General features: G+C 72.7%; 57 protein-coding genes and 1 pseudogene (1 of these 58 running past the window's edge). 11 read left to right on the top strand and 47 right to left on the bottom strand.

Annotated elements, in window-relative coordinates:
• Together NIE111_RS21070 and lgt are read right to left on the bottom strand one after the other, a co-directional pair.
• Nucleotides 1–147 carry the 5' end (the start) of an FAD-dependent oxidoreductase gene (locus NIE111_RS21070; RefSeq protein WP_238686029.1) on the bottom strand. 1041 nt of this gene lie to the left of the window's left edge, so the window shows 147 of its 1188 coding nt (coding positions 1–147); its start codon is at nt 145–147; the stop codon falls past the left edge of the window.
• A 9-nt stretch (nt 148–156) separates the two neighbouring features.
• Nucleotides 157–1335, bottom strand: a complete 1179-nt coding sequence (lgt, locus tag NIE111_RS21065; RefSeq protein WP_238686028.1) for a prolipoprotein diacylglyceryl transferase — start codon at nt 1333–1335, stop codon at nt 157–159.
• 102 nt (nt 1336–1437) lie between these two features.
• Between lgt and NIE111_RS21060 the strand changes: the two genes are divergently transcribed.
• On the top strand, nt 1438–1968 hold the full coding sequence (locus tag NIE111_RS21060; RefSeq protein WP_238686027.1) for an NUDIX hydrolase: 531 nt from the start codon (nt 1438–1440) through the stop codon (nt 1966–1968).
• 82 nt (nt 1969–2050) lie between these two features.
• On the opposite strand, the gene trpA is transcribed toward NIE111_RS21060, so the two are convergent.
• The 3 genes from trpA to trpC are packed head-to-tail and all read right to left on the bottom strand — an operon-like array spanning nt 2051 to nt 4935.
• Complete coding sequence (trpA, locus tag NIE111_RS21055) at nt 2051–2854, bottom strand: tryptophan synthase subunit alpha (RefSeq protein ID WP_091407799.1); 804 nt, start codon at nt 2852–2854, stop codon at nt 2051–2053.
• Between the two features lies 1 nt (nt 2855).
• Entirely contained in the window at nt 2856–4094 is a 1239-nt protein-coding gene (gene trpB, locus NIE111_RS21050) for a tryptophan synthase subunit beta (protein WP_238686026.1), read from the bottom strand.
• A gap of 37 nt (nt 4095–4131) precedes the next feature.
• On the bottom strand, nt 4132–4935 hold the full coding sequence (gene trpC / locus NIE111_RS21045) for an indole-3-glycerol phosphate synthase TrpC (protein WP_030334428.1): 804 nt from the start codon (nt 4933–4935) through the stop codon (nt 4132–4134).
• Nucleotides 4936–5422: 487 nt separating this feature from the next.
• On the opposite strand from trpC, the gene NIE111_RS21040 reads away from it, so the two are divergent.
• Complete coding sequence (locus tag NIE111_RS21040) at nt 5423–5692, top strand: hypothetical protein (protein ID WP_238686025.1); 270 nt, start codon at nt 5423–5425, stop codon at nt 5690–5692.
• A 65-nt stretch (nt 5693–5757) separates the two neighbouring features.
• Here NIE111_RS21040 and NIE111_RS21035 read toward each other — a convergent pair whose 3' ends face one another.
• The 4 genes and pseudogenes from NIE111_RS21035 to NIE111_RS21020 form a co-directional block, all read right to left on the bottom strand.
• Nucleotides 5758–6348 (bottom strand): Trp biosynthesis-associated membrane protein, encoded by a 591-nt coding sequence (locus NIE111_RS21035; protein ID WP_238686024.1) that lies wholly within the window; start codon nt 6346–6348, stop codon nt 5758–5760.
• Nucleotides 6349–6521: 173 nt separating this feature from the next.
• Nucleotides 6522–8075 (bottom strand): anthranilate synthase component I, encoded by a 1554-nt coding sequence (locus NIE111_RS21030; RefSeq protein WP_238686023.1) that lies wholly within the window; start codon nt 8073–8075, stop codon nt 6522–6524.
• Between the two features lie 58 nt (nt 8076–8133).
• Complete coding sequence (gene hisI, locus NIE111_RS21025) at nt 8134–8565, bottom strand: phosphoribosyl-AMP cyclohydrolase (RefSeq protein ID WP_238686066.1); 432 nt, start codon at nt 8563–8565, stop codon at nt 8134–8136.
• A 279-nt stretch (nt 8566–8844) separates the two neighbouring features.
• Nucleotides 8845–9075 (bottom strand): annotated as a pseudogene (locus tag NIE111_RS21020) (phosphoribosyl-AMP cyclohydrolase); the annotation flags it as partial.
• Nucleotides 9076–9672: 597 nt separating this feature from the next.
• Here NIE111_RS21020 and NIE111_RS21015 point away from each other — a divergent pair.
• From NIE111_RS21015 to NIE111_RS21005, 3 genes are all read left to right on the top strand, one after another.
• A complete protein-coding gene (locus NIE111_RS21015; protein WP_238686022.1) occupies nt 9673–10428 on the top strand; it encodes an ABC transporter ATP-binding protein in 756 nt (251 codons plus the stop codon).
• Complete coding sequence (locus NIE111_RS21010) at nt 10425–11180, top strand: ABC transporter permease (RefSeq protein WP_238686021.1); 756 nt, start codon at nt 10425–10427, stop codon at nt 11178–11180. The genes NIE111_RS21015 and NIE111_RS21010 overlap by 4 nt, the downstream gene beginning before the upstream one ends.
• A 95-nt stretch (nt 11181–11275) precedes the next feature.
• Nucleotides 11276–11872 carry a TetR/AcrR family transcriptional regulator gene (locus NIE111_RS21005; RefSeq protein ID WP_238686020.1) on the top strand — a complete coding sequence of 199 codons (597 nt, stop codon included), beginning with the start codon at nt 11276–11278 and terminating at the stop codon, nt 11870–11872.
• Nucleotides 11873–12046: 174 nt separating this feature from the next.
• On the opposite strand, the gene NIE111_RS21000 is transcribed toward NIE111_RS21005, so the two are convergent.
• From NIE111_RS21000 to NIE111_RS20990, 3 genes are all read right to left on the bottom strand, one after another.
• Nucleotides 12047–12796 (bottom strand): DUF2470 domain-containing protein, encoded by a 750-nt coding sequence (locus tag NIE111_RS21000; protein WP_238686019.1) that lies wholly within the window; start codon nt 12794–12796, stop codon nt 12047–12049.
• A gap of 83 nt (nt 12797–12879) precedes the next feature.
• Nucleotides 12880–14670 (bottom strand): ABC transporter ATP-binding protein, encoded by a 1791-nt coding sequence (locus tag NIE111_RS20995; RefSeq protein ID WP_238686018.1) that lies wholly within the window; start codon nt 14668–14670, stop codon nt 12880–12882.
• A gap of 114 nt (nt 14671–14784) precedes the next feature.
• Nucleotides 14785–16668, bottom strand: coding sequence for an ABC transporter ATP-binding protein (locus NIE111_RS20990; protein ID WP_238686017.1), 1884 nt, complete (start codon nt 16666–16668; stop codon nt 14785–14787).
• A 172-nt stretch (nt 16669–16840) separates the two neighbouring features.
• Here NIE111_RS20990 and NIE111_RS20985 point away from each other — a divergent pair, with 172 nt between their 5' ends.
• The 3 genes from NIE111_RS20985 to NIE111_RS20975 all read left to right on the top strand — a co-directional run bounded on the left by NIE111_RS20985 (nt 16841) and on the right by NIE111_RS20975 (nt 20509).
• On the top strand, nt 16841–17470 hold the full coding sequence (locus tag NIE111_RS20985) for a TIGR03085 family metal-binding protein (protein WP_238686016.1): 630 nt from the start codon (nt 16841–16843) through the stop codon (nt 17468–17470).
• A 199-nt stretch (nt 17471–17669) separates the two neighbouring features.
• Nucleotides 17670–18545 carry a terpene synthase family protein gene (locus tag NIE111_RS20980; RefSeq protein WP_238686015.1) on the top strand — a complete coding sequence of 292 codons (876 nt, stop codon included), beginning with the start codon at nt 17670–17672 and terminating at the stop codon, nt 18543–18545.
• 137 nt (nt 18546–18682) lie between these two features.
• Nucleotides 18683–20509: an AMP-dependent synthetase/ligase gene (locus NIE111_RS20975; RefSeq protein WP_238686014.1), complete on the top strand. Its 1827-nt coding sequence runs from the start codon at nt 18683–18685 to the stop codon at nt 20507–20509.
• Nucleotides 20510–20575: 66 nt separating this feature from the next.
• Here NIE111_RS20975 and yczR read toward each other — a convergent pair whose 3' ends face one another.
• The gene (yczR, locus tag NIE111_RS20970; RefSeq protein WP_238686013.1) at nt 20576–22030 is read right to left on the bottom strand and encodes a MocR-like transcription factor YczR; all 1455 of its coding nucleotides are present in this window, start codon (nt 22028–22030) and stop codon (nt 20576–20578) included.
• A gap of 59 nt (nt 22031–22089) precedes the next feature.
• On the opposite strand from yczR, the gene yczE reads away from it, so the two are divergent.
• Nucleotides 22090–22761 (top strand): membrane protein YczE, encoded by a 672-nt coding sequence (yczE, locus tag NIE111_RS20965; RefSeq protein ID WP_238686012.1) that lies wholly within the window; start codon nt 22090–22092, stop codon nt 22759–22761.
• 101 nt (nt 22762–22862) lie between these two features.
• The gene (locus tag NIE111_RS20960) at nt 22863–23324 is read left to right on the top strand and encodes a hypothetical protein (RefSeq protein ID WP_196924558.1); all 462 of its coding nucleotides are present in this window, start codon (nt 22863–22865) and stop codon (nt 23322–23324) included.
• Between the two features lie 5 nt (nt 23325–23329).
• Here the strand turns inward: NIE111_RS20960 and hisF are convergent, their stop codons facing one another.
• The 12 genes from hisF to hisD form a co-directional block, all read right to left on the bottom strand.
• Nucleotides 23330–24097 (bottom strand): imidazole glycerol phosphate synthase subunit HisF, encoded by a 768-nt coding sequence (gene hisF, locus NIE111_RS20955; protein ID WP_112582731.1) that lies wholly within the window; start codon nt 24095–24097, stop codon nt 23330–23332.
• A 73-nt stretch (nt 24098–24170) separates the two neighbouring features.
• Nucleotides 24171–25166 (bottom strand): NADP-dependent oxidoreductase, encoded by a 996-nt coding sequence (locus tag NIE111_RS20950; protein WP_238686011.1) that lies wholly within the window; start codon nt 25164–25166, stop codon nt 24171–24173.
• A 47-nt stretch (nt 25167–25213) separates the two neighbouring features.
• Entirely contained in the window at nt 25214–25645 is a 432-nt protein-coding gene (locus tag NIE111_RS20945) for an organic hydroperoxide resistance protein (RefSeq protein WP_274531454.1), read from the bottom strand.
• 5 nt (nt 25646–25650) lie between these two features.
• Entirely contained in the window at nt 25651–26097 is a 447-nt protein-coding gene (locus tag NIE111_RS20940; protein WP_091407758.1) for a MarR family winged helix-turn-helix transcriptional regulator, read from the bottom strand.
• Nucleotides 26098–26178: 81 nt separating this feature from the next.
• Nucleotides 26179–26568, bottom strand: a complete 390-nt coding sequence (locus tag NIE111_RS20935; protein WP_238686009.1) for a RidA family protein — start codon at nt 26566–26568, stop codon at nt 26179–26181.
• Entirely contained in the window at nt 26565–27290 is a 726-nt protein-coding gene (gene priA / locus NIE111_RS20930) for a bifunctional 1-(5-phosphoribosyl)-5-((5-phosphoribosylamino)methylideneamino)imidazole-4-carboxamide isomerase/phosphoribosylanthranilate isomerase PriA (RefSeq protein ID WP_091407754.1), read from the bottom strand. The genes NIE111_RS20935 and priA overlap by 4 nt, the downstream gene beginning before the upstream one ends.
• Before the next feature lie 14 nt (nt 27291–27304).
• The gene (locus NIE111_RS20925; RefSeq protein WP_238686008.1) at nt 27305–27628 is read right to left on the bottom strand and encodes a hypothetical protein; all 324 of its coding nucleotides are present in this window, start codon (nt 27626–27628) and stop codon (nt 27305–27307) included.
• A 36-nt stretch (nt 27629–27664) separates the two neighbouring features.
• Nucleotides 27665–28297, bottom strand: a complete 633-nt coding sequence (gene hisH / locus NIE111_RS20920) for an imidazole glycerol phosphate synthase subunit HisH (RefSeq protein WP_238680159.1) — start codon at nt 28295–28297, stop codon at nt 27665–27667.
• 13 nt (nt 28298–28310) lie between these two features.
• Entirely contained in the window at nt 28311–28481 is a 171-nt protein-coding gene (locus NIE111_RS20915) for a CG2302 family histidine operon protein (protein ID WP_167362522.1), read from the bottom strand.
• 58 nt (nt 28482–28539) lie between these two features.
• Nucleotides 28540–29151 (bottom strand): imidazoleglycerol-phosphate dehydratase HisB, encoded by a 612-nt coding sequence (hisB, locus tag NIE111_RS20910; protein ID WP_030334475.1) that lies wholly within the window; start codon nt 29149–29151, stop codon nt 28540–28542.
• Nucleotides 29148–30221 carry a histidinol-phosphate transaminase gene (locus tag NIE111_RS20905; RefSeq protein ID WP_238686007.1) on the bottom strand — a complete coding sequence of 358 codons (1074 nt, stop codon included), beginning with the start codon at nt 30219–30221 and terminating at the stop codon, nt 29148–29150. Before NIE111_RS20905 ends, hisB begins: the two co-directional genes overlap by 4 nt.
• A complete protein-coding gene (gene hisD / locus NIE111_RS20900; protein WP_238686006.1) occupies nt 30218–31540 on the bottom strand; it encodes a histidinol dehydrogenase in 1323 nt (440 codons plus the stop codon). Before hisD ends, NIE111_RS20905 begins: the two co-directional genes overlap by 4 nt.
• A 106-nt stretch (nt 31541–31646) precedes the next feature.
• Here hisD and NIE111_RS20895 point away from each other — a divergent pair, with 106 nt between their 5' ends.
• Entirely contained in the window at nt 31647–32354 is a 708-nt protein-coding gene (locus NIE111_RS20895) for an LON peptidase substrate-binding domain-containing protein (protein ID WP_238686005.1), read from the top strand.
• Here the strand turns inward: NIE111_RS20895 and NIE111_RS20890 are convergent.
• The 22 genes from NIE111_RS20890 to NIE111_RS20785 form a co-directional block, all read right to left on the bottom strand.
• A complete protein-coding gene (locus tag NIE111_RS20890; RefSeq protein ID WP_238686004.1) occupies nt 32269–33093 on the bottom strand; it encodes a DUF2567 domain-containing protein in 825 nt (274 codons plus the stop codon). The genes NIE111_RS20895 and NIE111_RS20890 overlap by 86 nt on opposite strands.
• A gap of 55 nt (nt 33094–33148) precedes the next feature.
• A complete protein-coding gene (locus tag NIE111_RS20885; RefSeq protein WP_443677124.1) occupies nt 33149–34846 on the bottom strand; it encodes a MinD/ParA family ATP-binding protein in 1698 nt (565 codons plus the stop codon).
• A gap of 95 nt (nt 34847–34941) precedes the next feature.
• Nucleotides 34942–35973 (bottom strand): hypothetical protein, encoded by a 1032-nt coding sequence (locus tag NIE111_RS20880; RefSeq protein ID WP_238686002.1) that lies wholly within the window; start codon nt 35971–35973, stop codon nt 34942–34944.
• 42 nt (nt 35974–36015) lie between these two features.
• Nucleotides 36016–36960 carry an RluA family pseudouridine synthase gene (locus NIE111_RS20875; protein ID WP_091407730.1) on the bottom strand — a complete coding sequence of 315 codons (945 nt, stop codon included), beginning with the start codon at nt 36958–36960 and terminating at the stop codon, nt 36016–36018.
• The gene (lspA, locus tag NIE111_RS20870) at nt 36957–37571 is read right to left on the bottom strand and encodes a signal peptidase II (RefSeq protein ID WP_238686001.1); all 615 of its coding nucleotides are present in this window, start codon (nt 37569–37571) and stop codon (nt 36957–36959) included. Before lspA ends, NIE111_RS20875 begins: the two co-directional genes overlap by 4 nt.
• A 64-nt stretch (nt 37572–37635) precedes the next feature.
• Complete coding sequence (locus NIE111_RS20865) at nt 37636–38055, bottom strand: TraR/DksA family transcriptional regulator (RefSeq protein WP_124854350.1); 420 nt, start codon at nt 38053–38055, stop codon at nt 37636–37638.
• Between the two features lie 225 nt (nt 38056–38280).
• Nucleotides 38281–39780: a potassium/proton antiporter gene (locus tag NIE111_RS20860; RefSeq protein ID WP_238686000.1), complete on the bottom strand. Its 1500-nt coding sequence runs from the start codon at nt 39778–39780 to the stop codon at nt 38281–38283.
• Nucleotides 39781–39802: 22 nt separating this feature from the next.
• On the bottom strand, nt 39803–40114 hold the full coding sequence (locus NIE111_RS20855; RefSeq protein WP_274531436.1) for a DUF167 domain-containing protein: 312 nt from the start codon (nt 40112–40114) through the stop codon (nt 39803–39805).
• Nucleotides 40115–40118: 4 nt separating this feature from the next.
• Nucleotides 40119–40853 carry a hypothetical protein gene (locus NIE111_RS20850; RefSeq protein WP_238685998.1) on the bottom strand — a complete coding sequence of 245 codons (735 nt, stop codon included), beginning with the start codon at nt 40851–40853 and terminating at the stop codon, nt 40119–40121.
• Between the two features lie 80 nt (nt 40854–40933).
• The gene (locus NIE111_RS20845; protein ID WP_145795168.1) at nt 40934–41743 is read right to left on the bottom strand and encodes a DivIVA domain-containing protein; all 810 of its coding nucleotides are present in this window, start codon (nt 41741–41743) and stop codon (nt 40934–40936) included.
• Between the two features lie 44 nt (nt 41744–41787).
• Entirely contained in the window at nt 41788–42093 is a 306-nt protein-coding gene (locus NIE111_RS20840; RefSeq protein ID WP_030334503.1) for a YggT family protein, read from the bottom strand.
• Nucleotides 42094–42123: 30 nt separating this feature from the next.
• Nucleotides 42124–42816: a cell division protein SepF gene (locus tag NIE111_RS20835; protein ID WP_238667380.1), complete on the bottom strand. Its 693-nt coding sequence runs from the start codon at nt 42814–42816 to the stop codon at nt 42124–42126.
• A 192-nt stretch (nt 42817–43008) separates the two neighbouring features.
• Nucleotides 43009–43752 (bottom strand): YggS family pyridoxal phosphate-dependent enzyme, encoded by a 744-nt coding sequence (locus NIE111_RS20830; protein WP_238685997.1) that lies wholly within the window; start codon nt 43750–43752, stop codon nt 43009–43011.
• A 9-nt stretch (nt 43753–43761) separates the two neighbouring features.
• The gene (ftsZ, locus tag NIE111_RS20825; protein ID WP_238685996.1) at nt 43762–44877 is read right to left on the bottom strand and encodes a cell division protein FtsZ; all 1116 of its coding nucleotides are present in this window, start codon (nt 44875–44877) and stop codon (nt 43762–43764) included.
• A 245-nt stretch (nt 44878–45122) separates the two neighbouring features.
• Complete coding sequence (locus tag NIE111_RS20820; RefSeq protein WP_238685995.1) at nt 45123–45941, bottom strand: cell division protein FtsQ/DivIB; 819 nt, start codon at nt 45939–45941, stop codon at nt 45123–45125.
• The gene (gene murC / locus NIE111_RS20815; protein ID WP_238685994.1) at nt 45938–47503 is read right to left on the bottom strand and encodes a UDP-N-acetylmuramate--L-alanine ligase; all 1566 of its coding nucleotides are present in this window, start codon (nt 47501–47503) and stop codon (nt 45938–45940) included. The genes NIE111_RS20820 and murC overlap by 4 nt, the downstream gene beginning before the upstream one ends.
• Nucleotides 47500–48606 carry an undecaprenyldiphospho-muramoylpentapeptide beta-N-acetylglucosaminyltransferase gene (gene murG / locus NIE111_RS20810; RefSeq protein WP_238685993.1) on the bottom strand — a complete coding sequence of 369 codons (1107 nt, stop codon included), beginning with the start codon at nt 48604–48606 and terminating at the stop codon, nt 47500–47502. Before murG ends, murC begins: the two co-directional genes overlap by 4 nt.
• Complete coding sequence (locus NIE111_RS20805; protein WP_372488385.1) at nt 48606–50036, bottom strand: FtsW/RodA/SpoVE family cell cycle protein; 1431 nt, start codon at nt 50034–50036, stop codon at nt 48606–48608. Before NIE111_RS20805 ends, murG begins: the two co-directional genes overlap by 1 nt.
• 432 nt (nt 50037–50468) lie before the next feature.
• A complete protein-coding gene (mraY, locus tag NIE111_RS20800) occupies nt 50469–51593 on the bottom strand; it encodes a phospho-N-acetylmuramoyl-pentapeptide-transferase (protein ID WP_030334519.1) in 1125 nt (374 codons plus the stop codon).
• Nucleotides 51590–52987, bottom strand: a complete 1398-nt coding sequence (locus tag NIE111_RS20795) for a UDP-N-acetylmuramoyl-tripeptide--D-alanyl-D-alanine ligase (protein ID WP_238685992.1) — start codon at nt 52985–52987, stop codon at nt 51590–51592. Before NIE111_RS20795 ends, mraY begins: the two co-directional genes overlap by 4 nt.
• Nucleotides 52984–54546, bottom strand: coding sequence for a UDP-N-acetylmuramoyl-L-alanyl-D-glutamate--2,6-diaminopimelate ligase (locus tag NIE111_RS20790; RefSeq protein WP_238685991.1), 1563 nt, complete (start codon nt 54544–54546; stop codon nt 52984–52986). Before NIE111_RS20790 ends, NIE111_RS20795 begins: the two co-directional genes overlap by 4 nt.
• A gap of 52 nt (nt 54547–54598) precedes the next feature.
• On the bottom strand, nt 54599–56723 hold a 2125-nt coding region (locus tag NIE111_RS20785), incomplete at its 5' end, for a peptidoglycan D,D-transpeptidase FtsI family protein (RefSeq protein ID WP_238685990.1).

Raw genomic sequence — 56723 nt, 5'->3', positions numbered from 1 at the left:
GCCGTTGGGCCAGAGCACCACTGCGGTCGGCTCGGGGCGGACCCGTTCGGCGCGTTCCAATACTGTGACCTGCCAGCCGGAACGGGCCAGCGCGCCGGCCACCGCGAGGCCACCGACCCCTGCGCCGACCACCACCGCGCTTCGCATCGGTGCCGCTCAGCTGTCCCGGTCGGCGGGACGCGCGCCCGTGGCGTCGGCCCGGTCGGTGCGAGCGGCGGACGGATCGTCAACCGGCTCGTCGTCGCTGGAGGTGAGGTCGGCGGCTGCCGTGTCGTCGGACGGCTGGCCATCATCCGGCCGGGAGTCGTCGTCGTTCGCTGGCGGCACGACGCCGGTGTCCTGCCAGGCCGCGTACTGCTCCTCACTCACCACCCGGTAGCCCTCCGGCGCGGCGGCCCGCGCGGGGGTCTCCCGCTCGGAGAGGTCGACCTGGGACAGGTCGGACGTGGGGGGCGGGGTCGTCGTCGCCGGGCCGAGCGGGATCAGGTAGTCCCGAGGGCCACGCACCCGTACGAAGTAGATCAGGGCGCCGAGGAAGACCAGGGCGGCGGTCCAGACGTTGAGCCGGACGCCGAGGATCTGGTTGGCCTCGTCGGTGCGCATCAGCTCGATCCAGAACCGGCCGACTGTGTAACCCATCACGTAGAGCGCGAACGCCCGGCCCCGGCCCAGCTTTAGCCGACGATCGAGGATCAGCACCAGAGCTACGACGCCCAGGTTCCACAGCGCCTCGTAGAGGAAGGTCGGCTGGTAGAGACCCGGCTCGAGGATCGGCTGCCCGGCGTCGTCGCGCAGCGCGTGCCCAGGATTGTCCGGGTCCATCCGGTGGATCTCCAGACCCCACGGCAGTGTCGTCCGGCCACCGAAGAGCTCGTTGTTGAACCAGTTGCCGATCCGGCCGACGGCCTGGGCCAGCGGCAGCCCGGGGGCCAGCGCGTCGGCCACCACGCCGAACGGAATGCCGAGCTGTCGGGCCGCGATCCAGGCACCGAGCGCGCCACCGGCGACCGCGCCCCAGATGCCGAGACCGCCCTCCCAGATGGCGAATGCCTTCATCGGGTCCCCACCAGCGCCGAAGTACTTCTCGGGTGAGGTGACCACGTGGTAGATCCGGGCGCCGATGATGCCGGCGGGCACCGCCCAGACGGCGATGTCGAGCACCGCGCCGGGCGCGACGCCGCGCTGCCGCAGCCGGCGCTCCGTCACCCAGCAGGCCAGCACGATGCCGGCGATGATGCAGAGCGCGTAGGCCCGGATCGGCACCGGCCCGAGCTGCCAGACCGCGGTGCTGGGGCTGGGCAGGGCCGCCTGGGGGGAGAGCGAGGCGAGGGTCACGGGTGCACACGCTACCGCTGCACACCCCTGCAGCGGCACCCCGGGCCGCTGGAGGGCGCATCCCGGTGACTTCTGGTTTGCGCCGCCGTAGGCTCTTTGTCCATGAGCGCGCTCACCTGGGCGGTCGCCGCTGTCGTCACCGACGACGCCGGTCGGGTGCTGCTCTGCCAGCAGGGCCGGGGGGCCCGCCGCTACGCGTTGCCCGGCGGACGGCTGCGCCCGGCCGAGGACCCGGTGCGGGCGGCGCTACGGGACATTCGCGCGGAGACCGGCTGGGACATCGAGCTGATCGACCTGGTCGGGATCTACCACCTGAGCGTCCCCCCGGGAGAGGCCGCCGCCGGCCGCGCCGGGCCACTGCCGGACGTCCTCGTGCACGTGTTCCGGGCCCGCACGGCCGGGGTCGGACCCGCCAGCGACCCACCGCCGGGCTGCCGGTTGTCCTGGCACTCTGCCGACGCGCTGCCCGAGGTGGTCACCCCGCTCACCCGGATCGCCGTCACCGATGCGACCGCCGGCCGCTCCGGTGTGCTCCGCGACGTCCCCTGCGGGCCCGGCACGGTCGCCTCCGCGCCGCTACCGGCGGCTCGTCCAGCCGAGGACGGCCGCCCGGCACGGTCCCTGCACCCCTGACGGGCCGCAACCCGTCCCGAGGTCCGCCGCGTGGTCACGGACAGCCCCACCTGCCGGCCACACCCGATCAGGCGGGCCGGGCTCAACGGGTGGGGTTACGGACGCCCTCGGCGAGTTCGGCGCTGAGCGTGCGCAGGGCGGCCAGCCCGTCGGCCTCGGTGGGCGCGTCGAGCACACACCGGACCAGCGCGCTGCCCACGATCACCCCGTCGGCGTAACCGGCGACGGTGCCGGCCTGCGCGCCGGTACCCACACCCAGGCCGACACCGATCGGCAGGTCGGTGACCGCGCGGGCCCGGGAGACCAGCGTCGGGGCGGCGTCGGAGGTACGCGCCCGAGCGCCGGTCACCCCCATCACGGCTGTCGCGTAGACGAAGCCTCGGCAGTGCTGCACCGTCATGGCCAGCCGAGCGTCGGTGGACGACGGCGAAACCAGGAACGTGCGGTCCAGCCCATGCGCGTCCGAGGCGGCCAGCCACTCGTCGGCCTCGTCAGGGATGAGGTCCGGGGTGATCAGACCGGTGCCGCCGGCCGAGGCGAGGTCACGGGCGAAGACGTCCACGCCGTACCGCTCGACCGGGTTCCAGTAGGTCATGGTGACCACCGGAGCGCCGGTGGCCGCCACCGCCTCGATGATGCGCATCGTGTCCGCTGTGCGTACGCCCCCGGCCAGCGCGATGTCACTGGCCCGCTGGATCACCGGCCCGTCCATCACCGGGTCGGAGTAGGGGATCTCCACCTCGATCACGTCGACGCCGGCCTCGACCATGGCGGTCATCGCGGCGATGCTGCCCTCGACGGTGGGGAAACCGGCCGGCATGCAACCGACCAGCAGTGCCCGTCCGTCGGCGCGGGCCTTGTCGAAGGCCACCCCGATCCGGCTCATCTCACCGCTCCTTGTCGAGGATGCCGAAGTAGTCGCCGGCGGTGTGCACGTCCTTGTCGCCCCGCCCGGAGAGGTTGACCACGATGGTGGGCTCCCGGCCCAGCTCCGCGGCGAGCTTCGGGGCCAGCGCGACGGTGCCGGCGAGCGCGTGTGCGCTCTCGATCGCCGGGATGATGCCCTCGGTACGGCAGAGCAGCTCGAACGCGGCCATCGCCTCGTCGTCGGTGACCGGCAGGTAGTTCGCCCGGCCGGTGTCGTGCAGCCACGCGTGCTCGGGCCCGACGCCCGGGTAGTCCAGGCCGGCGGAGATCGAGTGCGACTCCAGGGTCTGCCCGTCGGCGTCCTGGAGCACGAAGGTGCGGGTGCCGTGCAGGACCCCGGCGGACCCGCCGGTGATGCTCGCCGCGTGCCGGCCGGTGGCCACCCCGTCGCCACCGGCTTCGAAGCCGTACAGCCGCACGGCCTCGTCACCAACGAACGCGTGGAAGATGCCCAGCGCGTTGGAGCCGCCGCCGACGCAGGCGGTGACGGCGTCCGGCAGCCCGCCGGTGAGGTCCAGGCACTGCTGACGGGCCTCGTCACCGATGCCCCTGACGAAGTCGCGCACCATCGCCGGGAACGGGTGCGGGCCCGCTGCGGTGCCGATCAGGTAGTGCGTCTCGTCGACGTTGGCCACCCAGTCGCGCATCGCCTCGTTCATCGCGTCCTTGAGGGTGCGCGAGCCGTTGGTGACCGGGATGACCGTCGCGCCGAGCATCCGCATCCGGGCCACGTTGAGCGCCTGCCGCTCGGTGTCGACCTGGCCCATGTAGACCACGCACTCCAGGTCGAACAGGGCGGCGGCGGTCGCGGTGGCGACACCGTGCTGGCCGGCGCCGGTCTCCGCGATCACCCGGGTCTTGCCCATCCGCTTGGTGAGCAGCGCCTGGCCGAGCACGTTGCGCACCTTGTGCGCACCCGTGTGGTTGAGGTCCTCGCGCTTGAGCAGCACCCGCGCGCCGACCTTCGCGGAGAACCGTCGGGCCTCGTACAGCAGCGAAGGCGTGCCGGCGTAGTCGCGCAACAACGCGCCGAACTCCGCCCGGAAGGACTCGTCCTCCATCGCCGTACGCCACGCCCCGTCGAGCTCGTCCAGCGCGGCCACCAGGGCCTCGGGAACGAACCGACCGCCGAAGCGGCCGAAGTGGCCGGCGGAGTCGGGCTGCGGGCCGGCCACCGGGGCCAGCGCGTCGGCGCTCATCGGGAATCCTCTCGCTGGGACGTCAGACCGGCGCGGGTCAGCGCACCGGCCGGGGCGTTGCCGGATGGTTGCCCGCGTTGACCAACTCGGCGACCGCCTCGCGGGGGCTCTTCTGGGTGACCAGGCCCTCGCCCACGAGGACCGCGTCGGCGCCCGCGGAGGCGTACCGGATCAGGTCGTGCGGGCCGCGAACGCCGGATTCGGCGATCTTGACGACGCTGCTGGGCAGGCCGGGCGCGATCCGCTCGAACACCGACCGGTCGACCTCCAGGGTACGCAGGTCACGGGCGTTGACCCCGATCACCTGCGCGCCGGCCTCCAGCGCGCGGTCGGCCTCTTCCTCGTCGTGCACCTCGACCAGGGCGGTCATGCCCAGCGACTCGATCCGCTCCAGCAGGCCCATCAGGACGTTCTGCTCGAGGGCGGCGACGATCAGCAGCACCAGGTCGGCGCCGTGCGCGCGGGCCTCGTGGATCTGATAGCTGGAGACCACGAAGTCCTTACGCAGGACCGGCACGGTGACCGCGGCACGGACGGCCGCCAGGTCGTCCAGCGAACCGCCGAACCAGCGGCCCTCGGTCAGCACGCTGATCGCCCGCGCCCCACCGGCCGCGTAGTCGACAGCGAGGTCGGCCGGATCGGCGATCTCGGCCAGCCGGCCCTTGGACGGCGACGAACGCTTCACCTCGGCGATCACGGCCACGCCGGGCTTGCGCAGCGCCGCGTACGCGTCCATGGGCGGCGGCGCCGCCGCTGCCAGTTCACGGATCCGCTCCAGCGGAACCTGCTCCTGGCGTCGGGCGACGTCTTCACGCACGCCGGCCAGAATCTCGTCGAGCACGCTTACGGACGCTGCCTGGCCGGCCTCGTCCCCCTCCGCGTGCGCATGCTCAGCAGTCACGAACGGACTCCCCTCTCCGGGCGTCATGGGCCGATGCTAGGGGCAGCCGACCGACGCCGAATGCCGGGGGTATGGCGCTGCTCACGAAAAGGGCTGCGGCATAATGGCCGACTTGCCGTGAAGGGGTTGTCACGCAGCGCCACCTCCGGTATCGACCACCGTCACGCGGTATGGAGCCTGGCGGCCGCGGTCAGACCGGGCCGGTCCATCGATCATGCCACCAGTTTCCGCTCGCCGCCCGACCGCAGCGATGTCGATCGATGCTGTGAGCAAGCTCAAGGCCGAACGGACGGTGCCTGGTCACGGCCGAGGCGAGACAGTTGACCGGGCGGTCACCGTGGCGAAACGTCGACGGGCGAGCATCGTCCTCGGGCAGACTCGATGGCGCGCCTGCCCCGACCGCAGCAACTCCTCGTGCGAGGTGACCATGAGCATTTCCGAGTCGAACCCGAGCATCGGACTGACCACCATCTCGCGGACTGTGGCATCGCTCGCCGTCGGAGTGGTGCACACCGTGGAACGGGCCGTGGTGGGCGAGGGGCGGATGCGGACGGCACGGGGCAACGCCTGGGAGGCGGTCTGCGCCGATCGGGCTCGCGCCGACCAACGCGCCGAGCTGAACCGCCTGGTCGCCGAGCTGACCGCCGCCCGCGCCGCAAGTAGCCGCGCCGAGTGGGAGCGCCAGCCGGTCGGCTGACCGCCCGCCCGCCGGCCGTCGCGTCAGCCGGCCCTCGCGGCCGTCGGATCAGCTCGTCCGTCGGGTCAGTCGTCCGTCGGGTCCTCGCCCCGGTCCAGCGCGTCCCACGCCTCGGTGGTCCGCCGCCCCGCCAACGGCGTCGGCGGCACGGCCGGGTCGCTCTGCGGCGGCGCGGCCTGCGGCGCGGTCCGCGCCGGACGTTCGTACCGGGCGCCCATCGCCGGCCAGTCACCGCCACGCACCGCCGTCCACCAGCCTCCCCCGGCGGCCAGCAGGCCGCCGAGCAGGCAGAGCGCCGGCCACTGCCGGCTCGCGTCGCCGCCCACGTCGGCTACCAGCCCATACCCGCCGCCGGCCGCCACGGCCAGACCGAGTACGCCGAGTAGCGCCCCGAGCACCCGACGCAGGCGGCCCCGGGTGGCCAGCACCGCGCCGCCCCCGGCCAAGGTCACCAGGGCCAACGCCGGCAGCCAGGGCAGCAGGCTCGCACCGCTGCGGGTGTCACGCACCGGCGGCAGCGGCGCCGGACGTACCGTCAGCTCGACCGACCAACTGCGCGTCGCGGCCCACAGCGCCAGGCCCGCGCCGGCCAGGCAGAGCAGCACGGCGTACGTCAGCGCGCGCCGGCCGACGACGGACCGCTCCCCGCCGCTCACGAGCTCATCCCTTCGTTCGCGACTGCGGGGTTCCGCCTCGCCGCACTCCTCACGCTCACCGGACTGGCCCTTCGTTCGCGACTGCGGGGCTCCGCTTCGCTGCACTCCTCGCGCTCACCGGACTGGCCCTTCGTTCGCGACTGCGGGGTTCCGCCTCGCCGCACTCCTCACGCTCACCGTGCCGGCCGGAGGGTTTCGGCGGCCGCGATCGCGGCCAGCACTGCCGCGGCCTTGTTCCGCGTCTCCTGGTCCTCGGCGGCCGGGTCCGAGTCGGCGACCACCCCCGCCCCGGCCTGGACGTAGGCGCGGCCGTCGCGGATGAGCGCGGTCCGGATGGCGATCGCCATGTCCAGGTCGCCGCCGAAGCCGAAGTAGCCGACGGTGCCGCCGTAGAGGCCACGACGGACCGGCTCCAACTCCTCGATGATCTCCATGGCGCGCACCTTGGGCGCCCCGGAGAGCGTGCCGGCCGGGAAGGTCGCGGCCAGCGCGTCGAAGGCGCTCTGGTCGTCACGCAGCGTGCCGGTGACTGTGGAGACGATGTGCATGACGTGGCTGTACCGCTCGATCGTGGCGAACTCGGGCACCTCCACGCTGCCGGGCTGACAGACCCGTCCCAGGTCGTTGCGGCCGAGGTCGACCAGCATCACGTGCTCGGCTCGTTCCTTCGGGTCGGCGAGCAGCTCGGCGGCGAGCGCGGCGTCGGCGGCGGGGGTGCCACCCCGCGGCCGGGTGCCGGCGATCGGGTGCAGCAACGCCCGGCGCCGCCCGTCCGCGGCCCCGGTGACCTTCAGGTGCGCCTCCGGGGACGAGCCGACGATGTCGAACCCGTCGAAGCGCAGCAGGTACATGTACGGGCTCGGGTTGCTGGTGCGCAGCACCCGGTAGACGTCCAGCGGGTCGGCGTGGGTCGTCCGCTCGAACCGCTGGGAGAGCACGATCTGGAAGCACTCACCGGCCCTGATCGCCTCCTTGGCCGCCTCCACCGCCTTCGGGTAACCACCGTCGGGCGTACGGCATTGCACCTCGCCGGCCGCTGGGCGCTCGACCGTGGAGATCATCGGCGGGATGGGCCGGGACAGCGCTGTGGTCATCGCGTCCAACCGGCCCACCGCGTGGTGGTAGGCGGCGGCGACCTGCGGGGCGCGGTCCGGGGCGTCCAACGGCGGCAGCACCGCGTTGGCGACCAGGATCGCCGAGCCGTCGTAGTGGTCGAGCACCACCAGGTCGGTGGCGAGCATCATGCCCAGCTCCGGGACGCCCAGGTCGTCCTCGGTCAACTCGGGCAACCGCTCGAAGCGCCGGATCAGGTCGTAGCCGAGGTAGCCGACCATGCCCCCGGTCAGCGGCGGCAGACCGTCGGACGGGTCCCCTACCGGGCCGGCCAGCGCCGCCACCGTCTCCCGCAGCATCCGCACCGGGTCACCCTCGGTGCTCAGCCCGGCCGGCGGCTGGCCGAGCCAGGTCGCCACACCGTCGCGCTCGATCAGGGTCGCGCTGCTGCGCACGCCGATGAACGAGTAGCGCGACCAGGCCATGCCGGCCGAGCCGACGCCCTGCTCGGCCGATTCCAGCAGGAACGTGCCCGGCCCACCGGCCAGCTTCCGGTAGACCCCGACCGGGGTCTCCGCGTCGGCCAGCAGCCGCCGGGTGACCGGCACCACCCGCCAGTCGGCGGCCAGCGCGGTGAAGGTGGCCAGGTCGGGGCTGAGGGTGCCGTCGGTCATCAGCCGACCCGCCTTTCGGTAGTGACTGCGGTGCTTCGCCGGGTTGCGCTCCGCGTGCTCACGGCGCCTCCGTCCCGGTCACGGGCAGCTCGGTGAAGAAGCAGGTCCGGTGCCCGGTGTGGCAGGCCGCGCCGACCTGCTCCACGGTCACCAGCAGCGCGTCCCCGTCGCAGTCCAGGGCGACCGACCGCACGTACTGGTGGTGCCCGGAGGTGGCGCCTTTGACCCAGTATTCGCGGCGGCTACGCGACCAGTAGGTGGCCCGGCCGGTGGTGAGGGTGCGGTGCAATGCCTCGTCGTCCATCCAGGCGACCATCAGCACCTCACCGGAGTCGTGCGCGCGCACCACCGCGGCGACCAGACCGTCGGCGGTGCGGCGCAGCTGGGCCGCGATGGCCGGGTCGAGCCGGGACGGGCGTGCCGGCGCGGGCGCGGCCAGCTCGTTCGGATCGCTGGGGACGCCGGTCACCGGCGAGTCAGGTACGGGCACAGTCACCAATTCTCCCGCACGCGGCACGGGCACCGCCGACCGCTCCCGCCAGGGCTGCGGCGAAGGCTCCGCGAGCCAGGGCTGTGACAAGGGCCGAGGCTGCGACGGGAGCCCGGCCGGCCGGGCCAGCTGGGCGACGTAGCGGTCCAGCCGGCCGTCGACGAGGGCGGCGGCCAGGTCCGCGCCGGCCGTGTCGGCGATCTCCTCGGCGTACGGCCGGATCAACGGCAGCGTGCCGGCGACCAGCCGTACGGCGGCGGCCCAGAGCTGCCCGGTGGCGCCCGGGCGCAGCCCGAGGCAGAGCAGCATGTCCGTCCGGTAGCCGGGTGGAGCCACAGGCAGTTCCAGGGCCGCCGCGAAGGCCGCCCGGCGGGAGTGGACCCGCACGGAAGGGTTGGCCGGGCGCAGTACCGAGGGGCACAGCCGCGCCAGGTCGGCGACGGCGAGCCGGACCCCGAGGCGGTCGCTGGCCGCGCGGGCGGCGGCGGCCTTACCCAGCGTGGCGATCATCTCTTCCAGCCGGGGTGGCTCGGCGGGCTGGCAGAGCACCGGCAGGTCGATCCGGGGCCGCCAGTGCGGGTCGGCCCAGAGCAGCCGCGCCGGCGCGGTGACCGGCAGCCCGAACGCCCAGTCGGCCGGTTCGCCCAAGCGGTCCACCCAGGACCGGATGTCCCGGGCGGCCACCGAGACGTGAGTGACCTGGCCTGCGGACTCGTCGAGGTAGGCCCGGCGGGCCGCGTACGGGGCGCCGCCGACCAACACGTCGAGGTCCACGTCGCTGTGCGCGGTGGCGGCACGGCGGGCGTGGCTGCCGCGCAACAGGATGCCGACGACCGGCCGCTCGGCGGCCTGCCGCAACCGCGCGGCCCAATCCTCAAGAAAACCGCTATCCGGTAACGGAGCGTGACCCACCGCGCCATCGTGCCGTACGTCCGATCGGCGCGCAATGCCCGTTGGCGGACTTCGTGTCCGGTCCGGAGCCTACTGCCCGTTCTCGCGCTCCGCGCCACGGCGGGCCAGCCTGACATCGGTGCGGGCGTTGCGCCCGACGCGGTATTTCATCTAGCGTTGAGTTCAACAGGTGATGAGTTTAGGTGGAGGTGTGTGATGGACGATGCGATAGCCGTCCGAGACCTGGTCGTGGACCGGGGTGGGCGGCGGGTGCTGGACGGCATCAGCTGCCGGGTTCCGCGCGGTGCGGTCACCGGGCTGCTCGGCCCCAGTGGCAGCGGCAAGACCACGTTCATGCGCGCGGTGGTCGGGGTGCAGGTCGTCAGCGGCGGAACGGTCACCGTGCTCGGCCAACCGGCGGGCACTCCCGCGCTGCGGCACCGGGTGGGTTACCTGACCCAGGCGCCGAGCGTCTACGCCGACCTGACCGTCCGGGAAAACGCCCGCTACTTCGCGGCCCTCTACGGGCGTGGGCGCGCCGAGGCCGACCGGGCGATCAGCGACGTCGGGCTGGCCGAGGCCGCCGGTCAACTGGTCGGCACCCTCTCCGGCGGTCAACGCAGCCGAGCCTCGCTGGCATGTGCCCTGGTCGGGGAGCCTGAGCTGGTCATCCTCGACGAGCCGACAGTCGGCCAGGACCCGGTGCTGCGGGCCGACCTGTGGGCCCGGTTCCACGCGATGGCCGCCGCCGGCACCACCCTGCTGGTGTCCAGCCACGTCATGGACGAGGCGGCGCGCTGCGACCAACTGCTGCTGATCCGCCAGGGGCGGTTGATCGCCGACGACAGCCCGGCCGCGATCCGCGCCGCCGCCGGAGTGGACGACCTCGACGAGGCGTTCCTGCGGCTCATCCGGGCCGGCGAGGCCGCCTCCACCAGCACCGACGTGACAGCCGCACGGGAGACAGCATGAACGCGCGAATTCTCGCCGCCACCACCGGGCGCATCCTGCGTCAGCTCCGGCACGACCGGCGGACCATCGCGCTGCTCGTGGTGGTGCCGGCCGTCCTGCTCACCCTTGTCTACTTCATGTACGCCGACCAACCGACACCGCCCGGCCAGCCGACCACCTTCGACCGGATCGCGCTGGTGATGCTCGGCATCTTCCCCTTCGTGATCATGTTTCTGGTGACCAGCATCGCCATGCTGCGGGAACGCACCTCGGGCACGCTGGAGCGGCTGCTCACCACCCCGCTGGGCAAGCTCGATCTGCTCTTCGGGTACGGCATCGCGTTCGGGCTGGCCGCCGCCGTGCAGGCAGCCGTCGCCGCCGCGGTGGCGTACTGGATCTTCGATCTGGAGACCGCCGGCAGCATCGGGCTGGTGCTCGGGATCGCCGTGCTCGACGCCGTGCTCGGCGTCGCCCTCGGGCTGCTGTGCAGCGCCTTCGCGCGCACCGAGTTCCAGGCAGTACAGTTCCTGCCAGTCGTGGTGGTCCCCCAACTGCTGCTCTGCGGGCTGTTCGTGGCCCGCGACCAGATGGCCGGCTGGCTCCAGGCGCTCAGTGACGCCTTCCCCCTGTCGTACGCCATCGAGGCGTTGCAGGAGGTCGGCGCCCACGCCGAGCCGACCGGCCGGATGTGGCGCGACGTCGCTGTGGTGTTCGGCGCGGTCGTGCTGGCGCTGGTGCTCGCGGCGGCCACCCTGCGGCGACGCAGCGGCTGACCGCCAGCGTCGGGGGCGGCGGCCAGCGCGGCAGCCGACCCCGGCGTGGGCGGGCCGGTCCACGACGGGCCGAGGCGGACGAACGAAGGGCGGCGATGACGCGGCGGACCGGCCGGCGACCCGGCAACCCGGGCACCCGGGAGGCGATTCTCGACGCGGCGCGGACGGCGTTCGCCGAACGTGGCTACGACGCCGCCTCGATCCGGGGCATCGCCGGTACGGCGCAGGTCGACCCGGCGCTCGTGCACCACTACTTCGGCAGCAAGGATCAGCTCTTCCTGGCGGCGATGAACTTTCCGGTCGACCCCGGTCAACTGGTGCCGAAGGTGCTCGCCGGCGACCGGGACGGCGTCGGTGAGCGGATGGTGCGCATCTTCCTCGGCGTCTGGGACTCTCCGACCGGCAGCGCGGCACAGGCACTGCTGCGCTCCGCGGTGAGCAACGAGTGGACCGCTCGGCTGCTGCGTGAGTTCGTCACCACCCAGGTGCTGCGCCGGGTGCTGGAGAACCTCGACGTCGACCCGGTCGAGCTACCGCTGCGTGGCTCGCTGGTGGCCACCCAGATGATCGGGCTGGCCATGATGCGGCACGTGGTGCGCCTTGAGCCGGTCGCCTCGGCGGATCCGGAAACCCTGGTGGCCGCGATCGGCCCCACGATCCAGCGTTACCTCACCGGCCCGCTACCGAGCTGACCCGACGGCGCCACCGAACCCCGACCCCGACGCGATCTTGCACTTTCTGTCCCGACCAAAGGGATATACCACGCGTACCGACGACCGAAAGTGCAAGATCGGCGGGGTGGGACGGGCGGGGCGGCGCGGTGCGGGGCGGCGCGGTGCGGGGCGGCGCGGGGCGGGGCGGGGCGGTTAGCGCGGGGGGCGGGCGTCGGCTGTTAGTCGCAGCGGCGGCAGCACTTGGGGCAGCTCGGCCGGGTCGTCCACCGGGCCGGGGAAGGCCAGCCGGACGCGACGGCGGGCGCCGGGTTGGCCGAGGGCCACCACCAGCCCGTAGCGGTCGATGCGCACCACCCGGGGCGGCCCGTCCGGGGTCTGCCCGGTCAACCCGAGCTGCCGGCGCAGGTACTCCGTCACCTGGGCGCCGTGGCACTCGGCGAGGTCGGCGAGCAGGCGGGCCTCGACCGGGTGCACCGGGTCGGGCTCGGCCTCGGCGTACTCCACCGGGTCGATCCGGTGCACGACGCCGGCCCGCTCCCAGCGGACCTCGACCACCTCGAAGCGGAACAGCCGGAACCGGGTGCCCAGGTCGAGCAGGTCGCCGGTCGGCTCCACAGCGGCGAACTCGACAGCCGCGTGGCGGGCCTCGTCGCCGCGCAGTTCGGCCGCCCAGCCGGACACCCAGGCGCGACCCAGGCCGGGCGCGCCGGCGGCGGGCGGCAGGTCGAGCACGTCGAGCACCACGGCGACGTCGCTGCCCCCGGCGGCCGGTTGCAGGGCGGCGGCCAGGTGGCTGGCCGCCGGCACCAGCAGCAACACCCGCCCGTCCGAGTCGGTGACGTGCCGGGCGTGGTGCGGGCCCGGCCGGTGGGCCAGGTGCACGAGGCCGGGCAGGCGCCCGGCGACGAGGGTACGGACGATCTCGGCGGAGTTGGGCCGCATGGGCGCGACCTCCTTCAAAGGTTAGGCTTACCTAACCGGAGCCTAGAGCACCCGCCCGTCGGCGTCCACCACACCGCCGCACCTCACCGGGTCTGCTCCAGCCAGGAGGCGTAGAGCAGGCCGTACACCGAGTCGGCGTCGCGAACCAGCTCGTCGTGCGAGCCGCGCTGCACCACCCGACCACGGTCCACCACGATCACCTCGTCGGCGGCCTGCGCCGTGGAGAGCCGGTGCGCGATGGCGAGGGTGGTCCGACCCCGGGTGACAGCGTCCAACGTGCGTTGCAACCGCACCTCCGTCGCCGGGTCCACAGCGCTGGTCGCCTCGTCGAGCACCAGCAGGTCCGGGTCGGCCACGTACGCGCGGGCCAGCGCGACAAGCTGCCGCTCCCCGACGCTGAGCGCCTCGCCGCGCTCCCCGACCGGAGTGTCCAGGCCCGCCGGCAGACCCTCCAGCCAGTCCGACAGGCCCAGCTCGGTGAAGGCGGCGCTCAACTGCTCGTCGGTCAACTCCGGGCGGGCGAACCGGACGTTGTCCCCCACCGTCGCGTCGAAGAGGAACCCGTCCTGCGGCACCATCACCACGCGGGAGCGCAGCGAGCCGAACCGGACGTCGGTCAGCGGCACCCCGGACAGCAGCACCGCCCCGGCCGACGGGTCCATCAGCCGGGTCAGCAACTTGGCGAACGTGGTCTTGCCGCTGCCGGTCTCACCGACCACCGCCACCCGGCTCTTCGCCGGGATCTCCAGGTCGATGTCGTGCAGCACCGGCGGACCACCCGGATAGGCGAACCGCACACCGGAGAACCGGATGTCCAGCGGCCCGCCCGGCAGCTCCCGCCCCTGCTCCCCCGGGTCGGCCACGTCCGGGGCGACGTCCAACACGTCCAGCACCCGACGCCAACCGGCGATCGCGTTCTGCGCCTCGTTGAGCACCTCGGTCGCGATCTGCACCGGCTGGATGAACAGCGTCACCAGGAAGAGGAACGCGGTCAGCTGACCGATCGACAGCGTGCCGTCGACGCCCAACAGCACGCCGAGCACCACCACACCGGCCAGCGCCAGCCCCGCCGCCAACTCGCCGACCGAGCTGCCCACGATGCTGATCCGGATCGCCCGCTGCTGCGCCAGCCGCTGCCGGTCGATCGCCTCGTCCAGCCGCCGCTCGGTGCGCCCGGCGATTCCGTACGCCCGGATCACGGGCGCGCCCACCACGCTCTCGCCGATCGCGCCGAGCAACGTCCCGGTGCGTTGGCGCACAGTCGCGTACGCGCTGCCGAGGCGACGTTGCAACTGCCGGATCACGAACACCGCCGGCAGGAACGCGGCCAACACCACAAGTGTCAACTGCCAGGAGTACGCCAGCATGACGGCGGTGGTGACCACCAGCTGACCGAGGTTGACCAGCAGGATCACCCCGCCCCACTGGAGGAACTGGGTGATCTGGTCCACGTCGCTGGTGACCCGCGACACCAGCGAACCGCGCCGCTCCGACTGCTGGTGCAACATCGACAGGTCGTGCACGTGGCGGAACGCGCGCGTCCGCACGTTGGCCAGCGCCGTCTCGCTGACCGTGAAGAGCCGGCGCATCATCAGGTAGCCGCAGATCGTGGTGATCGTCAGGATCGCCGTGGTGATCGCCACCACCGTCCAGACCACGTTCAGATTCAGACCACCGACGAGGCCCCGGTCGATGCCCTGCTGCACGGCGACCGGCACGGCGACCCGACCGACCATGTAGACCAACGCCAGGGCCAACGTACCGGCCAGACCGATCCGTAGTTCCGGCGAGAGCGCCAGGCCCCGACGCAGGGTCTGCCAGGTCGTCTCCTGCCGGGTCTCCGGCGTGTCACTCGTTTCCGTCGTCGCGCTCACCGGGCCCGCCTTTCGTTCGCGACTGCGGGGCTCCGCTGCGCTGCACTCCTCGCGCTCACCGGTCTGGCCTTTCGTTCGCGACTGCGGGGCTCCGCTGCGCTGCACTCCTCGCGCTCACCGGTCCACCTCGATCTCCAGGCCCGACGGCAGCGGTGCCACGTCGTCGCCGTAGGAACGTTCCTGTGCCCGCTCCACCTCGGCCTGCTCGTAGGCGGTGACCAGGTCGACGTAGCCGGGCACGGTGGCCAACAACTCGCTGTGGGTGCCTCGGGCGACCACCCGTCCCTGCTCCACGTAGATGACCTCGTCGGCGAGGGCGATGGTGGCCCGGCGGTACGCCACCACCAGGATCGACGCGGCCGGAACTCCCGCCTCCGTGGTCGACGACCGCAGCCCCGCCAGGATGGCCGCTTCCACTCGAGGATCGACAGCGCTCGTCGCGTCGTCGAGCACCAGCAGGCGCGGGCGACCGGCCAGCGCGCGGGCCAGGGTGAGACGCTGCCGCTGCCCGCCGGAGAGCGAGGTGCCCCGCTCGCCGACCAGGGTGTCCAGACCATCGGGCAGCGCGGCGACGAAACCGTCCGCCTCGGCCAGCCGCAGCGCCGCCCAGACCACCTCGTCGTCGACACCGGGCCGGTCGAGGGCGATGTTGGCGCGGACCGTGTCGTCGAAGATGAAGGGCACCTGGGCGACCAGTGCCACGGTGCCGGCCAGCGACGCGGAGGTCAGCTCGCGCACGTCCACGCCGTCCAGGTTCACAGTGCCGGAGTCCGGGTCGACGAGACGCACCGCCAGCGAGGCGATGGTGGACTTGCCGGCGCCGGTCGGCCCCACCAGGGCCACCGTCCGACCGGCGGGCACCGTGAAGCCGACCTCGCCGAGGACCTGCGCGCCGGGCGGGTGCGCTTCGGCCGGCGGGTAGGAGTAGTGCACGTCGTCGAAGGTGAGGGTGGCCGGGCCGGCGCCGGCCGGGTCGAGCACCCGCTGCCCGTACGGCATCTCGCCGGTGGCGTCGAGGACCCGGCGCACCCGGTCCCAGCCGGCGACGCTGCGCGGCAGCTCGGCCAGCACCCAACCGATGGCCCGCACCGGGAAGGCCAGCACAGTGAAGAGGAAGGCCACGCTGACCAGCTCGGTGACGCTGATCGCGCCCTGGCGCAGCCGGAACGCCCCGACCACCAGCACGGCCAGGGTGCCGAGGCTGGGCAGCGTCTCCAGCAGCGGGTCGAAGATGCCGCGCAGCCGGCCGACAGCGATCAGCGAGTCGCGCAGCTCACCGGCGCGGCCCGCGAACCGGGCGGTCTCCTGGGCCTCGCGGCCCATCGTCTTGACCACCAGTGCGCCGTCGAAGCTCTCGTGGGCGATGCCGCTGACCTCGGCGCGCAGGCGCTGTGCCCGGGCCTGCCGGGGGGCCATCCGGCGGGAGTAGACGACGTTGAGCGCGAACAGCGCGGGGAAGACCGCGAGCCCGACCAGGGCGAGCGCCCAGTCGGTGGCGAAGAGCGACACGATCGCGCCGACAAGCATCACCAACGTGCCGACGGCGAACGGCAGCGGCGCGATCGGGTACCAGGCCGCTTCCACGTCGGAGTTGGCGTTGGACAGCAGGGTGCCGGTGGAGTTGCGGTGGTGCCAGGACAGCGGCAGCTCCAGGTACCGACGGGTCACCCGGCGGCGGTAGGAGGCCTGGAGGCGGTACTGCATGTAGCCGGCGCCGAGCCGGCGGCCGAAGATGCCCGCCACCCGCAGCACGCTGATCCCGAACAACGCGGCCGCGGCCAACGCCAGGGTGCCGGCGCCCACCTCGCCGCGTTCGATGGCCGGAAGCGCCACCTCACCGATGACCGACCCGACCACCCGGGCGCTGACAATGATCATCCCGCCGAAGAGCACGCTGCCGACGACCGCCACCGAGAAGATCCGCGGTTGCTCACGGATCGCCTGCCGCAGGACCCCCAGCCCTCGACTGAGAACGTCCCGACTTGTCTTGCTCGCCACGCTCTCCCCCGCCGTAAGCCGCAATTATCTCCCTCATCCTTACCGGTCGGGGCCAGTGCCGCCGACCCTGACTGGATATGTCGACCATCACGTACCGGACGGCGGCGTGCCGTCGGCGTCGACCGGCGTCCGCTGTCGCGCGCCGACGGGCCGCCGGGCCTACGATCGGGCCATGCCGCGGTACGCCCGAGCCGAGCGCGAGGCGCTGGCCGATCTTCTCCTGGCCCTCGGGCCGGACGCCCCGACCATCAACGAGGGCTGGGCGACCCGTGACCTCGCCGCGCATCTGGTGCTGCGGGAGCGCCGTCCGGACGCGGCGGGTGGGATAGTGCTGCCGCCGCTGCGCGGCTACGCCGAGCGGGTCCGTCGGCGACTCGCCGCACGGCCCTACCCCGAGTTGGTGGCACAGGTGCGCCGACCGCCGGTGTGGAGCCCGGTCAGCAACCCGCTGACCGACGAGTTGGCCAACACGATGGAGTTCTTCATCCATCATGAGGACGTCCGGCGGGCCGGCTCCGGGTGGCAGCCGCGCGATCTGCCGGTCGGCCTGCAGAGCGCGCTCTGGAAGCGCGCGGCCCCGATGGCCCGGCTGGCGCTGCGGCGTTTTCCGGCGGACCTCTACGTGCAGGCGCCGGGCCACGGTGAGGTCTCCCTCGGCCGCGGTGGTGAGCCGCTGCGCCTGGTCGGCGCCCCGGCTGAGCTGGTGCTGTTCTTCTCCGGCCGGCAACGGGTGGCCCGGGTCCAACTGAACGGCTCGGCGGAGGCGGCTCAGCGGCTACGCACCGCCCACCTGGGCATGTAACCACCTGTACGTAAACGGTCACCGAACGACTGTGGAATTTCCCACACCCAGCGAAACATGCTGATACCTCCTCCCGTACGCTTCACCGCGCCGCTCCGCGCCGGGCGGCACGGAGTGGGGGCACACTGTGCGGGACTTCGCGATTTCGGCGCTGCGGGAACCCCCGTTTCCCACGGGCCGCCACGGGGCCACGGACCAGGTGGCGAGTGAGAGCATCGACTGGGCGCGCACGTTCGGGCTGGTCGATTCCAGCCAACGCGTGCACCGCCTGGAGCGGGCCGACGCCGCCGGACTGGCCGGACGCGCCTGCCCGGACGGCTCAATCGAGGGCCTGCGGCTGCTCACCGACCTGATCAGCTGGCTTTTCGTGATGGACGACGCCTGCGACGAGGACGGCCTCGGCGCCGACCCGGTCCGACTGGGCCCGGCGATCAGCACCCTGCTCGACGTGCTGGACCGGTGCGGTGACCCGTACGTCGCGCCGCCCGCCGTCGGGCCACTGGGTGACGCGCTGCACGACCTCTGCCGCCGGACCCGACTGCACGATCACGCCGGACTGCTGCTGCGGTTCGTCAGCCAGATGCGCGAGTACCTGTTGGCGCTGCTCTGGGAGGCGGGCAACCGGGAACGTCGACGCGTGCCCGAGGTGGCGGAGTACGTGCAGCTACGCCGGCACATCGGCGGCGTGCATCCCTGCCTCACCCTGACCGACCTGGCGTCGACGCGGCCCTCCGGGCCGACCCAGCGCGCCAACCCGGGGCTGGTCGCCCTGGACCTGCTGGCGGTGGACCTGGTCTGCTGGTGCAACGACCTCTTCTCCTACGGCAAGGAGAGCCAGGCCGACCCGGACGCGCACAACCTCGTCACTGTGCTCGCCCAGGACAGCGACGCGGACGAGGTGACAGCGCTCCGTAGTGCGGCACACCGGTTCAACCAGGGTTTGGCGACGTACCTGGACGCGGAGGAGGCGCTGCGCGCCGCCGGCGACGACGGGATCCGCGACGCCCTGGCCGCCCGGCGCAACTGGGTCCGGGCCACCTACGACTGGTCAGTGGTGGCCGCCCGGTACGCCTGATCGGCCGTACCGGTTGATGGGACGGGCCGGCCGGACGATCACCAGGGCTAGCCGATGCACGGCAACAGGCAATACTCTTCGGTAACCATCATGACGTGACGACCGTCACGCCACCACCCCCGAAGGCGGCTACAGCGATGGCTCTCGATGTACCGTACCGCTCCATCCCGGACATGTTCCTCAAGCGCGTGGCGGCCACCCCCGACCGGTTCGCGTTCGCGTCCCCGAACTCCGACGACTCGGGACCGGTCTGGCTGACCTGGGCACAGGTCGGCCAGCGCGCCAAGGCGGTCGCCGCCGGCCTGCACGGCCTGGGCGTCGGCCAGGAGGACCCGGTCGCGATCCTCGCCAACACCCGGCTGGAATGGGTGATCGCCGACCTCGGCATCATGTGCGCCGGCGGCGCGACCACCACCGTCTACCCGACCACCGAACCGGCCGACGCGACGTACATCATCGCCGACTCCGGGTCGAAGGTGCTGTTCGCGGAGAACCCGGCCCAGGCGGCGAAGATCGGCGGGGCGTCCCTGCCCGCGCTCACCCACGTGGTGCTCCTCGACGGCGCCGTCGACCCGAACGCCGCGATCGCGCAGTTGACACTCGCCGACCTGGAGGAACGCGGCACCCAGGCGCTGGCCGCCGAGCCGGAGCTGATCGACATGCTGGTGGCCGGCATCGGCCCGGACCACCTGGCCACCCTGATCTACACCTCCGGCACCACCGGCCAACCCAAGGGCGTCGAGCTGCTGCACGGCGGCTGGTGCTGGGAGGCCGTGGCCCAGGCCGACGTCGGGCTGCTGCGCGACGACGACCTGCAGTACCTGTGGCTGCCGCTGGCCCACTCGTTCGGCAAGACCCTGCTCTGCGGTGCCATCCACGTCGGCCTGCCCACCTACGTCGACGGGCGGGTGGACAAGCTGGTCGACCTTCTCTCGGTCATCCGCCCAACGCTGATGTGCGGCGCGCCCCGGGTGTTCGAGAAGGTCTACAACAAGGCAGTGACCACCGCGCAGGGCGCCGGCGGCGCGAAGGCGAAGATCTTTGGCTGGGCCGTCGGCGTCGGCAAGGAGAAGGTCGCCCTGGAGCAGGCCGGCAAGCCGGTGCCGGCCGGGCTGAAGCTGCGCTACGGGCTGGCCGAGAAGCTGGTGTTCAGCAAGCTCCAGGCCCGCCTGGGCGGGCGGATGCGGGTGCTGGTGTCCGGCGCCGCGCCGCTCAGCCCGGAGATCGCCACCTTCTTCGCCGCCGCGAACCTGCCGATCTCCGAGGGCTACGGTCTGACCGAGACCAGCGCCGGCAACTTCGTCAACCCCCCGGCCGGGCTGCGCATCGGCACCGTGGGCCGGGCGATGGGCGACCTGGAGTGCAAGATCGACACCGACGGGGAGATCCTGGTGCGGGGTCGGCCGGTGATGCGCGGCTACCACAACCTGCCGGAGGAGACCGCCGCCTCGTTCACCGAGGACGGTTTCTTCCGTACCGGTGACATCGGCAGCCTGGACGAGCAGGGCTACCTCCGCATCACCGACCGCAAGAAGGACCTGGTCAAGACCTCGGGCGGCAAGTACATCGCGCCGTCGCACATCGAGGGCATGTTCAAGGCCATCTGCCCGTACACCTCGCAGGCGGTCGTCGTCGGTCAGGCCCGCAACTTCTGCACGATGCTGGTCACCCTGGACCCGGACGCCATCCGGGGCTGGGTCGCCGGCGGCCCTCTCGAAGGGCGCAGCTACACCGAGATCGTCGCGTCGGCTGAGGCCCAGACGATGGTCGAGGAGTACGTCGCCCAGCTCAACGCCAAGCTCAACCGCTGGGAGACGATCAAGAAGGTGGCCATCCTGCCGCGCGACCTGACGATCGAGGACGGCGAGATCACCCCGTCGTTGAAGATCAAGCGGCGTGGGGTGGAGAGCAACTTCGCCGCCGAGATCGACAAGATGTACGCCGGCACCCTCGCCGAGCTCTGACGCGTCGCCGGTGGCCCCGTACCCGAGCGGGTGCGGGGCCACCGGCGTTCGTGGCAGCGAGGCCGCTCAGGCGATGACGGCCGGCTCGCGCCACCGCTGGCGGCCGGCCCGGTCCAGGTCGTAGCGGATCGCCGCGATCCGCCCCACGGCCTCCACGAGGTCCGCCGCGGGCAGGGTGAAGGGCAGCCGCAGGAAACGCTCCAGGGTGCCGTCCAGGCCGAACCGGGGGCCGGGGGCCAGCCGTACGCCGACCTCCTCCGCGGCCCGGGCCAGCGCGCTCGAGACCGGGCCGTCCAACTCGGCCCACAGCGTCACGCCACCCCGTGGCACTGTGACCCGCCACTCCGGCAGTTGGTGCGCGAGCGCGCCGAGCAGGGCGTCCCGCTGGACGGCCAACTGGACGCGGCGGTCGGCGACGATGGCCTCGGCGTCGGCGAGCAGGTGCACCGCCACCAGTTGGTCCAGCACCGGGCTGGCCATGTCGACCCCGACCCGCACGGCGGCCAGCCGCTGCACCTGCGGCGCTGACGCGCGCACCCAGCCGATCCGTAGACCACCCCAGTAGGGCTTGCTCATCCCGCCGATGCTGACCACCCGGCTGTGCCGGTCGTAGGTGGCGACCGGGGGTGGCACCTCGGTGCCGTCCATCGACAGGTCCACGAAGGACTCGTCGATGATCAGATCGGTGCCGACCGCGTGCGCGGTGGCGACCACACGCTCGCGGAGTGGGGCGGGCATCAGGTGCCCCGTCGGGTTCTGGAACTCGGGAATCAGGTAGGCCAGTTTGGGTCGGGTCTGTCGGAGGCTGCCCAGCAGGAGGTCGGCCTCCCAGCCGGCGTCGGCGGCCAGCCCGTGGGTGCTGATCCGGGCCCGCCGGCCGGCCAGCGCGGCGAGGGCGTTGGGGTAGGTCGGGGACTCGACCAGCACGGTGCCGCCCGGGGCCAGGGCGAGCCGCAGCACCAGATCCAGTGCGTGCTGGGTGCCGCTGGTGACCATGATCTGGTCGGCCGAGGTGGGCAGACCCCGGGCGGTGTACGCGTCGGCCACCGCCTCGCGCAGCTCGATGATGCCGGTCGGGTGGTAGCCGGCCCCGCTCAGGTATCGGGGCAGGTCCTCGGCGGCGGCCCGCGCGGCCGACAGCAGTTGCGGCGGTGCGGCCAGCGCGGCGACGCCGAGGTCGAGCATCTCCCGGTCGTCCAGCGGGGTCCACAGGCCGGTGCTGGCCACCCGGTGGTTGCCGGGCAGCATCGTCCAGCTACCGGCGCCCCGCCGGCTGGCGAGGTGCCCGGTCTCGCGTAGCTGCCGGTAGGCGGCGGTGACAGTGGTCCGGCTGATTCGCAGCGCCTCGGCCAGCTCCCGTTCGGCCGGGAGGCGGACGCCCAGCGGCAGCCGGCCGTCGGCGAGCAGCCCGCGCACCGAGCCGGCCAGCGCGGCGTAGTCGGGGCTGCGGCGGCGGCCGGGCAAGGAATGCCACTGCCCGAGCAGACGGGCCAATTGGACGCCGCGAACCTGCCCGCTCATAGCCACTCCTCGAATATTGGCTTCTTCCTCGACGAGGATTGGCACCTAGGGTGGCATGCATGGCACTGCTTGGCAATCTGCGGCACCGGCCGGTTCGACGGTTGGTCCAGCTCTACCTCGGGCTCACGGTCTACGGCGTCAGCATGGCCCTGATGATCCGCTCCGACCTGGGCCTCGACCCGTGGGACGTGTTCCACCAGGGGCTCTCCGAGTTGACCGGGCTCTCCTTCGGCACCGTCACCATCGGCGTCGGCGCGCTGGTCCTGCTGCTCTGGATCCCGCTGCGGCAGCGGCCCGGCCTCGGCACTGTCAGCAACGTCGTGGTGATCGGCCTGGTCGTGGACGCCACACTGGCCCTGCTGCCCGCGGGTGGCCCGCTCAGCGTCCGGACCGCGATGCTGATCACCGGGATCGTCGCCAACGGCGCCGCCACCGCTCTCTACCTCGGCGCCCGGTTGGGGCCCGGCCCCCGCGACGGTCTGATGACCGGGTACGTGGCCCGCCGGCCCGGCCGGTCGATCCGACTGGTGCGCACCGTCATCGAGGTCACCGTGCTGGCGCTGGGCGCGCTGCTCGGCGGCACTGTCGGCGTGGGCACCGTCGCGTACGCGCTGGCCATCGGCCCTCTGGCCCAGTTCTTCATCCCGCTGTTCGCCGTGCCGCAGGGCACCGCCGCGGACAGCGCCGCGCCCCCGCCGGGCGACCCCGCGCCGGCCGCCCCGGCCGGCTGAGCCCTCACCGACCGTCCGCGAACCGGTACGTGGCGGTGGTGCCGCGCACCGGTTCGTGGGTGGGTGTTCCCTTCCGTGACGCGCGCCGTCATCATCTCTGCATGGGGGAGAACGGTTGGCGCTGGAACGATGCCTGGATCTTCGTGTCGCTCGTCATCGCGAGCGGGGCCGGACGGCATCGTCGATCGGCGACAAGCCGACGGCCGGAGGGCGTCCGCCTGACCGACGTGCTCTCCACCGCCGACCACCTCAACCACGCGATTCCGCAGCGACACGAGGTGGAAGCCGCGGTCCAGCGGCTGGTCGGCGCCGGGCTGGTCAGCGTCGCCGACGGCTGGTTCCGGATCACCGCCGAGGGTGAGCAGCTCTGGCGTACCCGCCCGCGCGCGGGGGTGGCGACCATGGTGGACACGGTGCAGGGTGTGTTGACCCGCCGGCACGCGCCCGGCAGCGCGGACTGGATCCTGGACGAGGCCGACCACGCGGCTGCCGTCCAGGAATACGCGGTGCGGTCGATCCCGTCGCCCCGGCGGTCACCGGAGGGGCACTCCGGCGAGCGCTGAGCGGCTCAGCGCACCGGATGGCCGCCGAGGCGCAGCGCGTCCTTGACCTCGGCGACGGTCAGCTCGCCGAAGTGGAAGACGCTGGCAGCCAGCACCGCGTCCGCGCCGGCGCCGATCGCCGGCGGAAAGTGGGCCACCTCGCCGGCACCTCCACTGGCCACCACCGGCACGTCCACCACCGCGCGCACCGCGGCGATCAGCTCCAGGTCGAAGCCCGCCTTGGTGCCGTCGGCGTCCATCGAGTTGAGCAGGATCTCCCCCGCGCCCAGCTCGGCGCCCCGGTGCGCCCACCACACGGCGTCGATGCCGGTGCCACGCCGACCCCCGTGGGTGGTGACCTCGAAGCCGCTGGGCGTGCCGCCGTTCGGCGAGCGCCGCACGTCGAGGGAGAGCACGAGCACCTGCCGGCCGAACCGGTCGGCGATCTCGGCGATCAGCTCCGGACGGGCGATGGCGGCGGTGTTCACGCCGACCTTGTCCGCGCCCGCGCGCAGCAGCGTGTCCACGTCGGCGACCTGCCGGACCCCACCGCCGACGGTCAGCGGGATGAACACCGACTCGGCGGTGCGGCGCACCACGTCGAGCATGGTGCCCCGGTCGCTGGAGGACGCCGTGACGTCGAGGAAGGTCAACTCGTCAGCGCCGGCCCGGTCGTACGCGGCGGCCAGCTCCACCGGATCGCCGGCGTCACGCAGGTCGAGGAAGTTGACCCCCTTGACCACCCGCCCGGCGTCCACGTCCAGACAGGGGATCACCCGTACCGCCACCGTCATGCCGCGAGCCTATCCTCCGCACGCGGCACGGCGGTCGACCCGATCGGGTCGACCGCCGCGAGAGAGGCCTGGGTCACACCTTGACGAGCATCTTGCCGAGGTTGTCGCCGCGCAGCACGCCGATGAACGCCTCCGGAGCGTTCTCGATGCCGTCCACGATCGTCTCGTCGTAGGACAGCGTGCCGTCACGCAGCCAGCCCGAGACGTCGCGTACGAACGCCGCCCGCACGTCGTTGTGGTCGTTGACCAGGAAGCCGCGCAGGGTGAGCCGCTTGCCGATGACCAGCGCCAGGTTGCGCGGGGCGGCCGGCGGCTCGGTGGCGTTGTACTGCGCGATCATGCCGCAGATGGCCACCCGGCCGTGCAGGTTCATGGCCGAGATCGCGGCCTCCAGGTGGTCACCCCCGACGTTGTCGAAGTAGACGTCGACGCCGTCCGGGGCGGCCGCGCGCAGCGACTCGCGGACCCCGTCGTGGTAGTCGAAGGCGGCGTCGAAGCCCAGCGCCCGCAGCCGCTCGACCTTGGCCGGCGAGCCGGCACTGCCGATCACCCGGCCGGCGCCCTTGAGCTTGGCGATCTGGCCGACCAGGCTGCCCACCGCGCCGGCCGCGGCGGAGACGAAGACCGTCTCGCCGGGCTTCATCGCGGCCACCTCCAGCAGACCGGCGTACGCGGTCAACCCGGTCATGCCGAGCACGCTCAGGTACGCGCTGACCGGGGCGATGCTCGGGTCGACGGGGCGGGCCGCGGTGGCGTCGAGCAGCGCGTACTCCCGCCAGCCCAGCCCGTGCAGGACTGTGGTCCCGACGGCGATGTCCGCCGCCTCGCTGGCCACCACCTCACCGATGGCGGCACCGTCGAGCGGCGCGTCGAGCGCGAACGGCGGCACGTACGACTTGACGTCGTTCATCCGCCCACGCATGTACGGGTCGACGGACATGTACTGGTTGCGGACCACGATCTGGCCCGGTCCGGGCGTCGGAACCTCGGTCTCGACGAGCCGGAAGGTGTCTTCGGTGGGCCAGCCCTGGGGGCGGCTGGCCAGGTGGATCTCGCGGTTGCTGGTCACGGGGTGGTCGTCCTCTCGTCCGCGGATGGGTGCCTGGGGCCGCGAGGTCACGCGGACAGGGTCTCGCGGACGGTCAGGGTGACGTCGACGTTGCCACGGGTGGCGTTGGAGTACGGGCAGACCTGGTGGGCCTGCTCGACGATCTGCTCGGCGACCTCGCGGGGCGCGGCGGGCAGGTCGACGACGAGCTGCACGGTGAGCCCGAAGCCCCCACTGCCGTTCGGGCCGATGCCCACCTCGGCGCCGACCACGGAACCGGTCACGTCGGCCTTGGCGCGTCGGGCCACCAGCCGCAGCGCGCTGTGGAAGCAGGCCGCGTAACCGGCGGCGAAGAGCTGCTCGGGGTTGGCCGCGCCACCGGCGCCGCCCATCTCCTTCGGCACGGCCAGGTCGAGCGTGAACGTGCCGTCGGAGGTCTCGACGTGGCCGTCCCGGCCGTCGCCGGTGGCGGTCGCGGACGCGGTGTAGACAACCTGCATGGTGGTCACTGCTCCTTCTGTCGGTGGATGGTGTCGGTGACCCGGGTGAGGGTGTCGCGCAGCGCGACGAGCTCGTCGAAGCCCAGCCCGGTGGCCTGCGCGATCCGCAGCGGGACGTCGCAGACCCGCTCGCGCAGCGCCCGGCCCTGCTCGGTGAGGCCCACCTCGACCCGCCGCTCGTCGCGGGCCGACCGCCGCCGCACCACCAGGCCCGCCCCCTCCAGCCGCTTGAGCAGCGGGGAGAGCGTGCCGGAGTCCAGCCGCAGCTCGGCGCCCAACTCGGACACCGTGGGGGCGTCGTCGGGACGCTCCCAGAGCACCAGCAGCGCCAGGTACTGCGGGTAGGTCAACCCGACCTCGTCGAGGATCGGCCGGTAGACGTCGGTCAGTGCGCGCGACGCGGCGTAGAGCGCGAAGCACACCTGCCGGCGCAGCACCAGGTCATCGGTCACCGCTGAACCGTAGCCCACAATTAAGTTGTGCACAACTTATCGGGCCGAGGGACGGCCCAGCAGGCCGCCCCCCGCAGCACCTCAGCGATCGCCGAGGTACGCCTCCAACTCCACCTCGACCAGGTGCTCCGGGTCCAGCAGACCGGCCACCACCACCAGGGTGGCCGCCGGCCGGACCGCGCCGAAGACCACGTTGTGCGCCCGGCCCACCTCGTCGGCGTGCAGCCGGTCCGTCACGTACATCCTGGTCCGGACCACATCGCCCGGCTCCGCACCCACCTCGGCGAGCGCGGCCAACCCGATCCGCAGCGCCTGCGCGGTCTGCGCGGCCGCGTCACCGACGTGCACCACCCGGCCGTCCACAGTCGACGTGCAACCGGCCGTCCAGGCCCGCTCACCGGCCCGGACCACCCGGGAGTACCCGTAGCGCTGCTCCCACGGGCCGCCCGACCCCAGCCGGGTCGTCGTCACGCCTCGGCCAGCGTCCGCAGCGCCTCGGCCACAGTGAAGGCACCCGCGTAGAGCGCCTTGCCGGCGATCACGCCCTCCACCCCGGCCGACTCCAGGGTCGCCAGCGCCCGCAGATCGTCCAGGGTGGACACACCACCCGAGGCGATCACCGGCCGGTCCGTACGGGCACACACCTCGCGCAGCAGATCCAGGTTCGGCCCACGCATCGTGCCGTCCTTGGTGATGTCGGTGACCACGTACCGACTCGCGCCCGCCTTGTCCAGCCGCTCCAGCACCTCGTACAGGTCACCACCGTCGCGGGTCCAACCCCGCGCCGACAGGGTGTGACCCCGCACGTCCAGCCCGATGGCCACGCGGTCGCCGTACTCCGCGACCACCCGGTCACACCAGACCGGGTCCTCCAGCGCGGCGGTCCCGATGTTCACCCGGGCCGCACCGGTGCCCAGCGCCGCGCGCAGCGACTCGTCATCACGGATGCCGCCGGAGAGCTCCACCTTCACGTCCAACTGGCGCACCACCTCCGCGAGCAGGTGCGCGTTCGTGCCCCGACCGAACGCCGCGTCCAGGTCGACCAGGTGGATCCACTCCGCGCCGTCCTGCTGCCAGGCCAGCGCCGCGTCCAACGGGTCGCCGTAGATGCTCTCGCTTCCGACGGCGCCCTGCACGAGCCGGACGGCCCGGCCGTCAGCGACATCCACGGCGGGTAACAGGGTGAGGCTCAAGGTCTTCTCCTCGATCAGGTACGACGGTCCAGGGCGATCACCACGATCGCCGGCAGTACGAGCAGCAAGAGCACGATCAGCGCGATACGCAACGCCAGGTTGTCGACGAACGTCCAGATCAGCAACAACGCCGCGCCGGTGAGCAGCACGATCGCGGCCCGCTCACCCCGAGTGTGCCGGGCCAGCCGCCCGGAGCGACCCCGCCGCAGCCGCGGCGTCAAGGTGCGGACCACGGCGCGGCGGCGTTGCCGCCGGGCGACCTGGCGCTGCCGGACCGCCCGTTCCCGGGCCTGCTCCGCCTCCCGCTCCGCCCGCCGGCGGGCGCGCTCCCGGCTCACCGCGACGCCCGTCGCTCGGGCACCGCGCGACGGCGCTCAGTCACCACTGGGCAACGTGGCGAGCCAGTTGCGCAGCAGCGCGGCACCGGTGTCGGCGGACTTCTCCGGGTGGAACTGGGCCGCCGACAACGAGCCACGCTCCACCGCCGCGACGAAATCCGTGTCGTGGTGGGCGGTGGTCACCGTGGCACCGGCAGCGGCCAGGGCCGCCGGGTCGCCCATCGCGTACGAGTGGACGAAGTAGAACCGGCTCCGCTCCGTCAACCCGGCGAACAGCACCGACTCCCGCGGCGCCCGGACCGTGTTCCAGCCCATGTGCGGCAACCGGGTGGCGGCCAGCCGGGTCACCCCACCGGGCAGCAACCCCAGCCCCTTGGTCACCACTCCATGCTCGTCACCGTGCTCGAAGAGCACCTGCATGCCCACGCAGATGCCGAGCACGGGCCGGCCGGCAGCCACCCGTTCGGCGATCACCGGGCCAGCGCCCAGCGCCTCGATCCCCGCCATGCACGCCGCGTACGCGCCGACACCCGGCACCACCAGACCATCGGCGGCAGCCGCCGCGGCCAGGTCGTCGGTCACCCGGACGTCCGCTCCGGCGGCGGCCAGCGCCCGCTCCGCCGAGCGCAGGTTGCCCGAGCCGTAGTCGAGCACCACCACGCCACTCATGTCGTCACCCCGATCACCCGTTCTCCGGCAGCAGCCGCAGCACCCCGGCGACGGTGGCGAGCACCGCGAGCGCCGCGGTGATCAGCACGGCGGCCTTCGGCGCGCCCTGCCGGTAGAGCGACCAGGTGCCGCCCACCAGCACCCCGGCCAGAATCAGCAGCAACGTCGGCAACGCGGCACCCATCAGAGCCACCTTCCAGTCGCGACTGCGGGGCTCCGCTGCGCTGCACTCCCCGCGCTCATCAGAGCGCGCCCTTCGTGCTCGGGATGGCCCCGGCCGACCGCGGGTCGATCGAGGTGGCCTCGCGCAACGCGCGGGAAACCGCCTTGAACTGCGCCTCCACCACGTGGTGCGCGTCCGGGTGACCACCCGGCCGGGCCGCCCGCAGCACGTCGACGTGCAGCGTGACCCGGGCCGCCTGGCCGAAGGACTCCCAGATGTGCCGGGTCATGCTGGTCGCGTACACCGGCCCGATGTACGGGGCGAGCACCGGCTCGTCGTGCACCACGTACGGCCGACCGGAGAGGTCCACCGCGGCCCTGACCAGCACCTCGTCCATCGGCACTGTCGCCGAGCCGTACCGCCGGATGCCGGCCTTGTCGCCCAGCGCCTGGTCGAACGCCGCACCCAGGGCGAGCGCGGTGTCCTCGATCGTGTGGTGCGCGTCGATCTCCAGGTCACCCACTGTGCGCACGGTCAGGTCGAAGCCGCCGTGCCGGGCGATCTGGTGCAGCATGTGGTCGTAGAAGCCAACGCCGGTGCTGATCTCGGCGGCACCGGTGCCGTCGAGATCGATCTCGACGAGGACCTTGGTCTCCTTGGTGATCCGTTCCACCCGGGCGGTCCGACTCATTGCGAAGTCTCCATTGCAGAAAGGAAGGCGTCGGTCTCGGCGGCGGTGCCGGCGGTCACCCGCAGCCAGCCGGGCAGGCCGACGTCACGGACCAGCACCCCCTGCGCCAGCAGGGCGTTCCAGACGATGGTCTGGTCGCCGCCCACCTCGAAGAGCACGAAGTTGGCGTCGCTGTCGGCGACCCGCAACCCCCGCTCGCGCAGCGTCGCCACGATCCGGTCCCGCTGCGCCATGATCGCGCTCACCGTACCGAGAAGGGCGTCGCGGTGGGCCACCGCCGCGCGTGCGGCGGCCTGGGTGAGCGCGGAGAGATGGTACGGCAAACGGACGAGCTGCACCGCCCGCACGACGGCCGGGTCGGCGGCCAGGTAACCCAGCCGGCCACCGGCGAAGCCGAACGCCTTGCTCATCGTCCGGGTGACCACCAGCCGTGGGTGGCCGGGCAGCACCGCGAGGGCGCTGACCGTCCCGGGTCGGGCGAACTCGGCGTACGCCTCGTCGACGACCACCATGCCGGGCGCGACGTCGAGCACCGCGGCGATCACCGCCGGGTCCAGTGCCGTGCCGGTGGGGTTGTTCGGCGAGCAGAGGAAGACCACGTCCGGCCTGTGCTCGCGGACCTGGGCGACCGCCTCCTCGGCGGTCAACCCGAAGTCGACGCCCCGCGCGGCGGGCACCCACCGGGTGCCGGTGCCGAGGGCCAGCAGCGGGTGCATCGAGTACGCCGGAACGAAGCCGAGCGCGGTGCGCCCCGGCCCGCCGAACGCCTGGAGCAGCTGCTGCTGGATCTCGTTGGAGCCGTTGGCCGCCCACACCTGCTCGACGGTGAGCCCGTGCCCGAGATATTCGGCCAGGTCGGCGCGGAGCGCCACAGCGTCCCGGTCCGGGTAGCGGTTCAGCTCGCGTAGCTCGGCCGCGAGCGCCTTGCCGATCGCCTCGACCACCGGCTCCGGCACCGGGTGGGAATTCTCGTTGGTGTTGAGCCGCACCGGCACGTCCAACTGCGGCGCCCCGTACGGCGACAGCCCCCGCAGGTCGGCCCGGATCGGCAGATCGTCCAGGCTGGTCACGCCGACCCTCCCGGGAAACGGGCCTGGACCGCCTGGCCGTGCGCGGGCAGGTCCTCCACGTTGGCAAGGGTGACCACGTGCGGGGCCACCTCGCGCAGCGCGGCCTCGGTGTATTCGATCAGGTGCACGCCGCGCAGGAAGGACTGCACCGACAGGCCGGAGGAGTGCCGGGCGCAGCCGCCGGTGGGCAGCACGTGGTTGGAGCCGGCGCAGTAGTCGCCGAGCGACACCGGCGACCAGGCGCCCACGAAGATCGCCCCGGCGTTGCGGACCCGCAGCGCCCACTCCCGGGCGTCGACCGTCTGGATCTCCAGGTGCTCGGCCGCGTACGCGTCGACCACCCGAAGCCCGGCCTCGAGATCGTCGACCAGGACCACGCCGCTCTGCTCACCGGTCAGCGCCGTGGTGACCCGCTCGGCGTGCTTGGTCGCCGGCACCTGCCGGGCCAACTCCGCCTCGACCGCCTCGACCAACGCCACCGACGGGGTGACCAGCACGCTCGCGGCGAGCGGGTCGTGCTCGGCCTGACTGATCAGGTCGGCGGCCACGTGCGCCGGGTCGGCGGTGTCGTCGGCCAGGATGGCGATCTCGGTCGGCCCGGCCTCGGCGTCGATGCCGACCACGCCGCGCAGCAGCCGCTTCGCGGCGGTCACCCAGATGTTGCCGGGGCCGGTGATCAGGTCGACGGGGTCGCACCGCAGCTCACCCGCCGGGTCCACCGCCGCGCCGTACGCCAGCATCGCCACCGCGTGGGCCCCGCCCACCGCGTACACCTCGTCGACGCCGAGCAGCGCGCACGCGGCGAGCACCCGGGGATCGGGCAGGCCGCCGTTGTCCTTCTGCGGCGGGCTGACCACCACCAGCGAGCGCACCCCGGCCGCCTGGGCGGGCACCACGTTCATCACCACAGTCGACGGGTACATCGCCAGGCCACCGGGCACGTAGAGGCCGACCCGGTCGACCGGCAGCCACCGCTCGGTGACGGTGCCGCCGGGCACCACCTTCGTGGTGTGGTCGGTGCGCCGCTGGTCGTCGTGCACCCGACGGGCCCGGGCGATGGACTCCAGCAGCGCGGCACGCACCGCCGGGTCGAGCACCCCCTCCGCCTCGGTGATCGCCTCGACCGGCACCCGCAGCACCTCCGGGGAGATGCCGTCGAACCGTTCACTGGCCTCCCGGATCGCTGGGTAGCCATGCTCACGGACCGCCTCCACCAGGGGCCGGATGCGCTCGACGGCGACGGACACGTCGAGCTGGGCACGGGGCAGCAGGCGGCGCGGGTCACCGAGACCGTCGCGCAGGTCGATCCGATTCAGCACCCTTGCGAGTCTAGGCGGCCGGCCCGACGTCCACCCGAGCCGCCCGTCCGCCGGGACGGTGAGCCGGGCCACGCCCCCGGGGGCGAGATTGGTTAGGCTCGACCATGTGACCGCACGGCTGCCGGTTTTCCCGCTCGCAACGGTGCTCTTTCCCGGGTTGGTGCTGCCGCTGCACATCTTCGAGGAGCGCTACCGGGCGCTGGTCCGGCACCTGGTCGGCCTGCCCGACGGCGCCCCGCGCGAGTTCGGCGTGGTGGCCATCCAGGCCGGCTGGGAGGTCGCGCCCGCCGGTCCCGCCGGCGCCCCGGCCGGGTCGAGCGCCGGCGAGGTGACGCTGCACGAGGTGGGTTGCACCGCCGAGCTGCGCCAGGTGACCGAGTTGACCGACGGTGGTTTCGACATCGTCACTGTCGGCCGCCGCCGGTTCCGCATCGCCGACATCGACGACAGCGCCGAGCCCTACCTGACCGCCGACGTCGAGTGGCTGCCCGACCCGGGCGGCCCGGACGAGGTGGCCGATCTGCTGGCCGCCCGGGTGATCGCGGTCTTCCGGCAGTACCTCGGCCTGATCCGCTCCGACCCGGAGGAGATCTCCGAGCAGTTGCCGGAGGACCCGACAGTGCTCTCGCACCTGGTGGCGGCGACCGCGGCGCTCACCGTCGACGACCGGCAACGGCTGCTGGCCATCGACGACACCGCCTCCCGGCTCCGCGCCGAGCTGCGGTTGCTCAGCCGCGAGGCGGCTCTGCTGCGTCAGGTGCGGGCGGTTCCGGTGCCGCTGTCGGAACTGGCGTCCCCGCCGACACCCAACTGAACTCCCCCGGCTCGGGCTCCGGGCGTAAACCCGGCCACCGCGACCAACCGGCCAGCAGGGTGTACATCACCGCGGCACCGAACGCCGGCAGCAGCAGGTTGCCGTGCGGCACCGGCAGCACGCCGAGCAGCCAGTCCACTCCACCGGCCCGCAGGTCGGCGGGTTTGCTGAAGGCCTGCCCGGCCGGGGCGGTCGCCAGCAGCCGGTCGAAGGCGGCCAGACCGATCCGCCGTCCCACCTGCCAGGCCACCGGCGCGGCGACCAGGGTGCCGAGCACCGCGGCGAGCAACCCGACCGGGCCGCGCCACCGACGCAGCACGAACCACAGGGCGAATGCCACGAGCAGCCCGAAGGCGAGCCCGAGCAGGCTGAACCAGCCGTCGGCGGCGATCGGCTGCTCCGGTTGCGGCTCGGCGTAGATCGCCCCCTCGGCGGTCTTGAGCACCGGGGTGTCCGGCGCGAGCGCGGCCCAGAGCAGCCCGAGGGGAACACCCAGCGCGGCCAGCGCGAGTACGACGCCCAGCACCGCCGCCAGGGCACGCAGCGGACGACGCGGCTCGTCGAACCGGAGCTCCAGCGAGCTCTGGTACGCCGCCGGCAGGTGGCCCGCACCGAACTCGCCCGGCGCCGCCCCGGTCGACCTGTCGACCTCCGGGTGTTGCGCGTCCGGCGTACGGGGTGGCGCGGGTTGGTCGGGCTCGTCGACGGGCCGCTCACGGTCGGGGTTGTCCGGGCTCACCCGATGATCCTCTCAGGCCCGGTGCGCGGCCGGGCTCCGGTGGCGGCAGACCAGCTCACCGGGCGAACGGCTCCACCATCATCGCCGCGGCCCGCAGCCACGCCTGCCGGGTCTCCGGTTGGAGCTGGTGGTACTCGATCGACGACCCGGTCTCCAGAGCCGGGTCGTACGGCACGACGGCCACGCCCCGGGTACGGGTGGCGAAGTGCCGCTCCAGGTCGTCCTGGAGCGTCGAGCGACCCGGGGTCGGGCAGGAGATGAGGGTGATCGCGTTGTCCGCCAACTCGCCCATGCCCTCCTCGTGCAGCAGGTCGAGCATCCAGTCCGCGCTGAACGCCGCGTCCTCCCGGGGCACTGTGGTCACCACCAGCTGATCGGCGGCCTGCATCACAGTGCGCCAGTTGGGGCTCTCCACGTTGTTGCCGGTGTCCACGCAGACCACGTCGTGGGTGCGCCGCAGCAGCTCCAGCACCCGTCGGACGGTGAACTGGTCCAGTCGCTGGGCGAAGCGCGGGCTCTCCTCGCCGGCCAGCACGTCGTACGAGCCGTCGGAGGCGTGCCGCAGGTAGTCGTCCAGCCGGTCCAGCAGGGTCGCGCCCTCCAGGATCTCGATCTGGGCCAGGTCGCTGATCAGGTGCCGGATCGTCCGGGCGTGCCGGGCGCTGCCGGCGCGCAGGCCGAGGGTGCCGCGCAGCTCGTTGTCGTCCCAGGCCAGCACGCCCTTGCCGCGGACGCTGCCAACCGTCGCCGCGGCGAGCACTGTGGCTGTCGTCTTGTGCACCCCGCCCTTGGGGTTGGCGAAGGCGAACACCCGGGGCGTGCCCAGGTCCCGTTGGAGCACCCCGTTGGCGCGCTCCTGCTCCTGGTCGACGGCCGGTGGGCGCCATTCGATCCGGGTCGGGTAGGCACGTTCGGCGACCGCCGAGCCGACCGCCGGGGCGGGTGGTGGCGGGACGGGCGGTGTGACCGGCACGGCGACCGGCGGCGCGGGCGGCGGGGCAACCGGCGGGGGCGGAGCGGCCGGGTAGCCGGTCTCCGGCTGGTAGCCGGTCTCCAGCAGGGCGTACCGCGACTCCAACGGCGGGTCGCCCGGTCGGTAGCCGTTGTCCAGCAACGCGTAGCGCGACGGGACCGGGTCGGGGTCGCGTGCCGGCGGCTCGGGCTCGGCCCGATACGTCGGCTCGGCCCGATAACCCGGCTCGGCCCGGTAGTCGGGCTCGGCCCGATAGCCGGGCGGGGCGAGGTAGCCCGGCTCGGCACGGTAGCCCGGCTCAGCGCGGTAGTCCGGCTCGGCACGATAGTCCGGCTCGGCACGGTAGCCCGGCTCGGCCCGGTAGCCCGGCTCAGCCCGATGGTCCGGCTCGGCGCGGTAGTCCGGCTGCTCGGTCCGGTACGCGGGCTCCGCTCGATAGTCCGGCTCGGCCCGATAACCCGGCTCGGTCCGATACGCGGGCTCGGCCCGGTAGTCCGGCTCGGCCCGGTAGGCGGGGTCCACCCGGTAGGTCGCCTCGGCCCGGTAAGCAGGCTCCGCGCCGTACGACAGGTCGGCCGGATGCCCGATGGCGGGTGCCCGCCCGGCGTAGCCGTTGGGGGCCGCACGCCGTGGCAGCGGGTCCGGCGGCGGTTCCTCGCCGCGCCGCTCCGGCTCGGTCTGCTCCGCGCCGCGACCGCCCAGCCGGGCACGGTCCAACAGCGCGCGCCACCGCGGCGCTGGTTCGGCCGGCCGGCCCCAGCCGGTCTCACTGCCCTCCACGGCCCGCCCTCCCAGCGCCATCGATCTCTGTCTGACAGGCTACGAACCCAACCCTATTCGGACCACACCTCAGAGCGCACACCAGCCGGCGCAGATCACGACGACGGCGATGGCGGCGACGGCTCGGCGAGGGTGGCGTCCGGCGAGGTGGTGACACTCGGCGGTGCCGACTCGGTGGGCTCCGGCTTCGACGGTTCGGGTGACGGAATCGTCACGACTGGTGCGGGTTCCGACGATTCGCCCACTGGGGTCGACGGCGCCGGTGCGCTGATCATCGGTGCTGGCCGCTCGGACCGGGTCGGTGCGGGGCTCGGCCCGGTGTCGGCCGGCGGACGCACCACGTCACGCTGCTCGGGCAGCGGCGGTGTGAAGACCGTCCGGTCCAGCCGGTACACCTCGGGGGCCGGGTCGACCGCCCGTACATCCGGCCGGGCCGCGACACCACGCAGCGCCACCGGCGTCGCGCGAACCACCGCCGCGTAGACGCAGGCGCAGCCGGTGCGGTACGCGGCCGCCTCGGCGGCGGCCACCTCGGCGCCGCCGGCGTACTGCTCCCGCAACTCCCGCTCGCCCACCCCGTCGCCGTCGACCGCGGCGGCCCTGGCCCGATAGTCGGCAGCCTCGGTCTCCTTGCGCGCCGCCACCTGTTCCATTCCGGCGACCACGTCGTCGGGCACTCGCAGCGCGGGGATCTTGACGATCTCGGTCTGCCGGCCGGGCAGCGGAACCCGCCCGAAGACTGTCGAGACCCCGACGTCGCCGAGCACCGTCGCCAGCCGCTGCGGAGGAAGGTACGCGTCGAGCGTGACCAGCGCGTACGTCCCGCCCTCGGCGGCCGGCGGCGACGCGGGCAGCGCGGCCAGGTCGGCCGCGGCGGACCGCAGGTAGCCGGGGACGGAGTCGCCGTCGGCAACGCCGACCCGGGTCACCTCGCCGACCGTCCGGTCGCCGACCGGAGTGTCGTCGACGGCCCAGACGGCGGTGCCCAACACCGCCGCCGCGGAGAGGACCGCCGCCCAGCTGAGCACGCCGGAGCGCGCCGACCGGTCGCCCAGCCGGGCCACGGCCCGGGTCAGCGGCGGCAGCAAGCGCTGGTCCAGCTGCCGCAGCAGGTTGCCGGCGCGCACGGGCGGGATCCCCTCTGTGGAACGGTGTCGGGCGGTCGCCGCTCAGTCACGCAGGATCTGAAGCGCACGGTCCAGGTCGTCAGGGTAGTCGCTGACGAACCGGACCTCGTCCCCCGTTCGGGGGTGCAAAAAGCTCAGTTCGCGGGCGTGCAGCCACTGTCGGGCCAGGCCGAGACGGGCCGAGAGGGTCGGATCGGCGCCGTAGGTGAGGTCACCCACGCAGGGGTGCCGCAGTGTGGAGAAGTGCACCCGGATCTGGTGGGTCCGGCCGGTCTCCAGCCGGACGTCGACCAGACTCGCCGCCGGGAACGCCTCCAGTGTGTCGTAGTGGGTGATGCTCGGCTTGCCGCCGGAGACCACCGCCCAGCGGTAGTCGTGGGTGGGGTGCCTGTCGATCGGCGCGTCGACGGTGCCCCGCAGCGGGTCCAGGTGACCCTGCACCACCGCGTGGTAACCCTTGTCCACCTCGCGGTACTTGAAGGCCCGCTTCAACGCCGTGTACGCCTGCTCGCTCTTGGCCACCACCATGATCCCGGTGGTGCCCACGTCGAGTCGGTGCACCACGCCCTGGCGCTCGGCGGCGCCACTGGTGGAGATGCGGTGCCCGATCGCGGCGAGCGCGCCGATCACCGTCGGCCCGGTCCACCCGGGGCTCGGGTGCGCGGCCACCCCTACCGGCTTGTCGACCACGACGATGTCGTCGTCGGCGTAGACCACCCGCAGGCCGGGCACCGCCTGCGGCACCACTGTCGGCGGTGCCACCGGAGCGGGCAGCGTGACGTCCAGCCAGGAGCCGGCCTTCACCTTGTGCGAGTTGGGCCGGGCGGAGCCGTCGACCAGCGCGTCCCCGGCGTCGACAAGGGCCGCGGCGGCGGTGCGGGAGAGCCCGAACAGGCGGGACACGGCCTGGTCCAGGCGCATGCCGTCGAGGCCGTCCGGAACCGGAAGGGAACGGTGGTCGCCGCCAGCGGCGAACGCGGAGGTCATGCCCGCTCCCGCTGCTCGGCGCCCGACGTGGCGTCCGTGGTGGCCGGGTCGCCGTCGCGCCCCGCCCGTCGGCCGTCACGTTGGCGGCCGGTCAGCTCCAACAGGACGGCCAGCAGCACACCGCAGACCAGCGAACTGTCCGCCAGGTTGAACACCGGCCAGACCTGACCGTACGGGTCGAAGAGGCTGATCATGTCGACCACGTGCCCGTGGAACGGGGACGGCGCCCGGAAGATCCGGTCGACGAGGTTGCCCAACGCGCCACCCAGCACCAGGCCGAGCGAGACCGCCCAGGGCAGCGAGCGCAGCCGCAGTGCCATCCAGACGATCCAGCCGACCACACCGATGGTGATCAGTGGGAAGACCCAGGTGTGGTCCGCGCCGATGCTCCAGGCCGCGCCGCTGTTGCGGGTCAGGCTCAGGTAGACGAACCCGCCGAGCAGGCGGACCGGCTCCCGGTCGGTCAGCGCGGCCAGCGCGAGGTGCTTGGTGACCAGGTCGGCCACCAGGGCCACCAGGGCGACTCCGGCGAGAATCGCGACGGCCCGGGGCCGGCGGGTCCCGCCGCCCGGATCGGTGCGGCCGGGTTCGGCGGACGGTACTGCGGTCATGCGCTCCCCATCGACAGTCTTGGCGGTGATCGCTCACCGTCTCATCGCCGCCGGGGAACGGACCTCAGCGCCGCTCCTCCAGCTGCTTGCACGTCACACACAGGGTGGCCGACGGGAAGGCGGCGAGGCGCTCGACCGGGATCGGGTTGCCGCACCGCTCGCACCAGCCGTAACCACCCTCGTCGAGGCGCTCCAGCGCGCGCTCCACCTGCGTGATCCGTTCCAGAATGCTGTTGGCGAGAGAGATCTCCTGCTCCCGCTCGAGCGTCTTGGTGCCCGTATCGGCCTGGTCGTCCCCGGCCGAGTCGGTCAGCCGATCGCGCTGCAGCTCGGTGATCTCACTCAGCGTCTGATCGTACTCGGCGCGAAGCTCGTCCCGCCGCGCCGCCAGCGCCGCCCGGATCTTCTCGGTCTCCGCGGTGCTGCGGGTGGCCTTCGCTGCCGGCTTGCGCCCGGCGGTCCTGGTGTCGGATGGCTTCGCCATGGGTCGCTCCCTCGGCCGGGGAGCCGCGCGGTCCGCGGCGCCTGGTCAGGGGGCGCCGACCAAGGCGTCCCCTATGTACGAAAAGGGGCGCACGGCGACGATGGCCGCGCACTCCGGAGATTGGCAAGAATACGGAACGTACAGGCGTCCGACAACGTGCCGCACCGTCGCTCCGTCTAACAGCCCCTAGCCCTGCCTAACTGGGGCAAAGGGAACGCTAGCAGATCAGTTGGGCACCTCATCCCCGTACTCACCAAACCATCGGGCCAGACGACCCCGCCGACTGACCGCCCGCAACCGCCGTTCCGCCGCGTCCCGCACCCCGGCGGTCGCCACGATCAGCAGACTGTCGCCGGTCTTCAACCGGGTGTCCGGCGCGGGCACGAAGCCCACGCCGTCGCGCAGCACCAGGGTCACCGACGCGCCCAGCGGAAGGCGCAGCTCGTCGACGTGCACGCCGGCCAGCCGCGAGCCCGTTGGCACCTCCACCTGGAGCAGGTCCGCCCGCATTCGCTCCAGCGGCGCGGTCTCCACGTGGATCTCGGCGGCCTCGGCCGGCGCTGTCACCCGCAACCGGCGGGCGAACGGCCCCAGCGTCCCGGTCTGCACCAGCGTGAAGATCACCACTAGCACGAAGACCACATCGAAGAGCCGCTCCGCGCCGGGCACCCGTTCGGACAGCGGAATGGTGGCCAGCACGATCGGCACCGCCCCGCGCAGCCCGGCCCAGGACAGGAACGCCTGTTCTCGTAGGCCGACCCGGAACGGCAAGGCCGACACGGCCACCGACAACGGCCGGGCCAGGAGCACCAGAGCCAGCCCAGCGACCACAGCGGGCAGCACCGCCGCGTCCAGCCGGCCCGGCGAGGCCAGCAACCCGAGCAGCACGAACAATCCGATCTGGGCTAGCCAGGCCAGCCCGTCCGCGAAACCGAGGATCGCCTGCCGGTGCGACAGGCGGGCATTGCCGAGCAGCACCCCGGCCACATAGACGGCGAGGAAGCCCGAGGCGTGCAGAACGGCCCCCGCCGCGTACGCCAGCACGGTGATGCCCACCGCGGCGATCGGGTAGAGCCCGGCCGAGGGCAGCGCCGCCCGACGCAGCGCCCAGGTGCCGGCGACACCAGCGGCGACGCCCACCGCCACGCCGACGCCCAGCTCGTAACAGACCAGCGCGGCCTCGTACCACCACGGGTGCGCGAAACCCTTGTGGGACAGCAGCACCACCAGCAGCACCACCGGGGCGTCGTTCATCCCCGACTCGGCCTCCAGGGTTGCCACCAGCCGGGGCGGCAACCGCAGCCGGCGCAGGGTGGCGAAGACGGCCGCCGCGTCGGTGGACGAGAGCACCGCGCCGTAGAGCAGCGCCAACCGCCAGTCCAGCCCCAGCAGTAGGTGCACGGCCACGCCGACCACCACGATGCTGACGATCACGCCGACAGTGGAGAGCGCGGAGGCCAGCCCGAGCACCGGGCGCAGCGTGGTCCACCGGGCGGTGAGGCCGCCCTCCGCGATGATCACGATCAGCGCGCAGAAGCCGAGAGTCCGGGTCAGCTCGACGTCGTCGAAACGGATGCCCAGCCCGCCCTCGCCGATCGCCACGCCCAGGGCCAGGTAGACCAGGAGGCTGGGCACACCGAGCCGGGTGGAGAGTCGCACAGCGCCGACAGCTACCAGCAGCACTGCCGCACCGAGCAGCAGCGCGATGTCCAACCCGGGCGTCACGGCTGCCTTGCCTGGGCTGTCCTCACTCGGCGGATCCGTCGCGCAGGCGGCGCAGCACCTCGGGCAACTCCGGGCTGGGCCGATCGACGAGGAAGAGCTTGTCCCGGCTGGCCGCGCCGGCACGCAGTGACACCGCTGCCGGTCGGACGCCCAACGCGCCGGCCAACGCCCGGCGGGCGGCCTCGGTTGCCCGACCGTCGACGGCCGGGTCGTGGACCGCGATCACGAGGGCGGGCCCGTGCGGGCCGTCGAACCGGCCACCCACCCGGTCCCGGGAGGCGCCGGGCTTCACCCGTACCGCCACGGTGAGCGTGTCCTGCGCGGGCACCGGCAACGCTTCAGATCGGCCGGGCGTCGGCGAGGAGAGCGGTCGCCGGCGCGCAGTGCGCGCACGGGGTGAAGCCGAGTTCCACGGCCTCGGCGACCGGCAACGTCTCGGGCTGCCAGCCGATCAGGTGGGGACAGCCGTCCAGGTGGTAACGGGGGCGGCCGTCGACGACCTCGACGGCGTCGAGCAGTCGGGCCACCCGGGCCGCCTCGGCGGCCGTGAGCTGCTGGGCGGCCGGCTCGTCGACCGCCGCGACCGCCGGGTCGAACACGTCGTCGGTCGACGCCGCGAACGGCGACGCCGGGCTGACCGGCCGGGCCCGCGCGGGTGCCTCGTCCGCCGCACTCACCAACGGCGACGCGTCATCGATCGGCGGCGCATGGTCGATCAGCGGCGCATGGTCGACCGGCGGCTCGGGTGGTTGCCGCCACCCGGTGCCGCCGGTACCAAACGTCGTGGGCACGTGCTGGACCGGCACCTCCGGCTCGACCAGCGGCGGTCCGTACGCGACACCCGGTGTGGCCTGGCTGGCCGTGTGGGGTGCGTCGGGGTGCCGTCGGTCGGTCCGGCCGGGATCCGCCATGGCGCGGTTGGCGGCTGCCTGGCGGGCGCCCACCACCAACGCCACGGCGGCCAGCAGACTGGCCGCGATGGAGATGACCAACAAGAAGCTGGAACCACCGGCCAGGCCGAGCACCAGTAGCACCACCGCGACGAGGATGAGCAGGAGACTTGCGACTATCACGGCTCACCCCCGCCGCGTCGAACCGTCCAGGCCGGGCCGGCGACCGTCACCATTGGCGGACAGCGATCGCCGGCCGGTGCTCAGCGTCCGGCTTCGAGGGCGCCGGAACGCCCGCCGCCGCCGTACGAACCAGCGAGACCTGCTGCGGCCAGCCCGTTGCCGCCAGCGACCCGGCCGGCTTCGGAGCGGGTCATCTCGGCCTCGAGGCCCTGGCCACGACCGTCGAGGTCACGCAGCTGGCTCTCCAGGTACGCCTTGAGCCGGGTGCGGTACTCGCGCTCGAACTGCTTGAGCTCCTCGATGTGCTTCTGCAGAGCCGTGCGCTTGGCGTCCAGGCCGCCCATGGCCTCCTGGTGCCGCTGGCGGGCGTCCCGCTCAAGGGCGTCAGCCTTGGCGCGCGCCTCCCGGGTCACCTCCTCGGCCTTGCTGCGAGCCTCGGACAACAGCGAGTCGGCCTCGCGGCGAGCGTCGGACACGTGGTCGTCGGCGGTGCGCTGGGCCATCATCAGCACGCGCAGGGCCTGCTGCTCACCGTCACCGGTGACGCCGCCGGCCGGGCCGCCGGTCGCGCGGACCTGCTCCAGCTCGGCCTGCATCGCGCGGGCAGCCTGCTCGGCCGCCGACTTGTCGCGCTGCACCCGGTCCAGTTGGGCCTTGACATCGTTGAGCTCCGCCGCCAGTCGGGCGTCGCCGCCGGGGCCGGCGGGGGCACCGCCACGGCCGCCGCGCTCCACCTGGGCGCGCAGCTCGTTGTTTTCCTCGATGAGACGGGCGAGCTCGCGCTCGACCTCATCGAGGAAGGCGTCGACCTCCTCCTCGTCATACCCCCGTTTGCCGATCGGCGGCTTTTTGAAGGCGACGTTGTGGACGTCGGCCGGGGTCAGCGGCATCGAAACTCCTCGGGTCAGTTGCGGCCGCGAAAGCGCGTCGGTCATCAGGCAGATGCCCTGATCGACGGCCCTAACACGAACTCCATCAGCACGAACAGGATAACCAGGAGCACAAGGGAGGCCAGGTCGATGCTCACGGTACCAATTCGCAGCGGAGGGATCACACGCCTCAACGCGTTGAGAGGGGGATCAGTGACGCTCCACACGGATTCCAATCCTGCCGATGCTCCACGCCCCGGTTGCCAGCGACGGCCGTACTGCAGGACGGCGCTCAACACGAACCGGGACAGAAGAAGGAGCAGGAAGACATAAAGGATCAGATACAGCACTTGCAGTAAGATCGACAACACGGTCAGCGACGTCCCTCGGGTCGGGCGGGATCAACTCAGACTGAAAAAGCCGCCCTCAGCGATCTTGGCTTTGTCCTCTGCGGTGACCTGGACGTTAGCCGGTGAGAGCAGGAACACCCGATTGGTCACGCGCTCGATCGTACCGCGCAGGCCGAACGCCAGTCCGGCGGCGAAGTCCACCAGACGGCGGGCATCGGCCTCATCCATCTCGGTGAGATTGATGATCACCGGGACGCCGTCGCGGAAGTGCTCGCCGATCGTGCGCGCCTCCCGGTAGGTGGTGGGGTGCAGCGTGGTGATCTGGTAACGCTGCTCCTCCTCGGGCAGGGCCCGCTCACGCGACGTGACCTGCGGCGCGAGGGCCAGGTTGTCCCGAGTGTGGTAGGTCAGCGCACCGGAGGTCTCGCCCGCCGACGACCGGGTGATCGACCGGACGCTGGACCGCTCGATCCGCTCCGGCCGCTCACCGTCCCCGCGCTCGGACTCGCTCAACCGCCCGCTCGACCGCTCGGAGAGTCGACCCCGCCCACTGTCGCGCGGCCGGGGAGCCGGCGGCTCCTCGGCGTCATCCTCGTCGTCGTCGGCGAACTCCTCGGCGTACCGGCTCTGCCGGTAACGCGAGTCGCGGTAGCCACCCTTGTCGTAGCCACCGTCGTCGTAGGCCCGCTCGTCGTCTTCTTCGACCAGACCGAGCCAGACCCCCGCCTTGCGCAGTGCACCCATCCCGCGCCCTTCCGTCCGCCGTGCGGCACGCGCCCCCGTGCCATGTCGCCCGTCGCGAGTGGACAACCATGCCCATCGGACCGGAACGGCAATCCCCCAGGCGCGCGATTCGCGTCGCGCGCCACGACCCCCGACTAGGAGACGCCCGCCCCTGAAACAACACTGATGTAATTTGCTTGTCTCGCGGTCAGGCTACCGCAGCGTGGGACGCATTCCGAGCAACGCGCTACCGACGCGGACATGTGTCGCGCCGTAACGGATCGCGATGTCGAAATCTCCGCTCATACCGGCGGACAGCGCGGTGGCTCCCGGATGGACGGCCCGAAACGCGTCGGCGACCTCCGCGAGCCGGGCGAACGCCCGCTCCGGCTCCCAGCCCAGCGGAGCGACCGCCATGAGACCGACCAGACGCAACCCCGGCGCGTCGGCCACCGCCTCGGCCACCGGCTCCAGGCCGGCGGCCGGATCCGCCGAGCCGGGCAGGGCTCCGCCCCGGGCCGCGTCGCCGTCGATGCTCACCTGGACCAGAGCGTCGAGCGGCTCCTGCCGGTCGGCGGTCGCGGTGGCCAACGCCCGGGCCAGCCGGACACTGTCGACGGAGTGCACCACGTCGGCGTAGCGGACCACCGAGCGGGCCTTGTTTCGCTGCAACTGGCCGATGAAGTGCCAGCGGGGACGCACCCCGGCGGCAGCCACCTCGGCGGCCTTGCCGGCTGCCTCCTGGTCGCGGTTCTCCCCCATGTCGGTCACCCCGAGCCCAGCCAGCGCCAGCACGTCGCTGGCCGGGTAGGTCTTCGTCACCGCGATCATGGTTACCTCGGCACTGTCCCGGCCGGCCTGCGCGCAGGCGTCATCGACCCGGGACCGAACCTGGGCCAGACCGGCGGCGAGTTCGGCGTGCCGATCTGGACGTACCGTGGCTGTGCTGTCGGTCATCGGCGGTGCTCAGGACCCGTTCTTGAGGAAGTCGGGAACGTCCACGTCATCGAAGAGCACGCGACGCGGCGACTGGGCCGGAGTCGGGTTGGTGGCCGGCGTCGGCGCCGGGGTGCTCTGCGGCGCCGGCTGGTTGGTGTTGGACTTGCGGGTCGGCTCGGCCGCCTTGTACGCGGGCGTGCCGCCGTCGAAGCCCGCCGCGATGACGGTCACCCGCACCTCGTCACCGAGCGCGTCGTCGATGACCGCGCCGAAGATGATGTTGGCGTCCGGGTGAGCCGCGTCGGTGACCAGCTGGGCGGCGTCATTGATCTCGAACAGGCCCAGGTCGGAGCCACCAGCGATGGAGAGCAGCACGCCCCGCGCGCCGTCCATGCTCTGCTCCAGAAGCGGGCTGGAGATGGCCGCCTCGGCCGCCTCGACCGCGCGGTTCTCGCCGCGGGCGCTGCCGATGCCCATCAACGCGCTGCCGGCGCCGCTCATCACGCTCTTGACGTCGGCGAAGTCCAGGTTGATCAGACCCGGGGTGGTGATCAGGTCGGTGATGCCCTGCACACCCGAGAGCAGCACCTGGTCGGCGGTACGGAACGCGTCCATCATGCTGATGTTGCGGTCGCCCAGGGCCAGCAGCCGGTCGTTCGGGATGACGATCAGCGTGTCGCACTGGTTGCGGAGTTCGTCTATCCCCGTCTCGGCCTGCACCTGGCGACGCTTGCCCTCGAAGGAGAACGGCCGGGTCACCACGCCGATGGTCAGCGCGCCGAGCTTGCGGGCGATGTTGGCCACCACCGGCGCGCCGCCGGTGCCGGTGCCGCCGCCCTCGCCGCAGGTCACGAAGACCATGTCGGCGCCCTTGAGCACCTCTTCGATCTCGTCGCGGTGGTCCTCGGCGGCGTTCTTCCCGACGTCCGGGTTGGCACCGGCCCCCAGGCCACGGGTCAGCTCCCGACCGACGTCGAGCTTGACGTCGGCGTCGCTCATCAGCAGCGCCTGCGCATCGGTGTTGATCGCGATGAACTCGACGCCCTTGAGCCCAACCTCGATCATCCGGTTGACGGCGTTGACGCCGCCACCCCCGATGCCGACGACCTTGATGACCGCCAGGTAGTTGTGCGGAGGTGTCATCTCCGGTCCTTTCCTTCGAGATTGGCTTCGGCCGACCGGTTACGGCGTGGCCAGACCAGCGGCCGACGACAGCTGTCACCAACGAGGATCAGGGGTAAACCCTAACCCTCTACTAGAGGCTTACAGTTATGTCAACCACTGAAGCTCTTCGAGGCAACGTAAGCGCCACCACGCGATGAGCCAAGGACCCGGACGGCGTGTCGCCGCGCGGAGCGCCACGGGTCACGTCCGCGCACGCTCACCGGTCAACGAAAGGTCACCACATCCGGCGCGCTCACGTCGATGCGGTCGGTGTCCTCGTCGAGCAGCGCGGTGGCCACCCGAGCCTTGTCCGTACCCCGGGTGGCGTCGCCCCAGACCACCGTCCGGTCGCCTCGCAACCGCAGACTGATCCGGGCCAGACCCGCCACGTTCACGTCCACCAGCTCCGCGCGTAGCTGCGGCGTCAGCGCGACGAGCACCTCCAGCGCGGCCCGGGTGCCCGGGTCGTCGGCGGCCGGTCGGGCCACAGTCACCTGTGGCAGGTCGGCGGGGCGTCGCTCCACCGTCCGAAACGCCACTCCGCTCCGGTCGATCAGGGCGAACACCTCGCCCTGCGGCACCACCGCCACAGCGGTCCGCTCGGTCACCCGCACCACCAGCGCGCCGGGCCAGTCCCGGGAGACGGTGGCCCGTTCCACCGCCGGCAGCGCGCCGACCCGACGGGCGACGGCGGCCAGGTCCACCCGGGCCAGCGGCACACCGTCCGGCACCCCGACCGCGTCGTGCACCTGCACCGGAGTGACCAGGTCGGCACCCTCCACGCGCACCTCCCGCACACCGAACAGCCCGGTGCCGAGCACCGTCCACGCGACCAGCCCGGCCAGGGCGAGCACCCCGGCGGCCACCGCCCACGGCAGCGCCGCACGCATGCGACGCTGCCGGGCACGAGCCATGAACCGGCGGGTCGAGGGCGGTACCGCGTCGCGGCCCGCCCGGACCAACTGCCACCGCCGGGCCGGACCGCGGCGCGGGGCGCCACCGTCGGCGGCGCTGGTCCGCCCTCGAGCCGGACCGGGACTCATCCGGCCGCGGGCGCCGAGCCGCCGGGCACGGCGGTGCCACCGAGAGCCGCGCCGTCGCCGCCGGCCGTCGCCCCACCCGGCACCGGATCACCGATCGCCGGGGTGGTGGCCACCGGGTCGACGGTCGCGGTCGGTGTCGAGCCGGCCGAACGCTCACCCAGGGCGGCCAGCAGCTCGTCGCCCATCAGCGAGATCGGCGGGGCGCCCATGGTGACCACCACGTCCCCGGAGCGGGCGCGACGGGCCACCTCGACCGGCGCCTGCTCCCACGACTCCACGAAGACCTTGCGGTCGGCGGGCAGATCCACCGCCGCGATCAGCGCCGCCGAGCCCTCGCCGGGCTGACGCAACTCACCCGGCCCGAAGACCTCCAGGAGCACCACCTCGTCGGCGATGGCCAGCGCCTCGGCGATCTCCGCCTGGTTGTCGCGGGTGCGGTACAGCCGGTACGGCTGGAAGACGACGATCAGCCGGCCGTCCCCGGCGACCTCGCGCAACGTCTGGTTCGCCAGGGTCATCGAGGTCGGGTGGTAGGCGTACTCGTCGTAGACCAGCACGCCGTCCGCGACACCCTTGCGCTCGAAGCGCCGTCGCACCCCGGGGAAGACCGCCAGCGCGGCCTCCGCCGCCTCCAGCGGCAGTTCCAGCAGGTACGCGGCCAGCACCGCGGCGGCGCTGTTCAGCCCCATGTGCCGTCCCGGCACCGGCAGCCGGAACTCGCCCAGCGACCGGCCGTCGACAGCGGCCAGGTAGCGCACCCCGCGCGCGGAGGACACCATCTCGGTCAACCGCAGGTCGGCGTCGGCAGCCTCGCCGTAGGTGAACACCCGTCGCCCCTCGGACCGCAGGCTCTCGGCCAACCGTCGACCGCCCGGGTCGTCGGCGCAGGTGATGATGAACCCGTCCGGGTCGGTGAGGCGGGCGAACTCCACGAACGCCGCCTCCAGCGTCGCGTAGTCGCCGTAGGTGTTCAGGTGGTCCGCCTCGACGTTCGTGATGATCGAGACGTACGGGCGGTAGATGAGGAACGAGCGGTCGCTCTCGTCCGCCTCGACCACGAAATGCTCGCCGGTGCCGTGGTGGGCGCCCGAGCCGACCTCGGAGATCTCCCCACCGATCACGAAGGACGGGTCCACACCTGCCTGCTGGAGCACCATCGTCACCATCGACGTGGTGGTGGTCTTGCCGTGCGTGCCGGCGACGGCCACCGCCCGACGGCCGGTCATCGCCGCGGCGAGCGCCTCCGAGCGGTGCAGCACCCGCAGGCCGCGCCGACGCGCCTCGACCAGCTCCAGGTGGTCCTGGGGGATGGCCGACGAGTAGACCACGGTGTCGACGCCGTCCAGGTTGGTCACCTCGTGGCTGAGGTGGATGGTGCCGCCGAGCGCCCGCAGGCCGGCCAGCGAGGGCCACTCCCGCAGGTCACTGCCGGAGACTCGGATGCCGCGGGTGAGCAGCAGCCGGGCCACGCCGAGCATGCCCACCCCACCCACTCCGATCAGGTGGACGGCGCCCAGGTCCTCGGCGGTGAGCGTGCCGGCCGGGGTGAACTGCGCGGTCATCGGGCCACCGCCGCCAGCACGAAGGACCGCAGCGCCTCGTCGCCGTCGCGCCGGCCGTACGACCCGGCGGCGGTACCCATGTTGTAGAGCCGCTGTGGGTCGCGGATGAGGGGGATGACCGTGCGCTCCAGCCAGTCCGGGGTGAGCTCCGCGTCGTCGACCAACAGACCACCGCCGGCCTCCACCACGGGCAGCGCGTTGCGTCGCTGCTCCTGGTTGCTGTGCGGGTACGGCACGTAGATCGTGGGCAGCCCGATCGCGGACACCTCGGCGACGGTCATCGCCCCGCCCCGGGCCAGCATCAGGTCGGCGGCGGCGTAGCCCAGCTCCATCTCGGACAGGTACGGCAGCGTCACGTACGGCACCGGCAGGTCGGTGGGGATCGGCACCGGCTCGTTGCGGGCACCCATCACGTGCAGCACCTGCACGCCGTTGCGGGCCAACTCCTTGGCCGCCCCGGAGACCGCCAGGTTGATCGAACGGGCGCCGGACGAGCCGCCGGACACGAAGAGCACCGGCAGGTCCGGGCGAAGCCCGAAGTGGGCGCGGGCGGCGTTGCGTAGCGCGTACCGGTCCAGACCGGCGATGCTGCGGCGCAGCGGCACACCGACGACTGTGGCGTCCCGCAGCGACTCGGCCTGGCTCGGCTGGTTGGGGAAGCCGACGGCCACGTTCTTGGTGAACTTCATGCCCAGCTTGTTGGCAACGCCCGGCGGCACGTTCACCTCGTGGATCACCATGGGCAGCTCACGACGCCACGCGGCCAGGTAGGCCGGCACCGAGACGTACCCGCCGAAGCCGACGACCACGTCGGCGCGCACCTCGTCGATCACCTTGCCCGCGGCGCGCGCCGCGGTCCACATCCGGCCCGGGGTGCGGACCAGGTTCATGTTGACCGAGCGGGGCAGCTGGTACGCCGGGATCTGCCGCAGGTCGTAGCCCTGCGGCGGGATCAGGTCGTTCTCCATGCCCCGGGGTGTGCCGAGGCAGGTGATCCGGACGCCCGGGTCGTGTCGGCGCAGGCAGTCGGCGAAGGCGAGCAGCGGGTAGACGTGCCCCCCGGTGCCACCTCCCGCGAGCACCACCGAACGCAGCGGACCCATCAGCGTCTCCTCTCGCTCGCCGTACCCTTGCGGCTGCGGTCCTGTCGGACCCCGCGCGGCGCGGCCTGATCGTCATGGCGCCGCTCGCGGGACCGGGGCACGGACCCTCGGCCAGCGGGTGGCGTCGCCGGTCGGCGACGCCGGCCGGGAAGCGGCGGCAACGGGGCCCAGAGTAGTCGGACCCACCGGGCCGGCGGACGGGCATGCAGTGCTCTGGCCGCATCGGGTTCGGCGCGGGCGAAGGACGCCAGCATGCCGATGCCGGCCAACGTCACCACCAGGGCACTTCCGCCGTCGGAGATGAACGGCAGCGGCAGACCGGTGATCGGCAGCAGCCCGACCACCCCACCGATGTTGATCACGGCTTGGCTGACCAGCCAGGTGGTCACGGCGGTCGCGGCGAGCCGGCGGAACGGGTCGTCGACCCGCCGGGCGATCCGGAACCCGGTGTACGCGATGACCGCGAAGAGGCTGAGCACCACGACGCACCCGATCACGCCCAGTTCCTCGGCGATGATCGCGAAGATGAAGTCGTTGTGCGCCTCGGGGAGCCAGTCCCACTTCAGGCTGCCCTTGCCCAGCCCGACACCGAACCAGCCACCGTGCTCGATGGCCAGCCGTCCCTGGTAGAACTGGAGGCAGTCGTTGAGCTTGCAGGTCTCCGGGTCCGGTGGGTTGAAGAACATGTCCAGCCGGGCGAGGCGGTAGTTGTCGGCGCCGCGCTCGCCGGAGCCGGCGCCCAGCGAGGCCACCGCCACGAGCAGGCCGATCCCGACCAGGCCGGCCGTGGCCAGGGCGCCGAAGACCCGCATCCGCACCCCGGCGGCCCAGAGCAGGCCCACGACCAGGGCCAGCAGACAGAGCATCGTGCCGGTGTCGTTGTATCCGACCAGGACGAAGAGGAGGCCGACCACCGGGAAGAGCGGGGTGGCCAGTTCGCGCCACCAACCGAGCGCGGCGCCCTTGCGGGCGACAAGGTGCGCACCCCAGAGCACCATCGCGAACTTGGCCAGCTCGGAGGGTTGTAGCTGGATCCCGCCGACGAACAGCCAGTTCAGATGCGCCTCGACCGGCCCGAAGCTGGCCGAATCCTGACCGGTCAGCCGGGCGAACGCGACCAGCAGGTTGAGCACCACCAACAGCCCGATCGAGGTGAACAGCAGCGGCCGCCCCAGCGAGCGGTAGGTGCTGGCCGGCAGGCGCTGGCAGACCCAGAACGCGCCGATGCCGATCACCGCGAAGATGGCCTGCTTGGTCACCGAGGCCGAGGCGTTGCCGTCCTCGGCGTAGTCCTTCACGCTGGTCGCCGAGAAGACCATGGTCAGCCCGATCAGCAGCAGCAGGCCGGCGCAGGACAGCAGCAGGTAGTAGGAGGTCAGCGGCCGGTCCAGCAGGCCGCGCAGAGCGGCGAGCCCGCCGGCCGCGTCGATACCGCGCAGCGGGGTCGCCGCCACGGCCTCCGGCTCGCGTCCCGCCGGCCCGGGCTCCCGCGCCCCCGGCCCGGATTCGCGGGCCGCCGCGCCGGGTTCCGGGCCGCGCGCCCCGGTGGCCAACGGTGTACGTCCCGACGCGCCCGGCGACCGACGCGCCCGCCCGCCTGTCCTGCCCTCAGTGCCGATGTCCTCCCCCACCCCGACATCATCACCGTTGAACACGCCCCACCGCCCCACAACGCCCCACCGGGCGTGTCGAACCCGTCCCCGCGCCGCCCTCCCGCCGCCCCCACGCCGCCCCACGCCGTCTTCCCGCGTCGATCTTGCACTTTCCGTGCCGGCGAAACACTCACAAAAGGACGTTTCGCCATCCGAAAGTGCAAGATCGACGGATGAGGGGGTGGGCGCGGGGCGGGCAGGCCCTGCGGATCAGGTCATGTTGGCGAGGAACTCGCTGTAGAACAGGCCCAGGGCGATGGCGACGCCGATGCCGGCGATGATCCAGAAGCGCACCACGATGTTGACCTCGCTCCAGCCGGCCAGCTCGAAGTGGTGCTGGAGCGGAGACATTCGGAACACCCGTTTACCGGTGGTCTTGAAGGAGATGATCTGGATCACCACGGACATCGTGATGATCACGAAGAGCCCACCGATGATCGGCAGCAACAGGATGGTGCGGGTGGACATCGCCATGCCGGCGATCAGACCGCCCAGCCCCAGCGCCCCGGTGTCGCCCATGAAGATCCGCGCCGGGGAGGTGTTCCACCAGAGGAAGCCCACACAGGCCCCCGCCGCCGCCCCGGCGATCAGCGCGATCTCCAGCGGGTCGCGAACCTCGTAGCAGTACGGCTGGGTGTAGTTCGGGTCGGCACACCAGTGCCGGTACTGCCAGAACGCGATCAGCGCGTACGCGGCGAGCACCATGACCGACGCGCCGGTGGCCAGACCGTCCAGGCCGTCGGTGAGGTTGACGCCGTTCGTCGCGGCCATCACCACGAAGATGAAGATGATCACCGCGCCGACCTTGCTGACCTCCAGGAAGTCGATGTCCCGGATGAAGCTCAGCGTGGTGCTGCCCACCGTCTCGGTGTTGGTCGCCAGGCCCGAACCGTTGGTCATCGTGCTCGGGAACCACAGCGCGATCACCCCGAAGACCGCACCGACCAGGATCTGGCCGAGCAACTTGCCGCGCTTGTTCAGCCCGGCGCTGTTGCGCTTGCGCACCTTGAGGAAGTCGTCGAGGAAACCCACTGCGCCGGAGAAGACCATCAGCCCCAGCAGCACCAGCGCCGTGATGGTCGGCTCCACCTGGGCGATCTGCTGGTCCGGCAGGGTGGTCAGGGCGAGGTGCCCGGCCACGTACGCGATCACAGTGGCCAGGATGAAGACCACGCCACCCATCGTGGGCGTGCCCTTCTTGCCCTGGTGCATGGCGGGGCCGTCGGACCGGATCGGCTGACCGGCCTTGAGCCGGGTGAACACCTTGATCGCGATCGGGGTGCAGAAGAGCGAGACGAGGAAGGCCACCCCGATGGCGACGATGACCGCCCTCATCGGGTCGGCTCCCCACCGGCGTCGGCGCGCAGGGCGTCGGCCACCTCCCAGGTGCGGTACCGGGAGCCCTTGACCAGGACGACATCACCCGGTCGTAGTTCGCTCCGCAGCACCTCGACGGCCGCCGCCTGATCGGTGAGCAGCACCGACTCTCCTCCCCAGTTTGCTACAGCTGTCGCGCCTTCGTGGATCGGCGCGGCCGGCTCACCCACCACGAGCAGCCGGTCGACACCCAGCTCGGCCGCGAGTTGGCCGACCTCGGCGTGGCCGTCGTACTCGAACGGGCCCAGCTCGGCCATGTAACCAAGCACCGCGACGGTACGCCGCCCCTGACCCATGCTGGCCAGCGCCCGCACCGCGACCGCCATCGAGGCCGGGTTGGCGTTGTACGAGTCGTCGATCACTGTCACCCCGTCGGGACGGTCGAAGACGTCCATCCGTCGGGTCGAGACCAGCCCCAGCTCGCCGAGGGCCGTGGCCAGCTCGGTCAGTGGCATGCCCAGCTCCCGGGCGACCGCCGCCGCGGCGAGCGTGTTCCCGACCTGGTGACGGCCGGCCAGCCGCAGCCGCACCGGCGCGCGCCCCTCCGGGGTGACCAGTGTGTACGACGGGTGCCCCCGCTCGTCGAGCGTGACGTCCTCGGCGCGCACGTCGGCATCGGGCGCCTCGCCGTAGCGGACCACCCGGGCTTGGGTGCGGCTCGACATCGCGTCCACCCGGGGGTCGTCGGCGTTCAGCACTGCCAGCCCGTCCGGCGGCAGCGCCTCCACCAGCTCGCCCTTGGCCAGGGCGATGGCGTCCTGCGAGCCGAACTCGCCGATGTGCGACGTGCCGACGTTGAGCACCACGGAGATCCGGGGTGGCACCAGCTCGCACAGGTACCGCACGTGCCCGACCCCGCGCGCGCCCTTCTCCATCACCAGGTAGCGGGTGTCCGGGTCGGCCCGCAGGGCGGTGTACGGGTGCCCCAGCTCGTTGTTGAACGAGCCGGGTGGCGCCACGGTGGCCCCGAGTCGGGCGGTGAGCTGACCGATCAGGTCCTTCGTGGTGGTCTTGCCGGACGAGCCGGTCACGCCGATCACGGTCAGCCCGGGCAGCCGGTCCACCGCCGCGCGGGCCAGTCGGCCCATCGCCGTCAGGGCGTCGTCGACCAGCACCATCGGCACCCCGGGCACCTCTCGGCTGCCGAGCACCGCCACCGCGCCGGCCTGGATCGCCGTCGCCGCGTAGTCGTGCCCGTCGACCTTCTCTCCCGGGAAGGCCACGAAGAGCGAACCGGGCCCCACCTTGCGCGAGTCGAACTCCACCGATCCGGTGACGGTGGCGGCCGGGTCGGCTGCCACCAGCCGCCCGTCGACCGCCGCGGCCACCTCGGCCAGGCTCAGCGTGATCACCGCTGACCCGCCAGGTCCCCGAAGCGGGCCCGCAGCGCCTCGGCCAACTCGATGCTGTCGTCGAACGGGAGCACCTGGCCCGCCACCTCCTGGCCGCGCTCATGGCCCTTGCCGAGCAGCGCGATCACGTCGCCCGGCTCGGCCAGCCGCACCGCCTCGTCGATCGCGGCACGGCGGCCCGCCACCTCGATGATCCGAGCGGCGGTGCCGGCCCGGTACGCCCCGGCCAGCACCTCGGCGCGGATCTCCCCCGGGTCCTCGGTGCGCGGGTTGTCGTCGGTCACCAGCACCACGTCGGCTCCCTCCGCCGCGGCGGCGCCCATCACCGGCCGCTTGCCCCGGTCCCGGTCCCCACCGGCGCCGATCACACAGATCAGTCGGCCGGCACTCAACTCACGCAGCGCGGCCAGCGCTGCCACTATCGCGTCAGACTTGTGGGCGTAGTCGACCACCCCGCGCACCGGCGCGGCCACGTCGACCAGCTCCAGCCGGCCCGGGACGCCCCCGCAGGCGGCCACACCGGTCGCCGCGGTCACCGGGTCCACCCCGGCCCCGACCAGTGCGGCGATGGCCAGCAGCGCGTTGGCCACGTTGTGCCGGCCGGGCAGCGCGACACCGGCGGACACTGCCACGCCGTTCGGGCCGTGCGCGGTGAACCGCTGCGCGTACCCCTCGCCGCCCACCCCGTCGGCCCACCAGGTCGCGCCCTGCTCACCGGCCGCCGAGTAGGTGACAGTGGTCGGCTTGAGCAGCGGCTTCAACGCCGGGTCGTCGTGGTTGAGCACCTCGACCGCGCAGCGCCCGTCGAAGAGCTGGGCCTTCGCGGCGAAGTAGTCGTCGCTGTCGGCGTGGAAGTCCAGGTGGTCGGAGCCGAAGTTGGTGTAACCACCGACGGCGAACCGCACACCGCCCACCCGGCCCATGGCCAGCGCGTGGCTGGAGACCTCCATGACCACGGCGGTGACCCCCCGCTCGCGGGCGGTGGCCAACATGGCGTGCAGGTCGGTCGCCTCGGGGGTGGTGCGGACACTGTCGATCACCAGATCACCGAGCCGGGTCTCCACGGTCCCGACCAGCCCGGTGGTGTGCCCGGCGGCCCGCAGCCCCGACTCGATCAGGTACGCGGTGGACGTCTTGCCCGCGGTGCCGGTCACCCCGATCACTGTGAGGTCGGCGGTCGGGTCGCCGTAGACGGCCGAGGCCAGCTCGCCGAGCACGGCGCGCGGGTCGGGCACCACCAGGGTGGGCAGGCCGGTTCCCGCCGCCAACTCCGCGCCGGCCGGATCGGTCAGCAGCGCCACGGCACCCGCCTCGACGGCGCCGGTGGCGAACTCCGCACCGTGCCGACGGGCACCGGGCAGCGCCGCGTAGAGGTCGCCGGGGCGAACCTCCTGGCTGGCGTGGGTGACCCCGGAGACGACCACCGCGGCGGCGTCCGCCGGAAGGTCGACGGCGAGCCGGACGGCGAGATCACCGAGCCGGACTCCGGTCACGGTACGTGGACGTGGATTGCCGGGCACGGCGTCAGACCCTACCCGGTCGTCCGGTTCCGGCCGCACAGCCGCCCCGGTGGTTCGTCGGCACTCACCGATGATGTCCCGCCGTTGCTGCTCAGCGCGGATAGACCACGAACTTGGGCGCGGATCCGCCGGTCGACGGCGGCACCCGGTAGTGACGCAGAGTGAACTGCATCATGTCGCGGAACGCCGGATTGGCGATCGCCGCGCCCCCACCGTTGGGCGCGTAGACGAAGACGGCGATCACGTACCGGGGGTTCTCGGCGGGGGCCATCCCGATGAACGAGGACACCTCACCGGGCTGCTTCTTGCCGTTCACCAGCCGCCACCCGGTGCCGGTCTTGCCGGCGACCCGGTAACCGGGGACCGCGGCGGTGACGCCGGTGGCGTGGTCGACGGTGGTGACCGCCTCCAGCATGGTGCGCAGGGCCGCGGCGTTCTGCGGGCTGAGCACCGACCGGGTCACCGGGGCCGGCCCGGGGGTGCGCTTGCCGTCCGGGCCGATCACCTCCTTGACCAGGTGCGGCTGCACGTACGTGCCGTTGTTGGCGATGGCGGCGTACGCGGCGGCCATCTGCAGCGGGGTGGCGTCGACGCTGTGCCCGATCGGCACCGACCCCTGCGAGGATTCGCTCCACTCGTCGGCCGGCAGCAGTCGCCCGCTGGCCTCCCCGGGCATCCCCTCGCCGGTGGGCTTTCCCAGCCCGAACCGCTTCTGGTAGTCGATCAGCCGGTCCGGACCGAGCTCGTCGGCGATGGTGATCGTGCCGACGTTCGACGAGAAGGCGAGCATCCCCGGCACGCTCATCCGTTTGCCGTTGGCGGGGTGCGTGTCGGAGAACCAGGTGTCGCCCTTCTTGATGCTGTTGGCGATCGGCAACGTGGTGTCCGACGTGATCACTCCCTCCTGCAACGCCGCGCCGTAGGTGATCGCCTTGTGCACCGAGCCGGGGTCGACCACGAAGCTGGTCGCGGCGTCCTCCCGGGCGACCGGGTCGCTGGGCGTCGGCTTCGCCGCGTCGTAGGTGGGGTTGCTGGCCTGGGCCAGCACCGCGCCGGTGGGAATCTCCATGACCACGGCGGCGCCGGTGCCGCCCGGCGCCTGGGCCATGCCCGCGCTGAGGATCTGCTGCGTCCGGAACTGCAGGTCGCGGTTGAGGGTGAGGGCGAGCGAACTACCCGGCTTGGCGGGAGTGGTCCGGCTGTAGCCACCCGGGATGGGCGCGGCGAGGTCGCCGAGGCCGGCCTCGTACACGCGCTTGCCGTCCTGGCCGGCGAGCACGTCGTCGTAGCGGGCCTCCAGCCCCTCCAACCCGTCCATGTCCTGGCTGGTGAAGCCGATCAGGTTGGCCGCCAGGTCACCGCCGGGCACCTCGCGACGCTCGTCACGGTGCACCCCGATGCCGGGCAGCTCCAGCGCCTGCACGCGCTTGGCGGTCGGGATCTCCACGCCCCGGGCCAGGTAGGCGAACGTGGACGACTTGCCGTTCTCGAGCTTGCGCGGCTTCATCAACTCCATCAGCTTCGACACCGGGATGCCGAGCAGCGGCGAGAGCGCCTTGGCGACGGCGGCGGAGTCCTCCACCTCGGTCGGGTCGGCGTACACGTACCGCGCCTCGACACTGCGGGCCAGCGGCGCGCCGGTGCTGTCGTAGATCCCGCCCCGCGGCGCCGGCAGCTCGACAGTGCGGAGTCGGTCGGCGATGCCGCCCCCGGCGTACGCCGGAGCGTCGACCGCCTGGAGGAAGATCAGCCGGATCCCGATGGTGGCGAAGAGCGTCAGGGCGAGCACGGTGCCCAGCCGCAGCCGCAGCCGCGAGTCGGCCAGCTTCGGCGGGCGTCGTGGCTTGCGCGACGGCCGCCGGGCCGCCGGTCGGTCGGTGCGCCGCGGCGCGCGTGGCGTGGTCCGGCGGCGCGGCGGCGGCTCGTCCCCACCCGGGCCACGGGGGGTTCGCGGCGCGACGGTGCGCACCACCCCACCGCGTCCGGCCGCCGGAGCGTCGCGCCGGCCGGACCGGGCGGCGGCCCGACCGCCGTCGAGCACCTGCAACGCCGGCCGGAACGGGTCACCGGACCGGCTGCTGCGCGGCGTACGCCGCTGCTCGGCGCCCTGACCGCGCGCCGGCGTGCCGCGCTCCTCGCGGACGGTCCGACCCCTCGGGGTGTACGCCCGGGCGCCGGAGATGCCCCCGATGCCCGGCTCACCGGTGCGCGGCTCG

The sequence above is a fragment of the Micromonospora hortensis genome (assembly GCF_022230935.1).
GTDB classification, from domain to species: domain Bacteria; phylum Actinomycetota; class Actinomycetes; order Mycobacteriales; family Micromonosporaceae; genus Micromonospora; species Micromonospora hortensis.
The sequence above is the reverse complement of the archived record's forward strand: the minus strand, read 5'-3'. Positions and strand labels throughout refer to the sequence as shown.

Bases quoted from the DNA above. Each gene is read 5' to 3' on its own strand.
- hisB (WP_030334475.1), bottom strand. From the start codon at position 29,151: ATGAGTCGGACCGCCCGGGTGGAACGGATCACCAAGGAGACCAAGGTC.
- NIE111_RS20960 (WP_196924558.1), top strand. From the start codon at position 22,863: ATGGGGGAGAACGGTTGGCGCTGGAACGATGCCTGGATCTTCGTGTCG.
- trpB (WP_238686026.1), bottom strand. From the start codon at position 4,094: ATGAGCGCCGACGCGCTGGCCCCGGTGGCCGGCCCGCAGCCCGACTCC.
- NIE111_RS21060 (WP_238686027.1), top strand. From the start codon at position 1,438: ATGAGCGCGCTCACCTGGGCGGTCGCCGCTGTCGTCACCGACGACGCC.
- NIE111_RS21015 (WP_238686022.1), top strand. From the start codon at position 9,673: ATGGACGATGCGATAGCCGTCCGAGACCTGGTCGTGGACCGGGGTGGG.
- yczE (WP_238686012.1), top strand. From the start codon at position 22,090: ATGGCACTGCTTGGCAATCTGCGGCACCGGCCGGTTCGACGGTTGGTC.
- NIE111_RS21030 (WP_238686023.1), bottom strand. From the start codon at position 8,075: ATGACCGACGGCACCCTCAGCCCCGACCTGGCCACCTTCACCGCGCTG.
- NIE111_RS20875 (WP_091407730.1), bottom strand. From the start codon at position 36,960: ATGACCTCCGCGTTCGCCGCTGGCGGCGACCACCGTTCCCTTCCGGTT.
- yczR (WP_238686013.1), bottom strand. From the start codon at position 22,030: ATGAGCGGGCAGGTTCGCGGCGTCCAATTGGCCCGTCTGCTCGGGCAG.
- murG (WP_238685993.1), bottom strand. From the start codon at position 48,606: ATGGGTCCGCTGCGTTCGGTGGTGCTCGCGGGAGGTGGCACCGGGGGG.
- mraY (WP_030334519.1), bottom strand. From the start codon at position 51,593: ATGAGGGCGGTCATCGTCGCCATCGGGGTGGCCTTCCTCGTCTCGCTC.
- NIE111_RS21000 (WP_238686019.1), bottom strand. From the start codon at position 12,796: ATGCGGCCCAACTCCGCCGAGATCGTCCGTACCCTCGTCGCCGGGCGC.
- NIE111_RS20845 (WP_145795168.1), bottom strand. From the start codon at position 41,743: ATGCCGCTGACCCCGGCCGACGTCCACAACGTCGCCTTCAAAAAGCCG.
- hisH (WP_238680159.1), bottom strand. From the start codon at position 28,297: ATGAGTGGCGTGGTGGTGCTCGACTACGGCTCGGGCAACCTGCGCTCG.
- NIE111_RS20915 (WP_167362522.1), bottom strand. From the start codon at position 28,481: ATGGGTGCCGCGTTGCCGACGTTGCTGCTGATTCTGGCCGGGGTGCTG.
- ftsZ (WP_238685996.1), bottom strand. From the start codon at position 44,877: ATGACACCTCCGCACAACTACCTGGCGGTCATCAAGGTCGTCGGCATC.
- NIE111_RS21005 (WP_238686020.1), top strand. From the start codon at position 11,276: ATGACGCGGCGGACCGGCCGGCGACCCGGCAACCCGGGCACCCGGGAG.
- NIE111_RS20820 (WP_238685995.1), bottom strand. From the start codon at position 45,941: ATGAGTCCCGGTCCGGCTCGAGGGCGGACCAGCGCCGCCGACGGTGGC.
- lspA (WP_238686001.1), bottom strand. From the start codon at position 37,571: ATGACCGCAGTACCGTCCGCCGAACCCGGCCGCACCGATCCGGGCGGC.
- NIE111_RS21040 (WP_238686025.1), top strand. From the start codon at position 5,423: ATGAGCATTTCCGAGTCGAACCCGAGCATCGGACTGACCACCATCTCG.
- murC (WP_238685994.1), bottom strand. From the start codon at position 47,503: ATGACCGCGCAGTTCACCCCGGCCGGCACGCTCACCGCCGAGGACCTG.
- hisF (WP_112582731.1), bottom strand. From the start codon at position 24,097: ATGACGGTGGCGGTACGGGTGATCCCCTGTCTGGACGTGGACGCCGGG.
- NIE111_RS21010 (WP_238686021.1), top strand. From the start codon at position 10,425: ATGAACGCGCGAATTCTCGCCGCCACCACCGGGCGCATCCTGCGTCAG.
- NIE111_RS20865 (WP_124854350.1), bottom strand. From the start codon at position 38,055: ATGGCGAAGCCATCCGACACCAGGACCGCCGGGCGCAAGCCGGCAGCG.
- NIE111_RS20985 (WP_238686016.1), top strand. From the start codon at position 16,841: ATGCCGCGGTACGCCCGAGCCGAGCGCGAGGCGCTGGCCGATCTTCTC.
- NIE111_RS20975 (WP_238686014.1), top strand. From the start codon at position 18,683: ATGGCTCTCGATGTACCGTACCGCTCCATCCCGGACATGTTCCTCAAG.
- NIE111_RS20830 (WP_238685997.1), bottom strand. From the start codon at position 43,752: ATGACCGACAGCACAGCCACGGTACGTCCAGATCGGCACGCCGAACTC.
- NIE111_RS20945 (WP_274531454.1), bottom strand. From the start codon at position 25,645: ATGCAGGTTGTCTACACCGCGTCCGCGACCGCCACCGGCGACGGCCGG.
- NIE111_RS20835 (WP_238667380.1), bottom strand. From the start codon at position 42,816: ATGGGTGCACTGCGCAAGGCGGGGGTCTGGCTCGGTCTGGTCGAAGAA.
- trpA (WP_091407799.1), bottom strand. From the start codon at position 2,854: ATGAGCCGGATCGGGGTGGCCTTCGACAAGGCCCGCGCCGACGGACGG.